At 41.1% G+C, this 49,066-nt stretch carries 43 protein-coding genes and 1 riboswitch; of the genes, 33 read left to right on the top strand and 10 right to left on the bottom strand.

What is annotated here, in order from left to right:
• Window positions 1-241: 241 nt before the first annotated feature.
• Window positions 242-721: a peptide deformylase gene (locus KHM83_RS16420; protein WP_213238136.1), complete on the bottom strand. Its 480-nt coding sequence runs from the start codon at window positions 719-721 to the stop codon at window positions 242-244.
• 362 nt (window positions 722-1,083) lie between these two features.
• Here KHM83_RS16420 and KHM83_RS16415 point away from each other — a divergent pair, with 362 nt between their 5' ends.
• Window positions 1,084-3,189, top strand: a complete 2,106-nt coding sequence (locus tag KHM83_RS16415; protein ID WP_213238135.1) for a CHAT domain-containing protein — start codon at window positions 1,084-1,086, stop codon at window positions 3,187-3,189.
• A gap of 5 nt (window positions 3,190-3,194) precedes the next feature.
• On the opposite strand, the gene KHM83_RS16410 is transcribed toward KHM83_RS16415, so the two are convergent.
• Both KHM83_RS16410 and KHM83_RS16405 read right to left on the bottom strand, forming a co-directional pair.
• Window positions 3,195-3,431, bottom strand: coding sequence for an ATP-binding protein (locus KHM83_RS16410; RefSeq protein ID WP_213238134.1), 237 nt, complete (start codon window positions 3,429-3,431; stop codon window positions 3,195-3,197).
• Window positions 3,432-3,495: 64 nt separating this feature from the next.
• Window positions 3,496-4,056: a flavin reductase family protein gene (locus tag KHM83_RS16405; RefSeq protein WP_213238133.1), complete on the bottom strand. Its 561-nt coding sequence runs from the start codon at window positions 4,054-4,056 to the stop codon at window positions 3,496-3,498.
• A 247-nt stretch (window positions 4,057-4,303) separates the two neighbouring features.
• Here KHM83_RS16405 and KHM83_RS16400 point away from each other — a divergent pair, with 247 nt between their 5' ends.
• The 3 genes from KHM83_RS16400 (at window position 4,304) to KHM83_RS16390 (ending at window position 6,095) form a co-directional block, all read left to right on the top strand.
• Entirely contained in the window at window positions 4,304-4,996 is a 693-nt protein-coding gene (locus KHM83_RS16400) for an MBL fold metallo-hydrolase (protein WP_213238132.1), read from the top strand.
• Between the two features lie 128 nt (window positions 4,997-5,124).
• Window positions 5,125-5,703, top strand: a complete 579-nt coding sequence (locus KHM83_RS16395; RefSeq protein WP_213238131.1) for a TetR/AcrR family transcriptional regulator — start codon at window positions 5,125-5,127, stop codon at window positions 5,701-5,703.
• Between the two features lie 50 nt (window positions 5,704-5,753).
• On the top strand, window positions 5,754-6,095 hold the full coding sequence (locus tag KHM83_RS16390; RefSeq protein WP_213238130.1) for a GIY-YIG nuclease family protein: 342 nt from the start codon (window positions 5,754-5,756) through the stop codon (window positions 6,093-6,095).
• Window positions 6,096-6,296: 201 nt separating this feature from the next.
• Here KHM83_RS16390 and KHM83_RS16385 read toward each other — a convergent pair whose 3' ends face one another.
• The 3 genes from KHM83_RS16385 to KHM83_RS16375 all read right to left on the bottom strand — a co-directional run bounded on the left by KHM83_RS16385 (window position 6,297) and on the right by KHM83_RS16375 (window position 10,589).
• Entirely contained in the window at window positions 6,297-8,417 is a 2,121-nt protein-coding gene (locus KHM83_RS16385) for a methyl-accepting chemotaxis protein (protein ID WP_213238129.1), read from the bottom strand.
• A 242-nt stretch (window positions 8,418-8,659) separates the two neighbouring features.
• The gene (locus tag KHM83_RS16380; protein ID WP_213238128.1) at window positions 8,660-9,562 is read right to left on the bottom strand and encodes a TPR end-of-group domain-containing protein; all 903 of its coding nucleotides are present in this window, start codon (window positions 9,560-9,562) and stop codon (window positions 8,660-8,662) included.
• A gap of 46 nt (window positions 9,563-9,608) precedes the next feature.
• Window positions 9,609-10,589 carry an apurinic/apyrimidinic endonuclease family protein gene (locus KHM83_RS16375; RefSeq protein ID WP_213238127.1) on the bottom strand — a complete coding sequence of 327 codons (981 nt, stop codon included), beginning with the start codon at window positions 10,587-10,589 and terminating at the stop codon, window positions 9,609-9,611.
• Window positions 10,590-10,955: 366 nt separating this feature from the next.
• Between KHM83_RS16375 and KHM83_RS16370 the strand changes: the two genes are divergently transcribed.
• The 3 genes from KHM83_RS16370 to KHM83_RS16360 all read left to right on the top strand — a co-directional run bounded on the left by KHM83_RS16370 (window position 10,956) and on the right by KHM83_RS16360 (window position 15,978).
• Window positions 10,956-11,300, top strand: a complete 345-nt coding sequence (locus KHM83_RS16370; RefSeq protein ID WP_213238126.1) for a hypothetical protein — start codon at window positions 10,956-10,958, stop codon at window positions 11,298-11,300.
• A 556-nt stretch (window positions 11,301-11,856) separates the two neighbouring features.
• The gene (locus KHM83_RS16365; protein WP_213238125.1) at window positions 11,857-13,779 is read left to right on the top strand and encodes an endonuclease MutS2; all 1,923 of its coding nucleotides are present in this window, start codon (window positions 11,857-11,859) and stop codon (window positions 13,777-13,779) included.
• 252 nt (window positions 13,780-14,031) lie between these two features.
• A complete protein-coding gene (locus tag KHM83_RS16360) occupies window positions 14,032-15,978 on the top strand; it encodes a WG repeat-containing protein (protein ID WP_213238124.1) in 1,947 nt (648 codons plus the stop codon).
• Window positions 15,979-16,145: 167 nt separating this feature from the next.
• On the opposite strand, the gene KHM83_RS16355 is transcribed toward KHM83_RS16360, so the two are convergent.
• A complete protein-coding gene (locus KHM83_RS16355; protein ID WP_213238123.1) occupies window positions 16,146-16,577 on the bottom strand; it encodes a MerR family transcriptional regulator in 432 nt (143 codons plus the stop codon).
• 319 nt (window positions 16,578-16,896) lie between these two features.
• Here KHM83_RS16355 and KHM83_RS16350 point away from each other — a divergent pair, with 319 nt between their 5' ends.
• The 11 genes from KHM83_RS16350 (at window position 16,897) to KHM83_RS16300 (ending at window position 28,624) form a co-directional block, all read left to right on the top strand.
• Window positions 16,897-18,027, top strand: coding sequence for an aldo/keto reductase (locus KHM83_RS16350; protein WP_213238122.1), 1,131 nt, complete (start codon window positions 16,897-16,899; stop codon window positions 18,025-18,027).
• Window positions 18,028-18,131: 104 nt separating this feature from the next.
• A complete protein-coding gene (locus KHM83_RS16345) occupies window positions 18,132-19,445 on the top strand; it encodes an ATP-binding protein (RefSeq protein WP_213238121.1) in 1,314 nt (437 codons plus the stop codon).
• A gap of 47 nt (window positions 19,446-19,492) precedes the next feature.
• Window positions 19,493-19,828 (top strand): DsrE family protein, encoded by a 336-nt coding sequence (locus tag KHM83_RS16340; protein WP_213238120.1) that lies wholly within the window; start codon window positions 19,493-19,495, stop codon window positions 19,826-19,828.
• 120 nt (window positions 19,829-19,948) lie between these two features.
• Window positions 19,949-20,593 carry a DNA-3-methyladenine glycosylase I gene (locus tag KHM83_RS16335; protein WP_213238119.1) on the top strand — a complete coding sequence of 215 codons (645 nt, stop codon included), beginning with the start codon at window positions 19,949-19,951 and terminating at the stop codon, window positions 20,591-20,593.
• A gap of 82 nt (window positions 20,594-20,675) precedes the next feature.
• A riboswitch (purine riboswitch) is annotated at window positions 20,676-20,778 on the top strand.
• A gap of 156 nt (window positions 20,779-20,934) precedes the next feature.
• Window positions 20,935-21,507, top strand: coding sequence for a xanthine phosphoribosyltransferase (locus tag KHM83_RS16330; protein WP_213238118.1), 573 nt, complete (start codon window positions 20,935-20,937; stop codon window positions 21,505-21,507).
• A gap of 113 nt (window positions 21,508-21,620) precedes the next feature.
• On the top strand, window positions 21,621-22,859 hold the full coding sequence (locus KHM83_RS16325; protein WP_213238117.1) for a BMP family ABC transporter substrate-binding protein: 1,239 nt from the start codon (window positions 21,621-21,623) through the stop codon (window positions 22,857-22,859).
• A 415-nt stretch (window positions 22,860-23,274) separates the two neighbouring features.
• Complete coding sequence (locus KHM83_RS16320) at window positions 23,275-24,816, top strand: ABC transporter ATP-binding protein (RefSeq protein ID WP_213238116.1); 1,542 nt, start codon at window positions 23,275-23,277, stop codon at window positions 24,814-24,816.
• Window positions 24,806-25,924 (top strand): ABC transporter permease, encoded by a 1,119-nt coding sequence (locus KHM83_RS16315; protein ID WP_213238115.1) that lies wholly within the window; start codon window positions 24,806-24,808, stop codon window positions 25,922-25,924. Before KHM83_RS16320 ends, KHM83_RS16315 begins: the two co-directional genes overlap by 11 nt.
• Complete coding sequence (locus tag KHM83_RS16310) at window positions 25,921-26,901, top strand: ABC transporter permease (RefSeq protein ID WP_213238114.1); 981 nt, start codon at window positions 25,921-25,923, stop codon at window positions 26,899-26,901. Before KHM83_RS16315 ends, KHM83_RS16310 begins: the two co-directional genes overlap by 4 nt.
• Window positions 26,902-27,335: 434 nt before the next feature.
• Complete coding sequence (locus KHM83_RS16305) at window positions 27,336-27,899, top strand: GNAT family N-acetyltransferase (protein ID WP_213238113.1); 564 nt, start codon at window positions 27,336-27,338, stop codon at window positions 27,897-27,899.
• Window positions 27,896-28,624, top strand: a complete 729-nt coding sequence (locus KHM83_RS16300; protein ID WP_213238112.1) for an SGNH/GDSL hydrolase family protein — start codon at window positions 27,896-27,898, stop codon at window positions 28,622-28,624. The genes KHM83_RS16305 and KHM83_RS16300 overlap by 4 nt, the downstream gene beginning before the upstream one ends.
• A 238-nt stretch (window positions 28,625-28,862) precedes the next feature.
• Here the strand turns inward: KHM83_RS16300 and KHM83_RS16295 are convergent, their stop codons facing one another.
• From KHM83_RS16295 to KHM83_RS16285, 3 genes are all read right to left on the bottom strand, one after another.
• Window positions 28,863-29,582, bottom strand: coding sequence for a DUF6320 domain-containing protein (locus KHM83_RS16295; RefSeq protein ID WP_213238111.1), 720 nt, complete (start codon window positions 29,580-29,582; stop codon window positions 28,863-28,865).
• Window positions 29,583-29,590: 8 nt separating this feature from the next.
• The gene (locus KHM83_RS16290; protein ID WP_213238110.1) at window positions 29,591-30,859 is read right to left on the bottom strand and encodes a hypothetical protein; all 1,269 of its coding nucleotides are present in this window, start codon (window positions 30,857-30,859) and stop codon (window positions 29,591-29,593) included.
• Window positions 30,860-31,155: 296 nt separating this feature from the next.
• Complete coding sequence (locus KHM83_RS16285) at window positions 31,156-31,614, bottom strand: Lrp/AsnC family transcriptional regulator (protein WP_213238109.1); 459 nt, start codon at window positions 31,612-31,614, stop codon at window positions 31,156-31,158.
• A gap of 152 nt (window positions 31,615-31,766) precedes the next feature.
• Here KHM83_RS16285 and KHM83_RS16280 point away from each other — a divergent pair, with 152 nt between their 5' ends.
• From KHM83_RS16280 to deoD, 15 genes are all read left to right on the top strand, one after another.
• Window positions 31,767-33,161, top strand: coding sequence for an oxaloacetate decarboxylase subunit alpha (locus tag KHM83_RS16280; protein ID WP_213238108.1), 1,395 nt, complete (start codon window positions 31,767-31,769; stop codon window positions 33,159-33,161).
• 257 nt (window positions 33,162-33,418) lie between these two features.
• Entirely contained in the window at window positions 33,419-33,784 is a 366-nt protein-coding gene (locus KHM83_RS16275) for a RidA family protein (protein WP_213238107.1), read from the top strand.
• 142 nt (window positions 33,785-33,926) lie between these two features.
• Window positions 33,927-34,250, top strand: coding sequence for a hypothetical protein (locus KHM83_RS16270; protein ID WP_213238106.1), 324 nt, complete (start codon window positions 33,927-33,929; stop codon window positions 34,248-34,250).
• Window positions 34,251-34,476: 226 nt separating this feature from the next.
• Complete coding sequence (locus KHM83_RS16265) at window positions 34,477-35,226, top strand: hypothetical protein (RefSeq protein ID WP_213238105.1); 750 nt, start codon at window positions 34,477-34,479, stop codon at window positions 35,224-35,226.
• 1 nt (window position 35,227) lies between these two features.
• Entirely contained in the window at window positions 35,228-36,442 is a 1,215-nt protein-coding gene (locus tag KHM83_RS16260) for a CpaF family protein (RefSeq protein ID WP_213238104.1), read from the top strand.
• A complete protein-coding gene (locus KHM83_RS16255) occupies window positions 36,408-37,181 on the top strand; it encodes a type II secretion system F family protein (protein WP_213238103.1) in 774 nt (257 codons plus the stop codon). The genes KHM83_RS16260 and KHM83_RS16255 overlap by 35 nt, the downstream gene beginning before the upstream one ends.
• A 32-nt stretch (window positions 37,182-37,213) precedes the next feature.
• Window positions 37,214-37,744, top strand: coding sequence for a type II secretion system F family protein (locus KHM83_RS16250; protein WP_213238102.1), 531 nt, complete (start codon window positions 37,214-37,216; stop codon window positions 37,742-37,744).
• 41 nt (window positions 37,745-37,785) lie between these two features.
• Window positions 37,786-38,013 (top strand): Flp1 family type IVb pilin, encoded by a 228-nt coding sequence (locus tag KHM83_RS16245; protein ID WP_213238101.1) that lies wholly within the window; start codon window positions 37,786-37,788, stop codon window positions 38,011-38,013.
• A 22-nt stretch (window positions 38,014-38,035) separates the two neighbouring features.
• Window positions 38,036-39,076 carry an FHA domain-containing protein gene (locus tag KHM83_RS16240; RefSeq protein WP_213238100.1) on the top strand — a complete coding sequence of 347 codons (1,041 nt, stop codon included), beginning with the start codon at window positions 38,036-38,038 and terminating at the stop codon, window positions 39,074-39,076.
• Between the two features lie 134 nt (window positions 39,077-39,210).
• The gene (gene hpt / locus KHM83_RS16235) at window positions 39,211-39,750 is read left to right on the top strand and encodes a hypoxanthine phosphoribosyltransferase (protein WP_213238099.1); all 540 of its coding nucleotides are present in this window, start codon (window positions 39,211-39,213) and stop codon (window positions 39,748-39,750) included.
• Between the two features lie 93 nt (window positions 39,751-39,843).
• Complete coding sequence (gene deoC / locus KHM83_RS16230) at window positions 39,844-40,521, top strand: deoxyribose-phosphate aldolase (RefSeq protein WP_343213167.1); 678 nt, start codon at window positions 39,844-39,846, stop codon at window positions 40,519-40,521.
• A gap of 458 nt (window positions 40,522-40,979) precedes the next feature.
• The gene (locus KHM83_RS16225; RefSeq protein WP_213238097.1) at window positions 40,980-42,125 is read left to right on the top strand and encodes an AI-2E family transporter; all 1,146 of its coding nucleotides are present in this window, start codon (window positions 40,980-40,982) and stop codon (window positions 42,123-42,125) included.
• 49 nt (window positions 42,126-42,174) lie between these two features.
• Entirely contained in the window at window positions 42,175-42,981 is an 807-nt protein-coding gene (locus KHM83_RS16220) for a response regulator (protein ID WP_213238096.1), read from the top strand.
• Between the two features lie 584 nt (window positions 42,982-43,565).
• Window positions 43,566-47,798, top strand: a complete 4,233-nt coding sequence (locus KHM83_RS16215; RefSeq protein WP_213238095.1) for a 2-hydroxyacyl-CoA dehydratase — start codon at window positions 43,566-43,568, stop codon at window positions 47,796-47,798.
• 137 nt (window positions 47,799-47,935) lie between these two features.
• The gene (deoD, locus tag KHM83_RS16210) at window positions 47,936-48,655 is read left to right on the top strand and encodes a purine-nucleoside phosphorylase (protein ID WP_213238094.1); all 720 of its coding nucleotides are present in this window, start codon (window positions 47,936-47,938) and stop codon (window positions 48,653-48,655) included.
• Window positions 48,656-49,066 lie beyond the last annotated feature (411 nt).

Here is a 49,066-nt window from a genome sequence, read left to right as displayed (position 1 = left end):
CGCCGGCTTTCTTCAGATTCCTCGTCGCCAAGGACACCCTTGCCTTAAGCTATACACTTCCCACTACCAGGGTGTGTTAGGGACTCTCACCCGTTAGATTACGCCCATACCGGGCACACCATAAGAAAGACGCGCGACCTGCTATTTGTCACGCGTCTTGTTTGATATCTTGTTTTGATGTCTTGTTTGATGTCCTATTTGATGATCCGACCATCTTTAGCGCTGATTCACCGTATTCACATCATTCTTTAATATAAAAGGAACGATTGTCGATTGCACGCATGGTTGCGAGAATACCGTCTAAATGATCGTATTCATGCTGCAGTAGCTCTGATAAGTCGCCTTCCAGCGTCAAAGTCTGTTCCTGCCACATCATATCTCGAAATGCAATTTTGATTTTATAGTGTCTCTTTACCTTAACGAGCAAATTGGGGAAGGACATGCAGTCGTCGAGTACTGTCATCTCTTTATCGCCAATAAAGGTAATAACCGGATTGATTAACACGGTTGGGTGTTCAATATGCATATAGAGCACCCGTTTTTGAACCCCTATCTGCGGTGCGGCAATGGCTCTGCCGGCATGGTGCTTCTTCCTGTATGCCATCAGTGTATCATGCAAATCCTGAATGACGGGCTTTAATTGTGTCACTTCACTTTGCACCACGGGTTCACTGATTTCATAAAGTCTGGGATCGCCCAATAACAGAATAGATTGTTCCATGTACTGCCTCCTTTTAGCACATACGGTGATCAATAAACTAACCTTAATGAAGGATGAATCAATTATATGATAATCCTTTCTTATTCATACGAGTATCGTTGCCAGACGGCATGACATCGTGAAATAGTCATAACGCATGTTGAAAATAGCCACACCATTTTTATTAAAATTGGTGTACGTCTTTGATTCTAGTATAAAATTGATCTTGTATGGTATCAATGGTAAAATTATTTGCAGAACAATTTTTGAGAATCAGACAATGCCAATCTTTGGCCTAAAAACAGATCATGTAAATAATCATGTCATCATTTTAACGCCACTATATCGAATCGTAAAAATCATAAAATTAAGGGGTATACATAATGGACGAAGCAGCACTCTATCAATTAATCGTTTTCAATTATTACGTCCTATTCGAGCAGGAAGGCATTGATGTGGATTATCAGGCAATCGTCTCTGCAAATGCTTATGACGCTTCTCAAACCATGCATGTTTGGGATGAGACGCTTAATCCTATTTTGCCTGCGTTTTGGTATATCCTGCACTTGCCGAGAATGGGTTTTGATGTGATCGACAATGACATTGAGCTTGTGCTGCACGCACATGATGAACCGCACAATATCATCCCATATCCTTATACGGTCAGTGAACCTTTAATACAGCAAGAACTGAATCGCGGTATTGTCAATCCCACTCTGATCATTTGTGCAGACGCCATTTACGATGCCGTTATCCAAGATAAAACATTGGCATCATCAGTATTGGGCATTGTTAAGGTATCAGAACTCTCGACGGCATTGATGCAGCAACACTGGCAGCAGCTTAAAGACAGAATCGTCGAAAACTATGAAAATGCCGTTCCATGCGTCATTGATCCTTCCTTCAAGCTTACTGAGTGGGACGAACGGAAAATACTGCCGCTCATCCCATTGGCCAATCAGTTTGGTTATTCAAAGCAGCTCATTGATGAAGTCAGTGCCTTAAATACAAAAGGGCATCACAACCGTTATGTAATGGGCATGCGTCAAAGACTGTTAACAGTCTATCGCAAAATGGCAGAGAATGACCCGCAATTTAAAGCGCGCACAGAAAAGGATTTAATTGAAAATCCCAATTTTAATGGTGTCCCACTGGTTATTACGCTTCCCGGCATTATGAAACATCAGAAAAAAAATTTAAAGCGAATGCAGCAGCTGCCAAAAGTAGAGAAGGAAGTTATACAAATCTTAGGCACACATCGCGCCGCTGCTAAAAATGCACTGTATATCGAAATGGGCAGCATTTCTCAGGAGCTCTTTACCGCACTGGCTGACCTAGAATCACATTGCAAAGACGTGCGAAAAATAAATAACGCCTATGTTTGGCGCATATTGAAAAAAATAGGGAAGTTATTATCACAGAAGCTGGAATCTCATGATATTGATATCATCCACAACGTTTCTCAGCTTACCGTTTTTTCTGATTTTCCAATTGGACTGGCTATTTTACCGGGGTGTACCTCGCCGTTATGCTGTATCAAGCCCATTTCGTATCGGCCGCTGACACCACTCACCAAGGCCTTACAATATGAAATGTTGAAACCCCCTCAGATCTATTTAGGCAAACAATTAAAAATTGTCATTGCAGAATGTGTTGAGCGAGACGATAACATAAGAAGCACCTGTGACGCCTTAAGTCAAACGCTCGTTGAATTAACAAAAAACGAAGCAGATGTCAGCTTGGTCATAGAAGAAATCAGTTCTGTGAACCAGTTTAAGCAAATGCTGAAAGAGCATACAGACGCTGATATATTGCTGGTTTCGGCGCATGGTACATACCATGTTGAGCACAATATGGCTGGACTGGTCATTGGCGATCAAATTTGGATGGCAGATGACAATGATATCGAAGTGCCACCAGTGGTTCTGCTGAGCGCCTGTCACGTCATGCCAAGAGGGCACGGTGTCGTTACCGTCGGCGATCTCTTTGTAAGGGCAGGGGCAAAAGCGGTACTCGGTACCTTTATACCGGTCAATGTACGTCGAAATGCAACCCTAATCGCACGATTGTTCACGATTATCTTTGAAGTGCGAAGGGGCTGGAGTCACATGCGCACGCTTGATCAAATTTGGAGCGATGTCGTCGGTACGAATCCAATCCACGAAATCATTGCTTCATCATCATTGAAGTATTCTAAACTTGAAATATGGGCAAATACACTAAGGGAAGACGGTTCTTTCCCGCAAGCGGATTTTAAAAACAAATATTCTGTTGGCAGACTGCGTCCGTCACATGCCTATGAAGACACCGAGACCATCTTACGTGAAATCGCATACCGTGATGGCCTCGGAGCTTATTATGACGCCTATATTCATACACATGGTTACTTTCCGGAATCCGTATTCTATCAGTTCATTGGCATGCCTGAAAATATTTTTCTGAGAAATGCCGTGATGGAACAGTTTGCCATAGAGGATGATCCCATCTGATATTATCAGCAATTGCAATTACAGCTGCACCCCGCGCTTTGACCAGTATCGCCCACATACTGTATTGATTGCGTCGGACAGAGATTTTGACAGCCGTGACAACCGTCAATGCAGCCTTCCGGAAATATAACTTTTGGCGTTTGCGTTTCTTTAGCATAAACACTATGCGTACATTTGCCGACACATGCACCGCATTCAATACACGTTTCATAGTTGATTGTAGGATACCATTTCTTTGACATAAGCATTCTCCCCTAAGCATTTATAAATTTATTGGCTTCAACAAGCCTTGTTGCCGTTTAAAAACTATTTTTTGGAAAAGCCCACATTGCCGATGCTCTCTGAAATGTTATAATATTTTCCAGGGGCGTAGATGAGCGGATCAAGATCATACATATCAATTTTTCCGTATCCGACATCTTCAATGGTTTCATCGACAAGTATATTTTTGACTTCACCAATATAGATACTGCTGTTTTCCTTTTCGATGACATCGACTAATGCACATTCATAAACCCAAGGTGAATCCTTTAAAATCGGTACCGCCAGACTGCTTCCTTGGAAAGTATCTACATGGATCGCTTCACATTTATTTTGATGATAGCCTGATTGGGTACCAAAATAATCGGCAACCGGCATCATATCGGATGTCACCAGATTTGCAGAAAACATTTTATGCTTTTCAACAAGTTCACGCGTCAGTTTTTTGCCTCTGGAGGCAAACATGAGCATTGGCGGTTCTACCGAACAGAATGTCACCCAAGTAATCAGTGCAAAATTAGGCTCGCCATTGTCTTTATAAGTTCCGATGAGGTAAACGGGTTGAGGAAAAAAGCCTCGTTGTGGTTGGATAGAATGATGACGCATACCGTGCCTCCTTATAAAATTTCCAATACATATGTACGTCGGGGAATATGTTATATCATACGCCGATGTACAAACATTGTCAATCATTTGACAATGAAGCCGCATTCAAAATACTGTTATTGCAGGCTCTTCATGAGATGAACGATTCTCGCAAAATCAATCTCATGGCTTTTGACAAAGACCTAAGCAACCCTGAATGATTTGACACACAAAACCCAAATAACTTAAATCGTAGGAGGCATTAATAATGGATCAATACAAATTTCACGAGATTAGGCCTAATTTTTACAGTATCGAAATGGGCATGGTACGCAGCTTTTTATTTGTTGGCGAAGCCGAAATGCTCTTAATTGATCTCGGAATCGGCGGCAGCGCATTAAAAGAACAAGTCAAAAAAATTGCCGATTTACCGATTAAGGTACTTTTCACACATGCTGATCGAGATCATGTGGGGGATGCGGCCGATTTTGAAACGCGTTATATGTATCCCGGTGAACTCGACTATTATGAAAACAGTGCAGAAAACCCTGTTGACATGGAAGCCGTTTGGGAAGGCGATGTCATTGAAATCGGTGATTATCATTTGGAAGTTATCCATTTGCCTGGGCATACACCGGGCAGCATTGCTTTGCTTGAAAGCGGCAAACGATTCTTAATCGGCGGCGATACCGTCCAAAAAGGACCGATTTTTATGTTTGGCAAAGGCCGCAATTTTAACGCTTTGATTGCGAGTATGAAAAAGCTCAAACGCTATACAGATAATATTGATGTGATCTACGCTTGCCATTTTGATCTTGAAAACCCGGTGTCAACCATTGATGCGGTACAAAAGGGAGCTGAAATGATGCTGGCCGGTCAATTAAAAGGTGTGCCGGAAGCGCGATTCGATCACAAAGTTTCTCGTTATGATGCAGCGGGCGTCTCGTTCTTTGCACTTTAATGAAAAAGGAATGACACGATTAAAAAAATATTGTTCTGGCTTTCTCAATTGACGATTGACAAAAGCGACACACATGTCGTATAATAATTCACGACACATGTGTCGTTTTTTTTGAAAAGGAGCTTATAATGGTTTCCAAAGGTAATCAGACTAAAATACGCATTGTTGAGGCGGCGACTTCACTTTTCGCAGAGAAGGGGTATGTTGCCGTTACGATGAAAGATATCTGTGAACGCTGTCACATGAGTCGGGGCGGCGTATACCGATACTTTGCGTCAACAAAAGAAGTTTTTATCAGCATGCTGGATATGGATTTTGAAAAGAATCTCGAAATTGTGACAGCATGCATTCAGGAAGAGACAGATGCCGATACAATTCTTAAAGCGTATTTTAAGCAGGAAATTGAAAACATCCGCAGCCCGCAAAGTGGGCTCTATTTTGCCATTCATGAATTTGCCTTTGCAGAACCCGATCAAAGGTTTAAGATGAATCAGCGCGTTCATGACGGCATCAGGATACTATTGATGATTTTTGAATACGGTCAGAAAACTGGTGCTTTTAAAGACTTTGATCATGAAGCAGTTGCTGTTCATATGATTTACTTCATGGACAGCTTAAAAACATCTTCAACAATACTCGATATTTCTGATGAAATGCTGTCAAAACAAATGGCATTGCTGAGTAATATGGTAAACCGTTTTGAGTAGATTTTATTATTCATAATAGAAATCTTGTTGCAGGAAGGGAAGTGTAGCGTATGATGAAGAAGACGCTAAAAGAAAATTATAAAGCACGTGACATTATTGGCGGTATTTATCGCCTTAATTGCAATGGCAACGACATGTTTTGGCTTAGATCCGCTAAAGAACTGGATAAGGCGCAAAATCGATTTCAGTTTTTCGTCAAAACGAATAATCACCCTGAACCCGTCATGAAACAGGCCTGGCAAACGTATGGTGCAGAATCTTTTTCATTTGAAATTTTGGAAACTTTAGAAAAAAAGGAGACACAAACAGATATTGAATATCGTGAGGATCTAAAAGTACTGCTCGAACTCTGGCCTGAAAAATTATCGTCATCGCCAGGTTTCAGTAGCTGAATTCTAACCACTTGTTAAATGCACTTGTGCATATAAGGTTTTTGTTGATTTATTGACTAAATATTATAAGTACTTAAAAAATGAACCACCCTACAAAAGGGTGGTTCTGTCTTTTTATACTGATCTATCATCTTGGGAAAAGGACATACCTATTTTAACATGTCGAGCAATTCTTCGAGTTCTACGGTTAATTGAATTTAACTACTTAATTTTGAACACTTTGATGTGATCGCTTAGAAGTCTCGAAAGTTCGTTGAGTTTCTCAGCGTTTTTCGCAACTTCTTCTATGGCCTTGCTTTGTTCTGACATGGAAGCATTGACTTCTTCGGTTGCTGCCGCAGTCTCTTCTGAAACAGCTGAAATATTATTGGTAACCATGACGATGTCATTTTTCGAACGGTTCAATTCATTGAGTTCCGAAGTCACTTTATCAAACTCTTTGGTAATGCTCTCAACGGATTCGAATATTTTGGTAAATGACGTGCTGACATCTTCAACCGCTTCGGATTGCTCATCATTGATCTTCTTGACTTCATCCATAACGAGAACCGTTTGACGCGAGTCAATTTGGATGCTGTTGATAATGGACTGAATTTCGTCTGCCGCCATACTTGAATTTTCCGCTAATTTTCTGATTTCATCAGCGACGACGGCAAAACCTCTGCCGGCTTCACCGGCTCTGGCAGCTTCAATAGAGGCATTCAGCGCCAATAGGTTTGTCTGGCTGGCAATTGAAGTAATCGTCGCAATAATATCGGTAATATCATTGGTCTTTTTATCGAGGTTAATAACCGCCGTAGCGATCTTTTCATTCGACATTTTGCCGATTTCTGATTTTTCTTTCAGCGTTGCCAATGTTTTCGAGCCCATTTTATTAGATTCTATCGCATGTTCTGCATACTGTTGCATCATTTCGCTGTTTTTCATGAGGAAATCGAACTTTTCATCAATAACGTTTACAATAACCGTACTCTTTTCAGCTTCTTCCGCTGTGTTTTGGGAACCTTTTGAAATATCGTCTATGGCTGATGCCACTTGATCGACGGTTGCAGTCGTTTCCTCTGACATAGCAGCCAAAGTTGCCGCAGATTCGACCATTTCGGACGAAACCTTTTGCGATTCGCCAACAAGGGATCTAATATTATTCGTCATATCGTTAATCGCATTGGCTAAAAGTTTCGTTTCGTCGCTCGACTTCGTTCCCACTTGGATCGTAAAATCGCCCTCTTTGATCTTACTGGTAGCCTCAACGACTTTAATAATTGGGTTGCTAATGGATTTACCGACGAAGAATGCCAATATCGCAGCGATGATAATAATCGCAATGGTAATTGTCAGCATGATATTAAAGAGATCCTGTATCACGCGCATGACTTCGTCTCGCGGAACACTGGCAGCCACAATCCATCCATTACTTAAATGATCATAAGCTGAAAATACTTCTTTGCCGTCAAATCGTGTATAAGACGTAAAGCCATCCTGATTATTATTAAATTCATCAATGAGGAACTGGTAGTCACCGGTTGATTTAATGTTGACTTTTGTATCATTCATCCCATCGCCATCAGAATCTTCCCATTGAATCGTCGGGTGAGTGATAACGTCACCATTACTGTCAATCATATATAAATAGCCTGTATCATATAATTGAATTTGATTTAAGCTCTCTTGAACATCCTTCAAATTCAAATCCATGCCGACCATTCCCACAGTCACGCCGTTTTTAATAATCGGTGTAACAAATGATGTAATCAATTGACCTTTTGTCGTTTCCGTAGTGCCCATGTAAGGGAAGGTCCACATTGTCTTGCCATCTTTAACAGGAAGATCAAACCATTCATGCGGTTCGTTGTAGTAGTCTAGATCAATCATTGGCTGCCGTTTGAAATCATCGCCATAGACCCAGCAATCGGCGACATCGCCAAACAGCGCACTGTTAAAATAAATATAAATGGAGTTCGTAATCATTGTGCTTTTACCCATTTCTGCAAGTTTCACTTCATAGGTATCGCAGAGATCACGCAAGACTTGTATATCCGCTTTGGAAGCATTGATATCGACATCAATGGCAACTTCTGCACTGATCGCCTTTGCCAGTGTCTCGATTTCCAAGAACGACTGATCGATTTTTGAACTGTTAGCCAAAATTTGATTTTGTCCCAGCATCGTTGCCTGATTGCCGACATTTTCGTTCACAATAAAGGTTACAGCCCCTAGTGTTACGACTTGAGCAACTAAACTGGTTACAATAATTGCGATAATAATTTTTGTCGAAATATGCCATTTAATTTCTTTTTTCTGCCCATTATTCTTTCTTGCCATTTCCCCAGCCTCCTTCGTAGAATATACTAATCTGATACCCCAAGGCTGAGCATATACGACAAAAAAATCTGACAATTCACAATAAACATATTCTACCAATTAGTGTCATCGCAACTCTTTCGGGAAAAGGGCACACTATTTTACCACAATAAAAAAGATGCTGTTCACTGCCAATCTCACTGTTACTGTGATACTGGCAGAACACCATCCGTTTATGCAGTTTCGTAGAAGTTTACTTTTTATCAAAGTAAAAATGCCTGTATAATATCTTTAAATGAATCAGGATAGACATGTCCCAATGCTTCAAAATAGCGTTTTTCATAATGGTAGCCAATGCGCTTAGCTGCCTTTTCAAATTTCAAACACTGTGGATAGCAGTCGGCATCATCTTTACCGCAACTCACTAAGAGTTTGACATTTTTCTGCTGTAATGCTTTGATGATCTTTTCGAGGTCACGATCAATGACGGGTATCCAAGGCGATTGTAAAATCAATTGATCACAGGTTGTATCCGTTTCTGCTAAACACCTTAAAAGCGTATTGCAGCCTGCTGAAAACCCGCCGAACACAATGGACTGATAGGTATCCTTTTGAATAGACTTCATTGCATCAGCCAACTGCTTAGGACTTTCATCATCATCTTCCCATCGAAAGAGCTGGTAGGAATCAGGTGTTGGAGACTGGAAATATTCTATTTGATAATGCTTTGTCGCGACATCGGACCAATAGTATTGGCTAATGGCATTATTCTGCTGATTGCCGTGTAATACAACCATCAATTTATCAGCTTTCGTTTCTTTTCGTGTGAATAGGGGAGCAGCCTCTGCTTTCGTACTTAGATAGCGTTCATAAGCAGTTGCTTCAAGACGCTTGAAGCGTTCATCATCCCGAATACTGTCTAAGTCCTCATCCTCAAATACTTCCGGACGATACCACATTTTTTTGACATCAATGGCTTCTGTCATCCAGTTGATCGCAGCTTCTTTTTTATCAGTAACTGCTGCCAAACAATACAAAAAATTATAAACTTGGCTGGACGCATCATTCAGCAAATGCAAATTGGAAAGTAAATAGCGATATGCTTTTGCAGCGCCCTGTTCTTCTAATATCATTAGTGTTCTATCTAATAATTGTTCTTCTATCATTTTTTCCTCCCATTACGGTTGGCATGCGAAGGCATTATTGGCGTATTCATGGAATATTGCCATTCTCCAAAGCCAATGCCTCTATTTGACTGTTTAAATAATTTTCATGCTCTTCACGACTTCTTGTAATAAATTCATATGTTAAGAATTCGGGTGAAAGGCGGTCAATAAGCGCTTTGACGCCTTTTACGGTGAAGGGCTCATGTTCATCCATCTTAAAGACATATGGGTACACCTGCATCATTCGCTCAACATATGTGCCTGTGATTGTCGGCGGATTTGCAATCAGCGATTTTACATAGTTTCCGGTCAGACTCTGTTGTAGGTGAATGCCTTTAATATATTGACACAGAGAACCATGTGCATCTAAAACCGCATTGATATAAGCCAGTCCCTCAGCCTGAGATGTAATTTCTAAATTTGTGTGCATCAAATGACCCGTATCCAGCATAATGCCTTTTTTAGCATATTGAATACCATCCATTAAATATGCAGTGAGGGAAGCATCCTTTAAATTAAAACCTGCCCACCATAGATTCTCAACGAGAAAGTAAAAACTGTAATCCCCATCCGCCAAGATTGCATTAATCAGCGCCAAGCACGTATCGACAACGGCTCGATCTGAGTGGTCAAACTTGTAGGTCAACGTTTCTGTCGTCGAGATATCCGTCGCATGAAACACCACATATGCGGCGTTCATATGCTCTGCAAAATCAAGTTGCGCTTTATAGCGCTTAATCATTGCATCCTGATCTTCGCCAAGCACTTGTTTTGCCGTTTCCCAGTTGTCATATTCAGAGAAGACGCCGGCTTCATTGCCATGCCAGAAGTCCACCCAGCAATTATCGAAAGCCAGATGAATACCTACCAGCAAATCTGGCGGCACGACACCCAACGTATTTTCGCCATAGGGCAAGAGTTCAAAACCGTCTAATTGATAAGTGCTGCAAAATTGTCTGACATCTCTTTCATCAGCAAAACGTTCGAGGTCGCAAATCGTATTGGTTATATTGGTCGTTATCTTCATCTTCTGTCTTTCTCCTTTGTCAATCTTATTTCTATCATAACATAGGAATGCTTCCAGAATAGGGGAATAACTGCCGCTGTATTGATAATATTTAGGCCTTATCACTCAGGATATTGACAAATAATTATCAGTTCAGAGCATTAAAAAATCGCGCTAATTCAGATGGATTTGCTTAAACCAAGATAAATATTGATAACATTTTAACACATTTTATTGATATTGTATGGCTAATCGATTCATTTTAAATGAAAATTATTATCACTGTTTTAATCATTGACCTTTTTTTGTCTGTTGACACATTCATCATGATGTTGATATGCTAATTGTGGATGAATTGTTTATTTTGACATTAAAGGGGGATTTGACATGAAACGCTTTAAAACACTCAAGGGTCTTCTTATCTTTGGTGCAATTGAGGGCATCAGCTATTGGCATTATGATCCTGAAAATCTAGAAATGTTCCTTTTCGTTTGGGTATTTATCTTCGCAGCACTCGTTGTATTTAGATGGGTACAGGGAGGTGCATCACCACTCAGTATGCTTGGGCTATCCGATCAAGATCGCTATAGTGGTGCTGCCAACAGTTTCAACGAAATTCGCTATGGCGAATCGCGGCGAACATACAGACGCAGTGATACCTACAATCTCTCTTTCATCGTAATGCTCAGCATCAACGTCATCATGATGATTTTGTATTATTTATTGACATGAGCACGGGGATATGCTAACTTATAATTGAAATATACGACTAAGAATAAGTAATGTATACGCATTTTAATCTGTATACAGGGAAATGGAGTTTTGATGAGTGTCGTTCAGTAACAAATAGTAATTTAACCGATTGATCGTAGAAATTGTTTTGTCTTATGATAAAGCTTTGTTTGTGTACGCATCAATCAATCTATTTGATTGCCGAACAACTATTCAAATGCTTTGACTTCTATTGAATGAAGACCACCGTAACACTTCATTCCAGAAGACTTTATTTTGATTTTGAATCGTGATTCGCCGTGAATCACGATTTTTTTATATTCAAAAATAGATCGAGTCATATGATTGACTTTTGACTTTTGATTTTTGATCTTTGACTTTTAATGTTTGATCATAAAAAATGATCATAGTCAATTGATGCTCTATGCAAAAAATCATTTGAAATTTCAGCTCAGCTGAATCGGCAATCCAAATACCATTATCACGATAAAACAAATGAGGAAAATGCCGTGAAGCAATTCCTTTAAATCAATGATCTGCTAATTTGGAGGCAAAAATGATCGATCAAAAAACATTGGACACCTTAGGGTACAACGATATTAAAACCGCAATAAAACGCTACACATCCAGTCAACTCGGCAAAACACTTGTTGACAACATGATGCCGCAGACTGAACCCGCTGTGGTACTCAAGTTATACGATGAAGCCAAAGAAGCCAAGGCCATTTTAGAAGAGGGAACGGGACTGAGTCTTGGCGGCATTAACGATATTACACCGTTTGTCCAAAAAGCTGATAAAGGCGTTGTCCTTCAGCCTGAAGAACTCTTAAAAGTCGCTGACTTTATGCGCTGTATTCGCAATCTTAAGAAGTCGCTTGAAAAATACCAGTACACGGCGCCGCTTCTTTACAGCTACGCATTGGGACTTGAAAGCTTTAAAAGTGTTGAGGCTGACATCGAGTACTGCATCGATGGCAGCATTGTGCATTCACGCGCCAGTCATACACTGCAAAAGGTGAGACAGCGCATCAACGTCCTGCACAGCAGCCGTATTGAAAAACTCAATAAGTTTCTGTCATCGGACCGAAATGCCAAACATATTCAAGAACTCTACTACAGCCAGCGTGATGGCCGATATGTGATTCCCATCAAGGCTGCATCCAGAAAATTTGTTGAAGGAACAGTCATCGGCGCCTCATCGTCAGGCTCCACGGTCTACATCGAGATTGAATCCATCAAAGATTTAACGGTTGAGATCATCATGCTGGAATCGCAGGAGCGAGAAGAATGCTACCAAATCTTGAAACGTCTGACACAGTCGATACTCGAACATCACGATGCCATTGTCGCCGCAATTCAAATCGTCGGAAAATATGATTTCATTATGGCGAAAGGCAAGTACACCATCGCCATTGGCGGCTATCCCATTGACATTACAGACAATGAAATCATCCACTTAAAAAAGGCACGTCATCCCATGCTTGGTGAGACAGCGGTGCCGCTCGATGTTAATGTTGGCAATGATTACCGATCACTTATCATTACCGGCCCTAATACCGGCGGCAAGACACTAACGCTTAAAACGGTTGGTCTCATGGTTCTCATGACGCAAAGCGGTATCTTGCCGCCCGTAGCAGCGGGCAGCAAGATTTCACTCTTTAATAAGGTCCTGGTAGACATCGGCGATTCACAGAGTATTGAGCAATCACTGTCCACTTTTTCAGGCCATATGCAGTCTCTTGTGGATATCATCAGGCGGTCATCGCGCCGGACACTGATACTCATCGATGAAATCGGGACGGGAACAGATCCTAAAGATGGGGCGGCGCTCGGAATCGCCATTTTGGAAACCATCTATAATCGCGGCGCCATTACGCTCTCATCAACACACTACAGCAAAATTAAAGAATACAGTGAACTGCATCCGGGCTTTATGAATGCTTCCATGGATTTTGACCGGACGACGTTAAAACCGCTTTATAAGCTGCTCATTGGCGTTTCTGGCGACAGTAATGCCCTTTGGATATCAAAAGAGCTTGGACTTCCTGACAAGGTTTTAGATCGCGCACGCGAAATCAACAGCACACATGAACATGTTGCGGCAAGACAGATTAGTCAGTTCAGTAAAAAGAAAGACCGCGTCGCCACGCTTAGAGTACCAAAACCGATTACTCGTTCAGAAGCAGAAGTTTATCATCAAGGTGATCTGGTCATATTGAACGAAAGTAGTGAGAAATGGCTAGTCTATGCACATGATGAAGCCCAACACGTGCTCACCGTTTTTAAAGACGGACAGTATCTCGATGTTGGCGATCGACGCGTCACGCTGCATCAGCGCGCTGAAATGCTCTACCCAGAAGGTTATGACATGGCACAGCTCTTTGTAGATTTTAAAACGCGCAAGCTTGAAAAAGACATGAAAAAAGGACGATTTAAAGATTTAAGTGAACTAAATGAACGTTTAAATGCATTAAAATAATTTCATTTCAAATCGTTTACAAGCATATTAAGAAAACGCCATTTCGAAAGAATTGGCGTTTTCCTATGTTAAGATAAAGTTGAAATACAGCATTTAACAACATCGGGTAATTGCATCCTTTTCGTTTAGCCCTTTTACCATCCATCTGTATAGCTTTCGTTAAGATGGGAATTTGGCCTAATGTGACGAAGGATCAACTTATCGCTATTAAAGTGCAATTACCTTACATACGTAGATAAAGGAGTTACTAAAATGAAAAAAATAAAGCAATGGTTGATGCCGCTCGTAATCGTCATGCTGATTGCAGCCTTTATCATCTATCAAGTGACTGAACATCAAAAACTGCAAGCGCTGCGAACTGCTTCCGTACAGTCCTTTGAGACTCCATTGAAAACAACTTACATGCAGCTTAACGATTTGAGAACCGCTGTCGAGACAAAAGATGCCCGCACACTGATCCTCTTTGATACCTTGCTTGAAGACATACGTCAGCTGGATACATTTGTCGATACTGCAAAATCAACAATACCTGCAAAAGATCTCAATGATGTTCGGCATCTCTATTCCGGCTTTAACACAGCCCATCGCTACATCCTCTTTATACTGGATGAAGGACTCACTGTGGATGATACCATCATCAGTGATGGCTTTAAACGCGATAAAGTGATTGACGAAAAGGAATTGACATTCCTTGAAACACTTTCAGATGCCTACGGTCAACTACTCGGTACAGCTTCAGCGTATCTCATCAATGAAGCAGATTATGATCAGTTTTTGGCTGCTTTAAGTACCTTTAATGGGCAATACAAGAATTTAACTGCCTTCGAAGCGATTCACAGCCCTGCGGACGATGCTTTAGGCGTTTATGATGAACTCCATCAGCTTAATGATAAAACTGCCGCTGTCCGCGTCGGCGCATACTGGGGGGCCATTGACAAAGTAGGGAATTGGATACTGGAACCGCTATATGACAGTATAACTGCCGGCATTGATGGTGATTTCATCATTGAATCTCGAACATGGTGGGGCATTCTATCCAGCAGCGGGGATGAAAAGCTAATGCTTCAATGTGATAGTATCTCAGTTGGTACAGATTATTACACGATTAATGACGGTGCATATATGGGGTTGTATGATCCTTTGTACGATGTCGATTATGATCCGCAGTATGAACTCATCTACAGTATAAGCCCCGACATCCTCTTATATAAAGTCAGCGATTATGTTTGCTTTATTCATCGGGACGGCTATCTATCTACGACGCCTTATCAGTCAATTATACAGTCGGGACAATACCTCATCGTACAAAATGCTGACGGTTTCTTTGAAATCCTCGATTTCGATGCGCATAATGTCACCGGCAATACCTATGATGACGTCATCAATCTCTATGGCGATCACGCTATCGTATTGACCAGCGTCGGTTACATGGCTATTTCACTCGTGGATCAAACATCTGTCCCCATTGATGCCGATAGGATATTCGGTTCTAATACAGCTGAAAACATTCTCTTCACAAAAAATATGAAGACGGGCATTTTAAATGCCCGCGGTGAAATAGTCATCCCTGCATCCTATGATTATCTCGTCCCTTTTGACGGCAATGTCACGACCCCGGCAATCAAAGATGCTTATGATATGGTTACGTATATTGACCATGACGGCAACATCGTGCTTGAAACAGACTTTCCCTACGGCAATGCCTTTGACAGTGAGGGGCATGCCATCGTCTCAGATGGTATGGATTATGGGTTAATTAATCAAATGGGTGAAATCATTTTGCCATGTGAATACGATGATGTCAGCCTGATCCGATATGATGGCGACATCTACGGCTATGCAGTCGAACAGGATGGTGCCATTGCCGTTGCAGATCTCACAGGCAGTCTCCAAACGACTTTTCAATACGATGCAGTCGATGCGTTTCCTGAACTGAACGGCATAATTGGCTACACAGGCGATGTCACTGTCATCCTGTCCCGCAACTCCTTCGAACCGCTGATCACAGGCAATACGGACGATATTGACACGCTTGTTTATAGTGAGCAGCATTACGCTTACCACGAGGGAAGCGAGTGGGGGATTAAAGCATTAAACGGTCAATCTGTAACATTGCCAATCTACGATGATATCCTATGGCTTAACGAAACTGGTTATGCTGTTACGATAAATAACAAGTGCTATTTATACACATTTTAACCAGAGATACCCTATCAAATATCATTTTGAGACTTATTGATACCATTTTGAAATACTGCCATAGAGCACTATCTCTAAAAAGCGATGCCTAAGAACGTTTAATGTTCAATGGCATCGCTTTTTTATAATCATCTATTCATAATCGTCTTATGCTTAATCGTTTTGTGCTAGCCGTTTTTCTGTTTGAGGCGATTCATTCGGTCACTTTTATGAATATCAATCGTTCCCGCTTCAACAGCCGTTTTATAGTACCAGCATTTGTGTTCAATTCTCTCTAGTGTTTCAAGCAGTTCAGAAATCTGTTTTAAGACGGATTCCCTTCGTTCTAAAAAGAGTTGATATCGCTCTTCCAACTTTGTATCACCCTCTACACACCAGTCCATAAAGCGTTTTATATCCTTAATTGGCATCCCGGTTGCCTTTAGACAATTGATGAGTTCCAGTGTTTCCAAGTCGCTTTCTGAAAAACATCGAATGCCATTCTCCGTACGATTGACAAAGGGAAGCAGTCCTTCTTTATCATAATAACGCAGCGTGTGCGCGGTTAGATGCACTTTTTCAGCAGCTTCACTAATCGAATATTTTTTTATCTCTGTCATTCGGCAATCCTCCCCAAAATTACAGTCACTATAACACAACGTATAGTCTATACAATATACAAGTTCTCAATATACAAATTCTCATCTATTTGCATTAATCTCTATCGCGTTTATAGCCTTTTCACACCATATTAGAGCCAACTCTAACTTGATGCTCATTTTACCATAAACACCATATAATCGTCAATTTTAACGATATTTTTACACAATTGACTTGACTTAGAGTTAACTTTAAATGATATGGTTGATAGTAGTATAAACATCTGTAAACACGCCATCCCCTAATGGCGTGCCGGTCAATCGAGGAGGAAATGAAATAATGAAAGCAACATTCAATGAGAAAAAGCTGGGCTTTGGGTTTATGCGCCTGCCGCTTTTAGACGCGAAGGATCCAAAGAGTGTCGATATGACAATGCTTTGTGATATGGTCGATGCGTATCTAGCAGCAGGTTTTAACTATTTTGACACAGCTTATATGTATCACGGCTTTAAAAGTGAAATCTTCTTGAGAAAGTCACTGGTTGAACGCCATCCGCGTGATACTTTTACAGTTGCGTCAAAATTGCCGACGATGCAATTAAAAGAAGCTGAAGACATGCCGAGAATTTTTAATGAACAGCTGGAAAAATGCGGCGTTTCTTATTTTGATTACTATCTGCTTCACAACTTGAATGTCGAAAACTGTAAAATCGCATCAAAACTTGATGCCTATCAGTTTATTCAAGCGAAAAAAGCAGAGGGAACCGCCAAGTATATCGGCTTCTCTTACCATGATCAAGCACCGCTTTTGGATGAAATTCTGACGTCATACCCGTTTTTTGACTTCGTTCAGCTTCAGATCAATTATTTGGATTGGGACAATGAAAGTGTTCAATCGAGAAAATGCTATGAAGTTGCTGTGAAACACGGCGTGCCAGTTGTCGTCATGGAACCGGTAAAAGGCGGTATTCTCGCCAATGTACCAGAAGTTGTCTCGGAGCACTTTAAGACGGCTTCACCTGATAAAAGCATTGCATCATGGGCCATTCGCTATGCAGCAAGTCCTGAAAATGTCAAAATGGTCTTGAGTGGCATGAGTGACTTGGATCAGTTAAAAGACAATATGTCTTTTATGAATGACTTTAAGCCATTGAATAAAACAGAAACAGCACTTGTGGAACAGGCAGTATCCATCATGAACGAAACCATTGCCGTACCATGTACAGCATGTCAGTATTGTGTTGATGACTGCCCTCAGCAAATCCCAATCCCGAATTACTTTGCACTCTATAATTCTCGAAAAATGGGGCCGCAAGAAGGTTTCTCAATTCTTAACCTCTACTATGCCAATATGGCCAAAAATAATGGAAAAGCCTCTGATTGCATCGCCTGCGGCAAATGTGAGAAGAGCTGTCCGCAACACATCGAAATTATTAAACACCTTAAAGAAGTTGCGGCCACTTTTGAATAATCATCACTTTTGCGCTGGCGTAGACACCAGAATGCTTTTTTAGATTTTTCATCCTTCAAGAAAGTGATATAATAAAGCAAATTCAACTAAGGAGCGCAAGACCAATGTATCGTGAAATCGCAAAACTCGTTTTATACAGAAATGATGAACCTGACAGCATTCTACATCATCTTTCTGAAATATTTAAAGACTATGATGAAAAACGTTCAACCCCTTCGGATTTAACAGATCGAATTTACGGTCAAATTAAAGCATTGCTGGATTTATCCACACAGTATGGCTTTGATGAAAACCTGTGGCAGAACTATTTGACGTTCCTGCTGCTCAGCCATGAAAACTCTTTCAGCTTGACCAGTGAAAAGATCGGTGTCAATGTTGGCTCCGTCAATACATTTGCCAAGCATGATTTCAAGATTTTTATGTCATTGTTTCACTTCGATTTTTCTAAAATTGAAAAGGATTTGAACATTGATTGCTTTAGTGTCATTACCGCTTATCAGGCGATTGAAAAAAAAGAACGTCTTTACAATAAAAATGTCAGTGTCAAAGTAAAGGAAGCCAGCCGAAAACTGGCAGCAACAAAAGATGTTGAGACGTTTTACAACATTGTCACGACTTTCTATAAAGACTATGGTGTCGGTATTCTAGGGCTCAACAAAGCTTTCAGGATTGCACCAAGTGATAACGATGTTGCCTTTATGGCCATTAACAATACGGAAGCGGTTATGCTGAAGGATATTATTGGCTATGAATTCCAGAAAAAACAGCTTACCGATAACACTGAGGCCTTTGTCGCCGGACGCCCAGCCAATAACGTCCTGTTGTTTGGCGATGCGGGTACTGGAAAATCAACTTCAATTAAAGCCTTAATTAATGAGTATTATGAAGATGGCCTGCGCATGATTGAAATATATAAACACCAGTTTAAGGATCTTTCAAAAATCATCGCACAGATTAAAAATCGAAATTACAAGTTCATTATTTATATGGACGATTTATCTTTTGAAGAATTTGAAATTGAATACAAGTATTTAAAAGCCATCATCGAGGGTGGTGTAGAGACAAAACCTGACAACGTTCTGATCTATGCGACATCTAACCGCAGACATCTCATCCGCGAAACATGGGGAGATCGTTCAGACGCACGCGAAGAAGAACTGCATCACTCTGACACTGTACAGGAAAAACTGTCACTGGTCGCGCGTTTTGGTATCAGCATCGGCTTTACAAAACCCGATCAGAAAAAGTACTTCGAAATCGTTAAAGGCATTGCCGCGCGTTATCCGCAAATCACACTGTCAGAAGAAGCACTGGTCGCAGAAGCCCGCAAATGGGAATTACAGCATAGCGGCTTTTCTGGCAGAACCGCTCAGCAGTTTGTCACTTATTTGCTGAGCATTAGCGGTAGCGGTGAATAAATAAACCTATGCACATCACACACTGATCAAAAAGGAGGCACGACCACATGAATCAACTTTATGTTCTTTGGACCAACGCTGATCCACTTACATCGGAGAAAATGGTATTTATGTACACACTGAACAGTAAACTCAAAGGCTGGTGGGAAGATGTCACACTCATCATCTGGGGCGCTACAGCGAAGTATACTGCCGAAGATGAAAAAGTGCAGGAAACCATCAAGACCCTCATTCGTTCAGGCGTTAAAGTCAGTGCCTGCAAAGCCTGTGCCGATCAACTCGGCGTTACAGAAATGCTTGAAGGGCTCGGCGTAGAAGTCATCTACTGGGGTGTGCCGCTCACAGACGTTTTAAAAAGCGACGCCAAACTCATCACGATTTAAAAGAGATTCCCAAAAACAGGCACCGGCATCAAGGTGCCTGTTCTGTCTTAATAATTAGAATACATATAATATCTATATCCCGCTTTGATTTATAAAAAAAGAGAAATTCGGAGGGAGCTCATGCGTAAATCGCAAAAGACTGAATATTCGGCCACTATTGAAAAACAAGAATCAAATGCAGCAGCTACCGCCTCAGTTTCAAGATGCTGGTGGTGCGGCGATGATCCGTTGTACATACAATACCATGACGAAGAATGGGGAAGACCTGTTCACGACGACCGTAAACTTTTCGAAATGCTCATTTTAGAAGGTGCACAAGCCGGCTTGTCATGGATCACTATTTTAAGGCGCAGAGAAGGCTATCGCACTGTCTTTGACAATTTTGATCCTGTTGTCAACGCTGCATACACCGACGAGGAATTGTCTGAAAAACTAAAAGACGAACGCATTATCAGAAATCGACTCAAAGTTTTTTCTGTTCGCACCAATGCCGTTGCTTTTCTCAAAATCGTTGAAAGTTTCGGCTCATTTGATGCTTTTATCTGGCAGTTTACAGGCGGTAAGACGATCGTTAATTCGCTAAAGTCACCTGAAGATGTCATCGTCACATCGCCTGAAAGCGACGCAATGAGTAAAGCGCTGAAAAAACACGGTTTTAAATTTATTGGCTCTACCATTTGCTATGCTTATATGCAAGCTGTCGGCATGGTTAACGATCATCTGACAGACTGCCATTGTTATCAGACAATAAATCATCTGATTTAATAAAAAATTTATAATTTGCTTGATTTTAATCTATATGTAGTTTAAAATACAAACGTACACACAAGAAAGCGAACAGATTGTTCGTAATAACAAAATAGCGTCTCGTATAAATTTGACAATATGGGTCAAATGTTTCTACAAGCTACCTTAAATAGCTACAGGCTACGAGTTCTCACAGTCATTGTATTTTTTGACTGCCTAGGACTCTGCATTGCAGGGTCCTTCTTTAATTGAAAAAGAAAATCTAAATGACGATCATTGATTGCGACTGGATGACGAAAGAAATGATGCCATGTCTTTTCAAGATTCGTTGACTATTTTGACGATGTGGGGAGTTGTAAATGGAGTTACTCAAAAAACGCATTGAGGAAGAAGGACGTGTCGTTGGTGATGAAATTTTAAAAGTTGATTCTTTTTTAAATCATCAAATGGACATCGAACTCTTTCAGGCAATGGGCGAAGCCTTTTATGAACGTTTCAAAACACATAAGATCACAAAAATCTTAACAGTTGAAGCGTCCGGTATTGGCATTGCCGCTATTGCAGCATTATATTTCAAGGTACCTGTCGTCTTCGCCAAGAAGACGAAGTCGAGAAATCTCGACGCTGAGACGTATACTGCCGAGGTCTATTCTTTTACGAAGCAGGCTTATTATGACATTCAAGTGTCCAAACGCTATTTATCTGAAGATGACCATATTCTCATCTTAGATGATTTTTTAGCCAATGGTAAAGCCGCACTTGGCCTAATGGCAATTGTCGAACAGGCTGGGGCAACCGTTGAAGGCATCGGCATCGTCATTGAAAAAGGGTTTCAGGAGGGTGGTAAGCTCTTGCGTGAGCGCAGTGTCCACCTCGAATCGCTCGCCATCATTGATGGCTTTGAAAACGGCAAAGTAATTTTTCGAAAATGAGCCGCAATGTCCTAATGCTTTAACGTGGTTGCATTATGCCTTTTGGCATTATGTTATAAAATTGTGATGAACATGGATTAAGAGGGTTTCACAAAAAATAGGAGGAGGATCTAATGAAAAAAATAATAGGTCTATTACTAGCAATGATGCTGGTTTTCAGCGGTTGTTCAAAACCTGCAGAAACACCAGCCGCAACAGGAGAGGATACTTCATCAGCACCAGCAGAAACATCAACAGAAACACCAGCTACTGAAGATTTATTCAAAGTTGGCGTTATCTACATTGGCGATGAAAACGAAGGCTACACAGCAGCTCACATGGATGGGATCAAAGAAATGAAAGCTGCACTTGGTCTTGCAGATGATCAAGTGATTGAAAAATCGCATATTGGTGAAGATGAAACATGCTTTGATGCTGCGGTTGACTTAGCAGAACAAGGCTGCGACATCATCTTTGCAAATAGTTTTGGCCATGAAGATTATATGATTCAAGCCGCTAAAGAATTCCCAGACGTTCAATTTGCACATGCAACTGGTTTCCAAGCAGCTATGTCTGGATTGCCAAATATGCACAACTACTTTACAGCTGTTTATGAATCAAGATATGTCTCAGGGATTGTCGCTGGTTTAAAAATCAATGAAATGATTACAAATGGCGATATCACTGCTGACGAAGCAAAAATGGGTTACGTAGGCGCCTATCCATATGCTGAGGTTGTTTCTGGCTATACGTCATTCTTCCTCGGTGCAAAAAGCGTTTGCCCAACCGTTACAATGGAAGTTCAATATACGAACAGCTGGGCAGATATGTCCGCAGAAAACGAAGTCGCAACACAGCTTATTTCAAATGGTGCTGTCGTCATCAGCCAACATGCTGATACAACAGGCGCACCTACAGCTTGTGAAGAAGCGGGCGTACCAGTCGTTGGCTACAATGTTGATATGATCTCCGTTGCACCGAATGCTGCTTTAACTTCTGCAACGATCAACTGGGGACCTTACTACACATATGCTGCTACTAACGCAATGGAAGGCACTGAAATTGCAACAGACTGGTGCCAAGGTTATGTAGACGGCGCCGTTGGTTTATCACCATTGAATGATGCCGTTATTGCCGAAGGTACTGTTGACGCAGTCGATGCCGCTGTAGCAGGTATTAAAGATGGTTCATTAAAAGTATTTGATACAACCACCTTTACTGTTAACGGTTCTTCAATCGAAGACTTAATTGCAGACAATGCTGATTTCGCAAAATATGCAGACTATGTATCTGATGGTTACTTCCATGAATCAGAATTAATCTCTGCACCTGCATTCGATCTCAGAATTGACGGGATTTCAGAACTCAACTAATTTAATGCTTTGCTTCTACATTGCAATATCTAAGAATGTTTAAGCACGAAGCGCATCAGTTCTAAGATCAGCGGTATCATTTGGACGCCTGAACAGGCACTGTATGAGCCGTTTAAAATCAAAGATCATGCGGAGCGGCAATTTTGCCGCTCCGCAAATTTTGTTTTAAGCCAAAACACCTGTAGCGCCTAGCAGCATTTCACACAATCAAGCAAATATAGTGATGTTTTCATTTTATTGAACGCTATTTTACAGCAATCCTTGCAGAATATGTTTTAAGAAATTGACAAGCATTTATATTTACAGTGAAATAACATACCTGTATGATGTTAGCATAAGGTATTCACACGGACGAGTCGAAATCATTGCATCGCGTCTATAGAAAAAAGAGAAAAAGAGAAATTGGAGGAATTCAGTGGATAGTGAAGTTGCAATTAGATTGCAGAATGTCACAAAACGCTTTGGTGATATCATCGCAAATGACAATGTAAATTTATTGGTTAAAAAAGGAGAAATTCTCTCCATCCTCGGAGAAAACGGCAGCGGTAAGACAACGCTGATGAATATGCTGTCAGGCATTTACTTCCCAGATCACGGCGACATTACCGTTCACGGTAAGAAAGTAACCATTCGTTCCCCCAAGGATGCATTTGCCCTTGGGATCGGCATGATTCATCAGCACTTCAAATTAATCGACGTGCTCACCGCAGCGGAAAACATCATTCTTGGTCTGCCGGGCCATGAGCGTCTCGATATGAAATCAATCGTTGCCGAAGTCAACGAGCTCGTTGCAAAATACGGTTTTGATCTTGATCCGGAGCAAAAAATATATGATATGAGCGTCTCACAAAAGCAAACCGTTGAAATTGTGAAAGTACTTTACCGCGGTGCTGAAATATTAATTTTGGATGAACCGACAGCCGTCTTGACGCCGCAGGAAACGTCCAAGTTATTTGACGTTCTACGCAACATGCGTAAAGCGGGTAAATCCATTATCATCATTACGCACAAGCTGAATGAAGTCATGGCAATCTCAGATCGCGTAACCGTCCTAAGGAAAGGGCAGTACATCGGATCTATTGAAACGCGTGACGCCAGTGTTGAAGTGTTAACGGAAATGATGGTCGGTCAAAAAATCGACCTCGAAATAGACCGTACCGAACCCATGCCTTTTGTTGGGCGTATCGAAGTTAAAAATATCACCTGCCGCAACAGGGACGGTGTTGCCATTTTAAAGGATGTTTCCTTTACCTCCTCGGCAGGTGAAATTTTAGGCATCGCCGGTATCGCTGGCAGCGGACAGAAAGAACTCCTTGAAGCGGTAGCCGGCTTACAGGAAATTGAATCCGGCGAAATTCTCTATCACTCTCCAGAAGGTGAAACCGTTACCATTTCTGATATGAAAGCCGCCGAAATTCGCGACTTAAAAATCAGTCTCGCATTTGTACCGGAAGATCGACTGGGCATGGGACTCGTCGGCTCTATGGATCTCACGGATAACATTATGCTCAGGAGCTATAACGAGGGCAAACATTTTTTTGCCAATCGCAAGAATCCCCGTAAATTAGCAACGCGCATTGTCGAAAAGCTTTCGGTCGTAACACCGAGTGTGGATACACCGGTGCGAAAACTCTCAGGCGGCAATGTTCAAAAAATTCTTTTAGGACGTGAAATTGCTTCCAGTCCCAACGTACTCATGGTCGCATACCCCGTGCGCGGACTTGATATTAATTCTTCTTATATGATCTACAACCTGCTTGGTGATCAAAAACAAAAAGGGGCTTCCGTTATCTGCGTCGGGGAAGACCTCGATGTTCTCATGGCGTTATGCGACCGCATTGTCGTTCTATCAGGCGGTGAACTCACTGGGATTGTCGATGCCAGAACCATTTCAAAGGAAGACATCGGTTTACTAATGACAAGTTCAAAGAAAGGGGGCGCTCAACATGCTGAATGATCATGAAGTCCTGGCAAAAGAACCATTTTTCCGCATTACAAAGCGCGCTCATATTTCAAATTTCAAATCTTGGGGCATTCGGCTCATTGCCGTCGTCCTTTCATTAATTGTCTGTGCGTTTGTCATTATGGCGATCACCGGCGAAAATCCATTTAACGTCTATCTCGGCATTATTGATGGCGCCATTGGCAAAAAGCGCCGTCTTTGGGTGACCATTCGCGAAACACTGACGTTGCTGATTATCGCCGTTGGCTTAACACCGGCATTCAAAATGCGTTTTTGGAATATCGGCGCTGAAGGTCAAGTCCTCATGGGCGGTCTGGCAACCGCAGCCGTTATGATTTACCTCGGCCCAACGCTGCCAAATGGAATCGTTCTCCTATTAGTCTTTATGGCAAGCATTCTAGCAGGGCTTCTCTGGGGTATTATGCCGGCATATTTTAAGTCAAAATACAACACAAACGAAACCCTTTTTACGCTTATGCTAAATTACGTGGCCATGCAGATTGTCACTTTCTGCATTGTATTTTGGGAAAAGCCAAGCGGTTCCAACACGGTTGGCATCATTAACGGAGCCAATGAAGGCGGATGGCTGCCAAAACTCTTTGGCCTCGATTACGGTTGGAGCCTTGTGATCGTTCTCTTAATGACTGTCGGCATGTACGTCTACATGAAGTTCAGCAAGCATGGTTATGAAATTGCCGTCGTCGGCGAAAGTCAAAATACTGCACGCTATGTTGGAATCGATGTCAAAAAAGTCATTATGCGTACGATGATGATTTCTGGCGGCATCTGTGGTCTCGCAGGCGCGATCATCGTCAGCGGCGCCAGCCATACGATTTCCACGAGTACTGCCGGGGGCAGGGGCTTTACAGCTATTATTGTCGCGTGGATGTCTAAGTTCAACCCATTTGTTATGATTTTGGTCTCTGCCTTTCTCGTTTTCATGCAGCAGGGTGCCATTCAGATTGCTTCACAATTTGGTTTAAATGAAAATGCATCCGATATTATCACGGGGATCATTTTGTTCTTCCTCATCGGCTCAGAATTTTTCATTACCTATAAAGTCGAACGTACCAGAGCGAAGAAGGAGGCGACTGCCAAATGACCATTTTATTGACGTTTATCCAAAAGGCGATTGGCCAGAGCATTAGTATTCTCTTTGGTGCTACAGGCGAAATCATTACAGAAAAATCTGGGAATCTCAATCTCGGTATTCCCGGCATCATGTATATGGGCGGTATAGCCGGCTTGATGGCTGCCTTTTTCTATGAGCGCGCTGTCGAAACACCGATTGGTTTCATCGGTTTACTGTTATCTTTTGCAGCGACGTTAATTGTTTCTGCGCTTGGCGGCTTGCTTTTTTGCTTCCTCACCGTTACGCTGCATGCCAATCAGAACGTAGTCGGCTTATCACTCACGACATTTGGGATCGGTTTCGGGAATTTTTTTGGCGGTTCAATTTCCAAACTGGCAGGCGGCGTTGGGCAGATCTCTGTTGCGACGACAGCCAGTGCCTACCGCGCGAATATCCCCGTGCTTTCAAAAATACCCGTTATTGGGGAACTCTTTTTTTCGTATGGTTTCTTAACGTATCTATCCATTATCGTTGCATTGATAATCGGTCGTTTTCTCATGCATACGCGTAAGGGACTCAATCTTCGTTCCGTTGGTGAAGATCCGGCAACAGCGGATGCCGCAGGCATTAATGTCACGCGATACAAATACATTGCAACGACAGTAGGTGCTGCCATTGCAGGACTTGGCGGACTTTACTTCGTTATGGAATACCTTGGTGGTACTTGGACCAACAACGGTTTCGGCGACAGGGGATGGCTTGCCATCGCTTTGGTCATTCTCGCATTATGGAAACCGCTTAACGCCATCTGGGGCTCACTGCTTTTCGGCAGTCTCTTTATCCTTTATATCTATACGCCGGGGTTGACGCGTGCGACACAGGAGCTCTTTAAAATGCTGCCATATGTCATTACCATTGTCGTTCTCGTCATTACTAGCAAGCGCGAAAAGCTTGAAAATCAGCCGCCGAGCAGCCTTGGCGAATCCTATTACCGCGAAGATCGCTAAGCAAATCGCTAAATAGATAAACTTATTTTTAACTGTGACATTCATTTTGGTATTTAATTAAAGCGCACAAAATGAAACAGAACTGAATTTAAAACGTTTTATTAATCCGATCACATGAGGTCAGCTGTATTCAGGTGCTTAAGCCACCAGCAGCTGACCTTTCGTAAATAAAAATGGCATTCATTTAGGGCGCCGCCAATGCTAGGAATAAGTTTTCATTAATCCGATGTTATTATCATAGGCACATCCGTCAATCTATGTTAAAATATTTAAGCATTTAAATATTAAAGATCCTCAATTTCCGGCGCTTTGCAGGAAGAGACTGCAAGTATTGAGGAAATCACCTCCAGCATTGATACTTTGGATGAAATCATTGAGATGCTGCAGCGGCGGATCAATGAATACAAGCTTAATTAACACAATGGGAGGCTTATATGGACAAAGCTGTTTTTACTAATTTTCCAATCATACATACGGAAAGACTAACGCTAAGAGCTTTGACTAATTCGGATATTTACGACTTCTACCGTATATTATCCAGTGAAACAGCGATGCGCTATTACGGTATCATGCCGGTTGAATCACGCGAAATTGCATCGTGGTTTATTGACCAATACCGTTCCGGTTTTCTAAATGAAACGTTAATCCGCTGGGCCATTACTTTTAAAGAAAGTGGCGACTTCATTGGCTCCTGCGGCTTCCAAGGACTTAATGAAAATGCCTCAAGAGCTGAGATCGGCTATGAACTTCACCCGAACTATTGGGGATATGGTTATATGAAAGAAGCGCTCAGTGCCATCATCGCATGGGGATTTGACATTTTCGAGTTAAATCGTATTGAAGCATTGATATATCCTGAAAACATCCCCAGTGAGAAAACAATTCTCTCGTTGGGATTCACACTTGAAGGCTGTCTGAAGGAATATGCCTTTTTTAGAAATCAGTATACAGACCTCAACTTATTCAGACTACTTAAAAGGGAGTACACATTATTATGAAATTACTGATTGCTGGCGACAGTATTACAGAAGGCATCACAGGCATTAGCTACATCGAAAAGCTCGAAGAACGTTATCCCGCACTTGAAATAACGAATTTAGGTCTTGGCGGCGATACGCTTATCGGCATATCCAACCGGGTTTTGGAACACCTGAAAAAGCAAAGTGATTACGATGCTGTTATCATTGAAGCAGGCCATAATGACATTCTCCTGCCTTTTTTTGAACACGGTGAAATGCCGTTTAAAATTACGGCTAAATCATTGGAGGCAAGGGGAAGTGTGCCGATCACCGATGGCGACATCTTTTTAAACCAGTATGACACCTTGCTTAAACTGCTGCCGCAAGTCACCAATGCCCCAATCTTTATCACCACACTGAGCTGTATTGGTGAACGCCTCAGCCGCTTTACGAATTTAAAGCGTCATCACTACAATGAAATTATCACATCACTTGCTGATAAATACGGCGTAGTGTTGATTGATATCGCATCCGTTTTTGACCATTACCTGCAAATGTGCATGACAAATGATTATTTGATGAATGATTTTTTTAGAGCTTTTGTCATTGATTCAAAAGTCATCAAATCACATCAATACCTCAATGACCTAAGTGCAGAACGTGGGCTCAATCTGACCATAGACGGCGTACATCTCAACGATACAGGGTCTGATCTCTATACGGATACTATTGCAAAATCACTTCAAGATCAAGGTCTTATATAAAAAGTCTTATACAGAGGTTCCTATCTAAAGGGTCTTATATAAAGAGTCTTGTACAAAGGGTCTTATATAAAGGATTTTATATAAAGGATTTTCTCATAAAAGTTATAAAAAACCCTTCCGATTGTCAGACAACCGGAAGGGTTTTTAATGCCAAAAGTGGTTCTATCAAAAAGTGGCTCTGTTAAAAAGGTACTCTCCATCATGTAGAGATGGTCACATTGCACATGCTGGATAACGCTTATACATGAAAGATACGAATAAGCCTTTCCTTGATGTATTCCGGCATTTGGTAATATAGGCCTGCAACCACACCTGAAAAGCAGACGAGTGATATGGTACTGACCAAAGACCACGTTAATTTAAATCGATCAAACAGATTGTACTGAATAATCAGCTCAATCAGCGGCAGCAGTACAGCTAAACCGAGACAAATATAGATGGGGATGAATATAAAGTGATTGGTATGCTTGCCGCGGCGATAAAGTATTCTGACAATGACAAAGACAAGCGTCGTTACCGCGATAATGGGCATGGCCCAGAGAATAGACCATGTGAACACACCGTCTATACTGTCGAGGAACATACAAAGCAGCCATGTCAATAGCCCTAAACTCATCAAAATGCGTGTCAGACGCTTGATATAACCAAGCAGCAGAAAGACATAAAGAATGGATGCAACAATACAGCCCATGGCGTATTGAAAAATTTTATGCTCCGGCTGCAAAATAGAATTTAGCACCAATAATATCAAGACAACTGCTAAGCTTACAAGACTGTAGGCATAGAGGATCTTATTTTTGATAACATCGGTTTGATGTGTATGCGCGTTGACTGCGCGCGGGTATATTCTGTTTTTATCACGATCTTTTACAAGGGCAGGTGGCACTTCGAAATTACAGAGCGGACATTTTTCCGCATGTTCATCGAGTTCAACACCGCACTGGCAGCAGTAAGCCATAATGCCTCCTAATAATTTGTCTCCATTTTTATATGAAGGCCTTCTTCTCTAAGTTTTCTAAAAAAAAGTCTTTCGATGGTACGATCTTCAGTTAAACTGCCGAAGGATAGCGCTGTGATATCTTTGTAAGAAATCATGGTCGCCTTGATGATATTGCCTTCACTCGGCGGTGGTAATAATTCCAAATGTTCAATCATCGTATCGTATGGCGCCTCCATTTTGACAGAGCCGATATTGGATAGACTCGTCGTATAGGAACTTTCACCATAATAATTATAGACGATTGGAATAATCGCATTTTTGATAAAGAGTGGAATCACGCGGACGTGCCAAAAGAGTTCATTCCTAAAATTGCGTCTGATATACTGACTCAGGTGTTTCGTATTGAGATTCAGCGCAAGGTAATGATCAATTTCCCTCAGTATCTCTTCTCGCGTATAATGTCCCAGCCGAACATCAATTTGCGGCGTAAGACTGATAAAGAAGTTTCGAACAGTGACCGAATCATAATATCCCCTCAAGTCAACGGGCATATTGATAATGATCGGTGTAATCTCACGCATGCTCAAATTGGAAGACTCAATGTAGTCTTGAATGGTTTCAAATAATAGCATGAGTAAAAACTTCGTCGGAGATGTGTCATATTTTGCCGCACAGCCTTTCAGCCCATCATATGAAAAAAGGCCCGTGGTAATGCGGTATTCGCCCTTCTCAATCAATTTGAACGGAAAATGAAATGCACGCGACACCTTTCTCGGATTTGGCAGTTTTGGCTGATAGTATTTTTCAAAAGCATCCTCATCCTGTCCTTCGACCAGCTGGATTTTACGAATAGGCGTCATATGATGCGACAGTCGATAATAATTTTTAAGTATGCACTTAAAAAAAACCATAGCACCCGCACCATCTGAAATAGCATGCGACATCTCGAGGTGAATGCGTTTTTTGTAGTAGAGCAGTGAAAAGGGCATGGCGTGTGAATGCCTCAGCCTGATGCTATTGCATGGGAAATAGCGTTCGTTTAATACTTTTGGCGCTTCGTTGACATTTTCAAAATAATACCAGAAGAGGCCGCGTCTTAGCCGAACATTAAAAACGGGATAACACTTACAAGCGGCATCAAGTGCCAACTGCAAATGTCCCGCATGAACTGTTTCCTTTAAAACAGCCGTTATTCGAAACGTTGTGGATACCCTCGACGATGCAATTGAAGGGTAAAGTTTACCGGCATTATCTAATTTGAACCATGAATCTGATTTTTTTCGTTTATAACGCATAACAGCCTCAATTTGTTTAATTTTTTGTGCATAAAATAGCGTGTTCAGGGTATCTAATAAATAGCTAACACAAAGGCTTAATATTAATAAATTTCCCCCCGATACCTCTGGCTTGACTAGAGGCTTTTTTTTACCTATTTGGAACTTTAGAAAATTGCATCAATCAAAATCTTAATCTTTTCGCCACCATATGTACAGCTTTCGTATGTACAGCTTTCGTAAGACGGTCGAACAATATTCGATGGCAGAATAGCATCGCAGAGGATCACCATAAGGCTATGATGCAATTGCCTGCCTTAAGTATTTTTCATGACACTGCTTTCCTTTGGTAAAATCGGTTTGCGTTCAAGGGGACTGGAGAGGATAATTGACGTCTTCGTAGAACCAATTGTTTGAATCTTGTCAAGAACCGTCTCCAATTCCTGCGTATCTGCACAGATGACCTTAACCGTCATGCACTCTTCACCTGTTACATGATGGCATTCGACAATATTGCGCTCATCATAGGCGAGCTTTTTAAAGCGCTCATGGTCACTGACTTTTAAACCGACGTGTACAAGCGCTTGGACGAAGAGATCCATACGTGTCGGATCGACAATGGCTGTATAGCCTATAATCACGCCGTTTTCTTCTAGGCGCTTTACGCGCTCCGAAACGGCTGGAGATGTTAAATTCACACGGTTTCCCAACTCTTTCATTGAGATTCTACCATCCTCCTGAAGAATGTTAACGATCTTTAAATCAGTAGCATCCATTCCGCTGTCCTCCTTAAATAAATAAAGTATTCAATAATAATTGCTAATTAAATAAGCTAATTACATAATATCACTTTTTCATTCTTATGTACACGATTTAGGGATAATGGTAAAATTTTTTTAGAAGGTAACGACATGAGGAGGATGATCTTATGATAAAAATTACGGAAACAATTCTAAGAGATGCCCACCAGTCGCTGATTGCAACGCGTCTGACAACTGAACAAATGATTCCGATCTTGGAAACTTTAGATAATATAGGCTATCATGCACTAGAATGCTGGGGCGGCGCCACATTTGATGCCTCACTTCGTTTTTTAAATGAAAACCCGTGGGTTCGCTTAAGAATTTTAAGAAAACACATTAAAAAGACAAAGCTTCAAATGCTATTAAGAGGTCAAAATGTCTTGGGATACAAACACTACCCAGATGATGTCGTCGAAGAATTTGTAAAGCGTTCCATTGGCAACGGCATTGATATTATTCGAATCTTTGATGCACTCAACGATATCCGCAATATTGAAAAGGCACTTGTCACGACGAAAAAAGAGGGTGGACACGCACAAGCCGCGATCTCCTATACCACGAGTCCCGTTCATACGGTTGAAAGTTACAAAATTCTCGCGAGAGACATGGTTCAGCTTGGAGCAGACTCAATTTGCATTAAAGACATGTCCGGTCTTTTGACCCCTTATGATGCAGCGGAGCTCGTCACTGCGATCAAATCTGTGATTAAAGATGTACCACTGGAAGTCCATTCTCACTGTACCAGTGGTTTGGCATCCATGACTTATTTAAAAGCAATTGAAGCGGGCGCTGACATTATTGATACGGCCATTTCGCCATTTGCCAGCGGGACGAGTCAGCCGCCGACTGAACCTTTTGTCGCAATGCTTCAAAATACCCCTTATGACACTGGGTTAAACCTCAATCAGCTTGATAAAATTACGCAATATTTTGCACCGTTGCGCGAGCAGGCACTGAAATCGGGACTTATGGACCCTAAAATTCTTGGCGTCGATATTAACACACTCGTTTATCAAGTACCCGGCGGCATGCTCTCTAATCTCGTATCACAGCTTAAAATTCAAAATGCACTTGATAAGTTTGAGGATGTTCTGAAGGAAGTGCCGAGAGTCCGCGAGGACTTAGGCTATCCACCTCTGGTAACGCCAACGAGCCAAATGGTAGGGACGCAAGCCGTTCTCAACGTTTTAATGGGTGAACGCTATAAAATGGTTCCTAAAGAAATCAAAGAATACGTCAGAGGGATGTATGGCCGTCCTGCCGTGCCAATCAAAGAAGAAATTGTTCGCAAAATCATTGGTGATCAGGAAGTTATTACTTGCAGACCTGCTGATTTATTGGAACCGATGCTCGAAACGGAACGCAATAAAATTAAAGTCTACCTCGAAGAGGAAGAAGATATTCTAACCCATGCACTGTTTCCACAGGTTGCCGAAACATTCTTCCAGTCAAGACAAGCCAGAAAATATAAAATTGAAAGCAAACTCATTGACGAACAGGAAAAAGTTTACCCTGTATAAACTGCCGTCGCATCATTTAACTTTACATGATGTACAATATCTGTTTAGATAAAGATTTCCGCATCATTTAAGGTAATGATACAGTTTTCTCATTAAAAAAGAACGCCATTGAGCGCTCTTTTTTAATGCCTGTTTCTCTATTCGTCGATACTCATCAATTGATCCTGTCTTTTTATGATACCGTTGACGCATTCGAACGTTTGTTCTATTATTAAATTGACCCTATCAACACATTATATTAAAAAGGAGTAGGACAAATGCGAGAAATTATACGAAGTGATGTTAACGAAATATGCGCGTATTCCGGTATTGTAGAAGCTGGTGATTACATTTTTATCAATTTCTGTGTCGGCAATGTTGGCCAGTCTATTGAAAACCAAATTAACGGCGCATTTGATCATTTAGCAGAGCGTTTGAAAACAGTAGGATTGACACTTGAATCAGTTGTCAAAATGGACTGTCTGTTTAGAGATGTTTGGAATATCCCTGTGATGGAGACAATCATCAAAGAAAGGTTTAATGGCAAGTACCCTGCCAGAAAATCAATTCAAACTGAGTTTGCACATCAAGGCGGGGTAGAAGGCCTCTTATTTCAACTTGATGCAATTGCCTTTAAAGGTTAAATGTTTTTAGCCGTCTTATATGAACCGGAAGTACATTTGACTCACTGCCAATCATCGAAGCGAAGGCGTCAAATACACTGGCGATTTAGCGGCTTTTTTGCTATACTGTATCATACAGATAAGTACCGGAGGAGTCCATTATATGTCACGTAAAACACCAAAAGCCAGCACCAAAAAAGAAACGCATAAAGAGACCGTCCTAAAAAATTGGCCGGAACAGCGAAAAATGGGACGAATGAAGTATATCCTTAAATTCGGCATCACCAGTTGGGGGGCGCCAACATTTGCAATCTACTGGCTGCTGATGACGGGAATCAATGCCGTTACAAAGAATGACATGAAAATAACGCCCTATCAGCTTGCCGTTTCTTTTATGTTTTTCCTGCTCTTTGGTCTCGCGTACAGTACGACGACTTGGTACCGCAATGAGAAAATCTTTCGCGAAAAATATCCTTATAAAAAGTAATAATGCTTCAACACAAGCGCCTGTTATTTGATTACCAATCGAGTAACAGGCGTTTTTTCTATGCCAATCATCAAATGAGGAAATTGCATTTTCAAATTTCAACCTTTTTCATTTAAGCTTTCAATCCATTTATAACCATAATAATATTTAAAATAATTTGTTAATTATTTACATTTTACAGAATGTGGTATATACTGTCACTATAATCCATATTTTGGGAGTTGCTATGTACGTTGTGGAAACACCTTATACCCGAATGCTTTTTAAAGATTCCAAAGCATCAATTACAATGATTGACATAGACGCGCTGACCAAGCTCGAACACGAATCACAAATCTCAGTCGTCTTGGATGACATGTATCACCTATATACGACGACGCAGATGGAAGCGGTCAAACAGCTTCACGGCACTATTTTGACAAAAACACCCGATCATTACAATCGCGATATACACTGTCTTTCAGTTTTTCAAAGCAGACAGCAGATTCTCGCCGATCTCTTCGGCGCAAAACGCGCAATCAATGTTTTTGTCGGGAATCGCTCACACAGCTACCAGCATTGGTTTGAATACTGTCTAAATGCCGTACAGCTCAATGAACGTTCAATCATTGTAGACTTAGAGCCAAATACCATACTGCATCAATTTGCAGCAGATTCTTCAATGCCGCCTGAAACGCTATGGACATACCACCAAGGCCAATTGCCATCATCAAATTATATCCGAAGTTTTCAAAGATCTCCTTCAAAAATGCTTTCACTCGCTATCAGCGCACCTGAATTCGCAGATATGACCTATACTTACTTTGAAGGAATCATAGAAACGTTTAAACAGTTATATGATGTTTTTTACCTATGTTATATGCCAAAACATCCAAATGAACTCGCGCTTATGCGCACTGCCGATGAACTCTATACTGTTGATTCAGCCGGCAGCATTATTAAAATCTCATATGATGCATGGCTGAACGGGAGTTAATATGTCCGACATCACTTATCAGGAAATTAGTGAAGTAAAAGAAGCTATTTTAGCAGATCTTCAAGTTTTTGACCAGAAGATTATTGAAACAAAAATTGATACGATTATCGGCACGAAGCGACAATTGAGTCTAACCGACAAACTGCATTTTAAGCAACGCATTATTAATGCCATCTTTCACTACGACATCCTCCAACCATTACTTGAAGATCCTGCAATCACTGAGATCATGATCAATGGTCCCAATCATATTTTTGTTGAAAGAGGCGGCAAACTCGAACCCATTTCGATGACTTTTGAGAGCGAAGCACATTTAATGCGGATCGTCGACAAGATTGCAGTCGAAATTGATCGTCCGATCAATTTTTCAAATCCTATTTTGGATGCACATCTCAGTGATGGCTCACGGGTTAATGTCGTTTTAAATCCCATTGCAAAAGATGGTCCCGTCATGACAATCCGAAAATTCAGTGAGCACTTTACCGACTTATCGGCGTTAGTCGAAGTCGGTATGATGAACCAAGAAGTGGCAGACTTTCTCTCAATGCTGATCACGGCACGTTATAACTTTTTTATCAGCGGCGGAACTGGCACCGGTAAAACGACCTTGCTAAACTGCCTCAGCAGCTGTATCCCGCGTGATGAACGACTGATTACCATAGAAGATGCCAGGGAACTCAATCTCAGATACCATCAAAATCTTATTTCGCTTGAAACGCGTTCGCAGGGCAACGCTTCGCAGACCATCAGCGTCGCCGACCTCATTAAGACAGCACTTCGTATGCGGCCCAATCGCATCATTGTCGGAGAGGTTAGGGGAGAAGAAGTCAACGATATGCTGCAAGCGATGAATACGGGGCATGATGGTTCGATGTCCACTGGCCACGGCAACAGTCCTGAAGACATGCTGATGCGCCTTGAGAGCATTGCCAGCCATCACGGCAATCTCTCCGATACACTCATTCGAAAACAGATTGTTTCAGCCATTGATTTTATTGTACATATCGAACGTCTGGCAAATGGCAACCGCTTTATTGCACAGATCGCCGAAATTCGAAAAGACCTTGATCATTATCAGCTCATTAAGCATTTTGATTATGATGCGTCACACGATGTCTTACAACCAATATCAGCATCAGAGATGGCAAAAAATATCGCCAATAGGAGAAAATTAATTCGCTATGAAATGGCTTCCGTCAAAAAAGAAGAGCAATGATCCGCCGGAAAAGAAAAAAAAGGATCGTTCAGAAGTTCAGCTTAAAAAAGTCAATATTGAGGCGCTTGATCTATCCGCACTTATTTATGATCTTGCATTTTTCATCAGTGGTATTGCTGTCTTTTATCATACCCTTTGGTGCATTCCCATCGGCATCGTTATCATCTTTTTAAAGTTAAGGCTGTTGCACGCCTTTAAAAAGTCAAACGAGTTGCTGTACTTAGAATCCTTTATCGACTTTCTTAATCATTTAAACAGCCAGTTGTCTGTCGGTATGACCTTCGAAAAGGCACTTTTAAGCCTTGAGAACAGCAGAAATGCTGGTAAATTGACTCATCTCATGCATACGGTAAAATTAGGCGCTACTGCCGAACGCCTTTATCAATCAATGCGTGAAACATTTCCCATTGAAGACTGCAGCCAATACTGTGATTTATTGTTGACAGGGCGACAACTTGGCGTCGATCCAGCATTTATAACCGGAAAGACACTAGAAATCATTTCTTACAAACAGCAAATCGTCAGTGAAATTCAACGTATTCTCTACCAGAAAAAGATGGAGCAGATGATTTTGGTCTTTGCACCGGTCGCTATTGTCGTCTTTGTTTCCAGCCTTTCACCTGACTATTTAAGCGTGTTGTACGAAACAGAAATAGGTCGACTTATTATGACATTTGCGCTGTCGCTCATCATTTTAATGAAGGTCATTGCTGAACGCATCGTTAAAATTGAGATTTAAGAAAATCGCCTTATTTATAAGGAGGAAGCATAGTGAAAAGTCTTTCAAAAAGAAAACTGCAGACGAAATTGGACGACGCTAATCAACGTCTTGATCAATTTCTAATTGAAAAGCATTTGAAGAAAAAACCGATTTCGCCTTTTGTCACTGTCTTACCGCAGTTTCTTCAAGAACTCGTCCTCAATTTAAACTGCGGCGTCACCTTGGAGACAGCTATCAAGGCCATCATTGGCGCGCACGAGGATTCAGAAGCTTTTGAACCGCTTATCACAAAATACAAAAGCCGTCAAAACGGCTTAGCGGCCTTTAACGAAATGGCTTCAGATGCCGACCATCAAATTATTTGGCGCGTGGCGCAAATGCTCAATCAATTTCATATCACCGGCAGTCAAATGACGGTGCAGTCCCTTGACTATCTCTACAAAGAGCTCTGGCAATTTCGGCATACACAGGCAAAGATGAAATCCGAACGCATTTCGACAATGATGACATTTTTATTGATGCTGTCGTTTATCAGCGTGGTCATCGTCATTGTCGCACCAATTTTATTGACTCTTGGCTAAGGCCCTGTCATACAATTATATTAAAATTAATGGAGGTAACTATGAAAACACATATTCAAAATGTGGATATTAAAAGACGTATGTATCAACGTCGATTAATGGAATCATTCATGCGGATTAGATCAGATGACCGAGGTGTTGGAACGATTGAGATCGTCATTATCCTTGCCGTTCTCGTCGGTTTGGCACTGCTTTTTAGAAATTTCGCTAAAAAAATATTTGATGGGTATGTAACTACTATTGACACTGATGCTACAAAAATCTTTTAAGTAAATTGTTAGGAAACTTTTTATGTATCAAGATATGATCTATCTAAAAGAACCCATCATCCCCTTCGAATACGAAATGATTTGTCATTCCGATGCGCTGAATCTCATAAAACTCGATTACAACGCGGGCATGAATCAATTAGAGCTTAATGATGGCGGTATGCCTTCACTTGATGTGATACTGAATACAGAAAAAGTAACCATGGCAAGCATCGTTGAGCTCTTTCGGTCATTAGAACAGACGACTATACAATTACCGGATTATTTATTGAATCCGAATGCACTGTGTTTGCACCCACAGTGCATTTTTTGGAATGAAACCGTTAATACCTGGTACTTTTGCTACATCCCATGTGAAACCTTGCCATCAGCTTATTTTCCGATCTCACTACCGAATCGGCGTTTGCTTTTGAAATACATCCTTTTTCACGATCACCAACGGCTCTTTCGCGAAATTGACTCGTCATTATTGAACACATTCTTGAATAATACTGACTTGTCACCATTTCAATGGCTTACATCAACACAGCCCGTACCTCAGGGAATAGACAACACACATGAGACTGGCAATGACAAGGGGCGCTTTAAGCAATTTTTTTCCCGTGATTCATCCAAACAAAAGCCAAAGCAAAAACAAGTACAGAAACCAAAACCAAAGCCAAAACAAAACCTAAAGCAAAAATCGGTGTCAAAGCAAAAACAACAAAAAACAGCTGCAAACCGTGCTGCCAATAAAACAACCGTTTTTTCGAATTCCCTGAAAGAAACACAAGCGGTTATTAAGCGGGCTTATCTCGTCGCAATGATCACGCAGGAACGCATCGCGCTCTATTATGATGACAATACCATTGGAAGAGGTGAGAATAATCATATTGCCATCAATGATGCGACCGTAAGCACACGCCATGCTACCATTACAAAGCGTGATTCAAACTATTTTGTGCTCGACCATCATTCAAAAAACGGCACTTTTGTCGACCACAAACGCATCAAAGCGCTTACCCCCTTAAAAAACGGGCAATCTTTGAGGATTGGTGAGAAAGAATTCATTTTTATATGCTGATTTCTATGTTAGAATTGAACTATGCTTAGGGTATCGAAAGTTAAGTATTCTCTTTTGGTTATTAATGATGGAAAATCAATCAATGATCAGATACGCTGGAAGCATGCTAAAATAAGCAAATGAAGGAGTTCGACATGGAACAGGATATTAAATCGATATTGTATTCTCAGGAAGCCCTGAATACCTGCGTCAAATCCTTGGCGGCACGGATTTCAGAAGATTATCAAGGTAAAGACATTTTGCTGGTCGGCGTATTAAAAGGCGCCAACATCTTTATGTGCGATCTCATGCGTGAGATTAATTTACCACTAGAGATTGACTTTATCGCAGCTTCAAGTTATGGTAGTTCGACAAAGAGTTCCGGCGTCGTAAAAATCTTGAAAGATCTTGACTACAGTATCGAAGGTCGCGATGTCATTATCGTGGAAGATATCATCGATACAGGCCTCACACTTAATTATCTCATTGAAAACTTCAAATCCAGAGGCCCGAGAAGCCTTGAAATATGTACGTTGTTAGATAAACCCGAAAGACGAATAGCACCGCTTAAAGTCAAATACCGCGGTTTTCAAATCCCAGACGAGTTTATCGTAGGCTATGGCATTGATTTTGCAGAAAAATATCGTAATCTGCCTTACATCGCAACGCTAAAAGAATGTGTTTATTCAAAATAATTGTGGTCTTTTTATAAAAAAAGCGTTTTCATTTGACGGTTTCACGGGTATTAGATATGATGGCAGTGAAGTCCATTTAGATCAAACGAAGAGGTGAGTGAAATGAATTTATCGCAATATATTGATCATACGCTTTTAAAGCCTGAGGCAACAAAAGCCGATGTTTTAAAAATTTGCCGTGAAGCCGTTGAGTACAACTTTTATTCTGTCTGTGTCAATGCAGGTCACGTAAAGACCGTTTCCGAAGCCGTTGCAGACACTGATGTTAAAGTTACCGCTGTCGTCGGATTTCCACTGGGGGCGACAACCTCTGTAACAAAAGCATTTGAAGCAAATGAAGCGATTGAAAACGGCGCTGATGAAATTGATATGGTGCTCAATATTGGTGCACTTAAAGCAATGGATTACGATTTGGTTAAAGCAGATATTGAGGCAGTCGTCAAAGCCATTGATAAACGCGCCGTGTTAAAGGTAATCATTGAAACCTGTCTTTTAACCGCTGTCGAAAAAATCAAGGCTTGTGAACTTTCCGTTGAGGCAGGAGCAGATTTTGTCAAAACGTCCACAGGTTTTAATTCAGGCGGTGCAACAGCAGAAGATATTCAGCTCATGCGTAAGACAGTTGGTCCAGATATTGGCGTTAAAGCTTCCGGCGGTATCCGTGATTATCAGACTGCAATGATTATGATCGAAGCAGGGGCGACGCGTATTGGTGCTTCGCAGTCAATTGCGATTGTGACCCAAGGCGAAGCAGATCAAAACGCTTATTAATAATCATGCTAATGGCGATCAATACTTTTCCTTAAAGCCATAAAGTTGCGAAAATAACCTGCGTCTGCGCATTTAATAAGCGCACCCGCAGGTTTTTATTTTCTGATCAATTATATCTACAGCTATGTATTCTATAGGTATTCTGAACTAAACAATATTTGCATATGATGCAATGTCTTGATGATATGCTACAATAATGAATATCACTAATTGCAAAGCATTTTTCTTGTCGTCGAACCGATTATTTTGATAATAGATGTTTTGGTTAACATAATATATTTATGTCTACCGGTTGACTTATACATTTAATTTATCTTAAACAAAACTTATGGTATATTTATTATAGAGTATCTTTAACAAACAAATCACTTATAAAGCTGATTTATTTCTATACTAAATCTAAAATCGATAGATAATCTAAATCTGATCCATATGCGATCCAAACTTTCGGGGGCGACATGAACTTTAAAGACTGGAATATTATTCATTTTTCAAAACTCGTGCTAATCGGCACGACCATTGTATTGTTTTTAACGCGGACACCGATTTGGGATATCCTCTTTAAGGGCATTACACCACTTCTATATGCGTTTATCATTACGTATATTTTAGATTACCTCGTTCGATACATTGAAAAACATACGCGATTAAATCGAACACTCTCCATATTGTTGACCTTTATTATTTTTATATCACTCATCACACTCGTAGGTGCTCTCATTATCCCGCGGATCGTCAGTGCCGTTAATACGATCATTATCGCGCTCGGCAATATGGATATTGACTTGAATCAGATTTTCCGGCAGGACTTTAACAATATTTACCTCAATGAAATTCAGCAGAGTATTATCAACACCGTGACGCCAATGGTACAAAAAATAACCAATGCCACTGGTAATTTCGTCTTGTTGATAGTGAATAAAATTCAGCAGATTACATCAGGCCTTATCAGTTTTATCGTCTCATTGATCATCTCAATTTACATGCTTGCCGATAAGACGGATTTAGTCGCTCGTATCAAACGCTTTATTTATGCTAACTTTAACGATCAGCAGGCATCTGTTATCTTTGATGTGTCATACAAAGCGCATCGAATTTTCAAAGCGTTTGTTATTGGCAAACTCATTGACAGCCTCATCATCGGCTGCTTATCCTTTGTTATTTTTACCATTTTCCATTTCGAATTCGCTTTACTCATTGCCTTTATTATTGGCCTGACTAACATGATCCCATATTTTGGTCCATTCCTAGGGGCTGTACCGGCATCCATCATCACTTATATCGCTGCACCGGATCAGCCAATTTTAGTCGTGTGGATGCTCATTGCTATTCTCGTCATCCAGCAATTGGACGGGTGGGTAATCGGGCCTTATATACTAGGCGATTCGGTTGGCGTCAGCGCTTTCTGGATTATCGTCGCCGTTACAGTAGGAGGCGCAACATTTGGCGTTGTCGGTATGTTTATGGGGGTTCCAACACTCGTTTTAATCAAGACAATTATTGAAGACAACATACAGCATAAACTGCATAAGAAGGGATACGATGGTCTGGAGAGCAAAAATATACGTGCCTATCGCAAATCCAAATCATCTTCAAAAGAATAATACAGATCATTTTACAATATGCTGAGGGGAGCCATAGGAAAAAAACATTATGAAATTCTTAGTCGTCGATATTAACACAACAACCTCATACCGTATTAAAAAGCTCGTCAATGATAATATCGATATCATTGTCGCCACTAATTCATTTGAAGCTATTAACCGCCTGACTAATCATATTGATATTGACCTCGTCATTATTGATGTTAAGCTGGGTGCTGAGGATGGATATGAGTTAATCGACCGCATAAAAATGCTTTACCCAGATATAATGGTCTTAGTGCTTACCGGCCTCAATACGCGTAAATCTTTTGTTCAGGCTTTAAAAGTAGGTGCTTCTGATTACGTTTTAAAACCCTTTGATGATGATTATCTCAGACAAAAACTTAGTGGTCATATTGAGCATTTTGTCAAGTCAAAAGATATTCCGGATTATTCACCTAACCAGATTGACCAAGCAGTATTTCATGCAGTAAAAAAAGCAGTTCAAGAGAATTACGAACTGTTAATTGGTCTGATGGTCATTTATCATAAAAATCCCAAAAGCAACCGCAGCACAAACTTCAAAGACTTAGCAATTTTACGCACCTTAACCATGGAAGTTACCAAATTGCTAAAAGATGACGATGGTATCTTTCATCTCGGCAATAACGGCATTGTCATTATCCTGCCGAAGCGCGGCTTAAAAGATAAAGAACAAACTAAAACTCAGTTTGTCAATGTGCTCGACGATTTTATCAAAACCAATGAAATTGACGATACTTTTGTTGCAGGGGCGTTTATCAGCCTACCAAACGAAATTAATCCAAAGAAAAATGCGCTTACAGTCCTGGCAAAAGAAGTCGAAAAACTCATTTAACAGTGCGATGCAATAAATAGTTGATTATTTTTCTGTTTGGGATTATGATTAATCTATGCCTTTTGTAGCACTTTATCTACAACAGATTACAAAAATGAAACATTTTACAAAAAAGTGCGCTGATTGGCGTCTTTTTTAATATAGAAGAGCGCTAAAATAAGGTAGCAATAAAGTATATTAACGCAAAAACGTGCCATTATTTACAAATTAATGTTAATATTTAACACTTTTTTTATGAACATGCCCTTATAATATAGGTAGGCAACAATCCATTAAGTGAACATCATGCACATGCATTTTTAAATAGTCAACTGGTAAAAGAAATGCGGTAAAAGGAGGCTCAATGTATTTTTATTATATATTCCGCAACTCATGATAAATGATTAATGATTTTTCATTACGGAAATCTTTGTAATTGGGAAACATGATTTCAGAAGATTTATGATTTTATAGTTTTATAGTTTTATAGTTTTATAGTTTTATGGTTTTATGGTTTTATGGTTTTATGGTTTTATGGTTTTACAATTTAGGTATATACGATATTATGTTATTATTTTACGCTATTAAGAGGTGTCTAAAACTTTATGAAACAGTTAAGTGTTGGGTTGGATGTCGGTTCAACAACCGTCAAAATTATTGTCTTGGACGAACAGGAAAATATCGTCTATAAAGACTACAGAAGACATTTTTCTGATGTTAAAAATACAGTAAGCGCACTATTTGAAGATTCAAAAAGTGTCCTAAGTGAAGCAAAAGTTAAACTCATGGTAACGGGTTCAGCAGGTTTAAGTCTGGCGGAAAGCCTAGGCGTGACCTTTATTCAAGAAGTTGTCGCCTGTACAAAAGCAGTTAAAAGGCTGGCGCCTCAAACCGATGTCGCTATTGAACTAGGCGGTGAAGATGCTAAGATCATGTACTTTGGCAATACGGTTGAGCAACGTATGAACGGCACTTGTGCCGGCGGCACCGGCTCTTTTATCGACCAAATGTCTTCGTTATTAAAAACAGACGCTCAAGGTCTTAATAACCTTGCCATGCACTATAAAGATGTCTATCCGATTGCATCAAGATGCGGCGTCTTTGCGAAAACGGATGTTCAGCCACTGCTGAATGAAGGTGCTATGAAGGAAGATATTGCGGCCAGTGTCTTACAAGCCGTCGTTAATCAAACCATCAGCGGCCTTGCGTGCGGTAAGCCCATTCGAGGAAAAGTCGCCTTTTTAGGTGGCCCATTATCATTTTTATCTGAACTCAAAAAAAGATTTGAAATAACACTCAATCTGGACGAACAGCATGTGGTGCCAATTGAAAATCCTCAGTATTTTGTAGCACTTGGCGCAGCGATCGCTTCTAAAGAAGTTGAACAAACAGATGTCAGTTGCATTTATGATCGTATGTCTTCCATTTACTGCGAAGTCCCAGGTGATCACGGCACCATCAAGCCGCTCTTTGAATCAGAAGCGGACTATGAGGCCTTTTTAGTGCGTCATCAAGCGCATACCGTTGAAAAAATAACGCTTGATTCTGTCCGAGGACCACTTTATTTGGGCATTGATGCCGGTTCGACGACGACAAAAATAGCACTTGTCAACGCCGATCGGAAATTATGCTACAGCTTCTATGCATCCAATGAAGGCAAACCGCTGGCAACGACTATTAATGCTTTAAAAGCACTTTTTCCTCAATTGCCAAAAGATGCTTTTATCGCATACGCCACAGTAACAGGCTATGGTGAAAACCTTATCAAAGCAGCGCTTAAACTTGATTATGGCGAAATTGAAACGGTTGCCCATTATAAAGCCGCAGAGCATTTTTGCCCGGATGTCGATTTTATTTTAGACATCGGCGGTCAGGACATGAAGAGCCTTCAAATCCATGACGGCGTTATCGATTCGATTATGCTCAATGAAGCCTGTTCTTCCGGCTGTGGTTCCTTTATTGAAACTTTCGCAAAATCAGTTAATCTGCCGGTTGAAGAATTTGCTGTCAAAGGTCTTTTTTCAAAGAAGCCCGTTGATTTGGGAACGCGCTGCACAGTCTTTATGAATTCTCGCGTCAAACAATCGCAAAAAGAGGGGGCAACGGTCTCTGATATTTCAGCTGGCATTTCAACTTCTGTTATTAAAAATGCTCTTTTTAAGGTTATCCGTATGCGTACACCGGAAGATCTAGGTGAACGCATCGTCGTACAAGGCGGAACTTTTTATAATAATGCGGTTCTACGCGCCTTCGAACAAATATCGGGCAGAGAAGTAATTCGTCCTGATATCGCTGGTATTATGGGCGCTTTTGGCTGTGCGCTCATTTCGAAAGACAGAGCAGAAGAAGGTTATGTCAGTACAATGCTGGATGTTGACACATTAAACCAATTTTCGGCCAAAACAACTTCCAGACGATGTGGTCTCTGCGGCAATAATTGCCATCTCACCATTAACACATTTTCAGATGGCCGTGAATTCATTGTCGGCAATCGCTGTGATCGCGGTGCCGGCATCGAAACTGTTAAAGAAGCATTGCCGAACCTCTATAAATATAAACTTAAACGTGTTTTCGACTACCGACCGCTCAAAAAGGACGAAGCCAAACGCGGCGTTATCGGCATTCCACGCGTTTTAAACATCTATGAAGATTATCCATTCTGGCATACCTTTTTTACAGACTTGGGTTTCAGAGTAGAACTTTCTAAACACTCTTCTAAAATGATTTATGAAATGGGCATGGAAACCATTCCTTCGGAAAGCGTTTGCTATCCGGCAAAATTGGTGCACGGTCACATTGAAGACCTTATCCTTCGAAAAGTCGATAAGATTTTCTATCCGAGTATCCCATACAATCGAACGGAAGATCCAAAAGCAGGGAATCATTATAACTGTCCCGTTGTGACATCATACCCTGAAACCATCAATGCCAATGTGGATCACGTTAAAAACAGCGATGTTCATTTTTACCATCCGTTCTTGCCGCTAGATCATCCAGAGCGCATGAAAAAACGCCTTGTCGAGGAAATTCGCAAATGGGGCATTGATGATGAAGAAATTCTTAATGCTGCTGAACACGCATACCGTGAGCACGATCAATATCGTGAAGACATACAAAAAAAAGGGGAAGAAACACTTGCCTATATGGCAGAAAACGGCTTGAGAGGCATCGTGCTCGCCGGCAGACCTTACCATATAGACCCAGAGATTAATCACGGCATTCCTGACTTAATTGAATCCTTTGGCTTTGCCGTTCTGTCAGAAGACGCCATTTCACATCTCGACGTGATCGAAAGACCGTTGCGCGTTGTCGATCAGTGGGTTTATCATACGAGACTTTATGCCGCTGCAACCTATGTTGCGAAGCATCCCGCACTTGAACTCGTTCAGCTTAACTCATTCGGTTGTGGACTTGATGCGGTTACAACCGATCAGGTCAAGGAAATACTGGAACAATACGGCAAGATTTACACCACGATAAAAATAGACGAGATCAATAATTTAGGCGCTGTCCGCATTCGGATTAGAAGCCTAATGGCCGCCATTCAGGAACGTGAAAAGCGCGGTTTTGTACCTGAAAGACAAAACGAGCCAAATGAACGCGTTATTTTTACAGAAGAGATGAAAAAGACACATACGATTCTCGTGCCGCAGATGTCGCCGATACATTTTCAATTCGTTCAGGCCGCAATGCGCACAGAGGGCTATAATATGGAAGTGCTGCCATCCGTTGATACATCTGCAATCGATGAAGGTCTGAAATATGTTCACAACGACGCATGCTATCCTTCGATTATCGTTGTCGGACAAATGATGAAAGCGCTTAATTCCGGCAAGTATGATCTCGATCATACATCGCTTATCATTTCCCAAACTGGCGGCGGTTGTCGGGCAACCAACTACATCGCGTTTATTCGTCAAGCGCTTAAAAGTGCCAATATGGCGCATATTCCGGTGATCAGCCTCAATGCAGTGGGGCTCGAGGGCAATCCAGGGTTTAAATTAACACGCAAATCACTGGAACGCATGGTACAAGCAATGCTCTATGGCGATCTCCTTATGCGCGTTCTTTATAAAACGCGCCCTTATGAAGTTACAGAAGGAGCAGCTAACGCCCTTTATGATAAATGGGTCGACCGCATCAACAACAGCTTTGAAAAGGGCAGACGTGCTGATTTCAAACAGATCGTCAATGATGTCGTCAATGATTTCGATAAGATTCCGCTCAAAGCCATTGAAAAACCAAAAGTTGGGCTCGTCGGAGAGATACTGGTTAAGTTTCATCCGACAGCCAATAACAATATTGTCGACTTGCTGGAAAAAGAAGGTGCAGAAGCTGTCATGCCGGATTTAGTAGACTTCTTTGCGTATTCTGCTTACAACAGTGTTATCAAACATCAAGTATTGTCGGGATCTATGAAGGCACGCGTCATTAGTGAAGTCGTCATAGCACTTATTGAATATTATCGAAAACCTATGTCGAGAGCACTCGATCGAAGTAACCGATTTAGTTCACCAACTCATATCAAGACGCTTGGCAAACTCGCAGAGCCGCACCTGTCGCTATGCAACCAGACTGGTGAAGGGTGGTTTTTAACCGCAGAGATGATCGAACTCATTCACAGCGGCGTCAACAATATCGTCTGTATGCAGCCATTTGCATGTCTGCCAAATCACATCACTGGCAAGGGCATGATCAAAGAACTTAAGAATAGCTACCCTGGCGCCAATATCGTCGCCATTGACTATGACCCAGGCGCCAGTGAAGTCAATCAGCTCAATCGCATTAAGCTCATGCTTTCTGCTGCTTATGACAATTTAAACGTCGTCAATAAGTAAATATCACCCAATTATTTATGGTAATTTACTTGTAAAATGATGACAAAAAAGCTTAGGCCCGTTATGTGCCTAAGCTTTTTTATGGTAAAATGGAGTAGGGTGAACAGCCTACTAATTCATCAACTTGGAGGTTAACATTGAGTACACACATCAACGCAAAACTTGGAGACATCGCCGATATCGTCCTTTTGCCGGGTGATCCCATGCGCGCCAAATACATTGCCGAGACATTTTTAGAAAAACCTCAGTGCTACAATACCGTAAGAGGGATGTTCGGCTATACCGGAACTTATAATGGCGTACGCATATCCGTACAGGGAACTGGTATGGGAATGCCGTCGCTGTCGATTTACGTCAATGAACTCTTGCGATTTTATGATGTTAAAACGCTGATCCGCGTCGGTTCATGTGGTGCGATGCAGCCTGAGGTTAAAATAAGAGATATTATACTGGCACAAGCAGCATGTACGACATCCAACATGAATAATCGCAGATTTCCAAATACCAGTTTTGCACCGATTGCCACTTTTGATCTGCTCTATCGTACCTATCAAGAGGGTACGGCAAAAGGTTATCCGATCCATGTTGGCAATATTTTGTCAGAAGACAGTTTTTATGATGATGCCAACAGCAACCGCAACCAGCAGTTTATTGATTATGGCATTTTAGCCGTTGAAATGGAAGCGGCAGAACTCTACACGCTCGCCGCAAAGTATCATGCCGATGCACTCTGTGTCCTTACGGTCAGTGATTCATTGGTAACATCAGAAGAGACATCCGCAGAAGAACGCGAAAAGACTTTTAATGAAATGATCACACTCGTTTTGGATACTGTATCTGCATCAGAAATAGCTTAGAAGTATTTAAAAAGCGCTTTGAACACCTTTTTAAAGCCTTTGAAATATTTTAAGCCTTTAGAGAATTAAATTTATTCGTCTTAGATAATTTGAAGGTCTTAGGATAATTTGAAGGCCTTAAGATAATTTGAAGGCTCTAGAATAATTTATAGGCCTTAGAAAATCTTTTGATAATCTGCAAGTGACAATTGCATAAACCAACCTTAGTAACAGAAACTAACCTTAATAAATTAAAAGCCCGGCATTACTGCCGGGTTTTATTATATATTATAATGATCTGATATTCAGTGTTGTTTCTGATTTCTAGTTCTGTCATTGCCTAGCTCATAACTCTTGCCGTAGCTAGCTCGCTTATCTTGCCTCAAAAAATGCGTGTAGTGGCTGCAGTGTTACTGCAGCCCAATAATCATG

Source organism: Fusibacter paucivorans (genome assembly GCF_018390735.1).
In the GTDB taxonomy this organism is placed as follows: Bacteria; Bacillota; Clostridia; order Peptostreptococcales; family Acidaminobacteraceae; genus Fusibacter; species Fusibacter paucivorans.
The sequence above is the reverse complement of the archived record's forward strand: the minus strand, read 5'-3'. Positions and strand labels throughout refer to the sequence as shown.

Excerpts from the sequence above, each read along its gene's own strand:
- KHM83_RS16420 (WP_213238136.1), bottom strand. The coding sequence starts at position 721 with ATGGAACAATCTATTCTGTTATTGGGCGATCCCAGACTTTATGAAATC.
- KHM83_RS16415 (WP_213238135.1), top strand. The coding sequence starts at position 1,084 with ATGGACGAAGCAGCACTCTATCAATTAATCGTTTTCAATTATTACGTC.
- KHM83_RS16410 (WP_213238134.1), bottom strand. The coding sequence starts at position 3,431 with ATGTCAAAGAAATGGTATCCTACAATCAACTATGAAACGTGTATTGAA.
- KHM83_RS16405 (WP_213238133.1), bottom strand. The coding sequence starts at position 4,056 with ATGCGTCATCATTCTATCCAACCACAACGAGGCTTTTTTCCTCAACCC.
- KHM83_RS16400 (WP_213238132.1), top strand. The coding sequence starts at position 4,304 with ATGGATCAATACAAATTTCACGAGATTAGGCCTAATTTTTACAGTATC.
- KHM83_RS16395 (WP_213238131.1), top strand. The coding sequence starts at position 5,125 with ATGGTTTCCAAAGGTAATCAGACTAAAATACGCATTGTTGAGGCGGCG.
- KHM83_RS16390 (WP_213238130.1), top strand. The coding sequence starts at position 5,754 with ATGATGAAGAAGACGCTAAAAGAAAATTATAAAGCACGTGACATTATT.
- KHM83_RS16385 (WP_213238129.1), bottom strand. The coding sequence starts at position 8,417 with ATGGCAAGAAAGAATAATGGGCAGAAAAAAGAAATTAAATGGCATATT.
- KHM83_RS16380 (WP_213238128.1), bottom strand. The coding sequence starts at position 9,562 with ATGATAGAAGAACAATTATTAGATAGAACACTAATGATATTAGAAGAA.
- KHM83_RS16375 (WP_213238127.1), bottom strand. The coding sequence starts at position 10,589 with ATGAAGATAACGACCAATATAACCAATACGATTTGCGACCTCGAACGT.
- KHM83_RS16370 (WP_213238126.1), top strand. The coding sequence starts at position 10,956 with ATGAAACGCTTTAAAACACTCAAGGGTCTTCTTATCTTTGGTGCAATT.
- KHM83_RS16365 (WP_213238125.1), top strand. The coding sequence starts at position 11,857 with ATGATCGATCAAAAAACATTGGACACCTTAGGGTACAACGATATTAAA.
- KHM83_RS16360 (WP_213238124.1), top strand. The coding sequence starts at position 14,032 with ATGAAAAAAATAAAGCAATGGTTGATGCCGCTCGTAATCGTCATGCTG.
- KHM83_RS16355 (WP_213238123.1), bottom strand. The coding sequence starts at position 16,577 with ATGACAGAGATAAAAAAATATTCGATTAGTGAAGCTGCTGAAAAAGTG.
- KHM83_RS16350 (WP_213238122.1), top strand. The coding sequence starts at position 16,897 with ATGAAAGCAACATTCAATGAGAAAAAGCTGGGCTTTGGGTTTATGCGC.
- KHM83_RS16345 (WP_213238121.1), top strand. The coding sequence starts at position 18,132 with ATGTATCGTGAAATCGCAAAACTCGTTTTATACAGAAATGATGAACCT.
- KHM83_RS16340 (WP_213238120.1), top strand. The coding sequence starts at position 19,493 with ATGAATCAACTTTATGTTCTTTGGACCAACGCTGATCCACTTACATCG.
- KHM83_RS16335 (WP_213238119.1), top strand. The coding sequence starts at position 19,949 with ATGCGTAAATCGCAAAAGACTGAATATTCGGCCACTATTGAAAAACAA.
- KHM83_RS16330 (WP_213238118.1), top strand. The coding sequence starts at position 20,935 with ATGGAGTTACTCAAAAAACGCATTGAGGAAGAAGGACGTGTCGTTGGT.
- KHM83_RS16325 (WP_213238117.1), top strand. The coding sequence starts at position 21,621 with ATGAAAAAAATAATAGGTCTATTACTAGCAATGATGCTGGTTTTCAGC.
- KHM83_RS16315 (WP_213238115.1), top strand. The coding sequence starts at position 24,806 with ATGCTGAATGATCATGAAGTCCTGGCAAAAGAACCATTTTTCCGCATT.
- KHM83_RS16310 (WP_213238114.1), top strand. The coding sequence starts at position 25,921 with ATGACCATTTTATTGACGTTTATCCAAAAGGCGATTGGCCAGAGCATT.
- KHM83_RS16305 (WP_213238113.1), top strand. The coding sequence starts at position 27,336 with ATGGACAAAGCTGTTTTTACTAATTTTCCAATCATACATACGGAAAGA.
- KHM83_RS16300 (WP_213238112.1), top strand. The coding sequence starts at position 27,896 with ATGAAATTACTGATTGCTGGCGACAGTATTACAGAAGGCATCACAGGC.
- KHM83_RS16295 (WP_213238111.1), bottom strand. The coding sequence starts at position 29,582 with ATGGCTTACTGCTGCCAGTGCGGTGTTGAACTCGATGAACATGCGGAA.
- KHM83_RS16290 (WP_213238110.1), bottom strand. The coding sequence starts at position 30,859 with ATGCGTTATAAACGAAAAAAATCAGATTCATGGTTCAAATTAGATAAT.
- KHM83_RS16285 (WP_213238109.1), bottom strand. The coding sequence starts at position 31,614 with ATGGATGCTACTGATTTAAAGATCGTTAACATTCTTCAGGAGGATGGT.
- KHM83_RS16280 (WP_213238108.1), top strand. The coding sequence starts at position 31,767 with ATGATAAAAATTACGGAAACAATTCTAAGAGATGCCCACCAGTCGCTG.
- KHM83_RS16275 (WP_213238107.1), top strand. The coding sequence starts at position 33,419 with ATGCGAGAAATTATACGAAGTGATGTTAACGAAATATGCGCGTATTCC.
- KHM83_RS16270 (WP_213238106.1), top strand. The coding sequence starts at position 33,927 with ATGTCACGTAAAACACCAAAAGCCAGCACCAAAAAAGAAACGCATAAA.
- KHM83_RS16265 (WP_213238105.1), top strand. The coding sequence starts at position 34,477 with ATGTACGTTGTGGAAACACCTTATACCCGAATGCTTTTTAAAGATTCC.
- KHM83_RS16260 (WP_213238104.1), top strand. The coding sequence starts at position 35,228 with ATGTCCGACATCACTTATCAGGAAATTAGTGAAGTAAAAGAAGCTATT.
- KHM83_RS16255 (WP_213238103.1), top strand. The coding sequence starts at position 36,408 with ATGAAATGGCTTCCGTCAAAAAAGAAGAGCAATGATCCGCCGGAAAAG.
- KHM83_RS16245 (WP_213238101.1), top strand. The coding sequence starts at position 37,786 with ATGAAAACACATATTCAAAATGTGGATATTAAAAGACGTATGTATCAA.
- KHM83_RS16240 (WP_213238100.1), top strand. The coding sequence starts at position 38,036 with ATGTATCAAGATATGATCTATCTAAAAGAACCCATCATCCCCTTCGAA.
- hpt (WP_213238099.1), top strand. The coding sequence starts at position 39,211 with ATGGAACAGGATATTAAATCGATATTGTATTCTCAGGAAGCCCTGAAT.
- KHM83_RS16225 (WP_213238097.1), top strand. The coding sequence starts at position 40,980 with ATGAACTTTAAAGACTGGAATATTATTCATTTTTCAAAACTCGTGCTA.
- KHM83_RS16220 (WP_213238096.1), top strand. The coding sequence starts at position 42,175 with ATGAAATTCTTAGTCGTCGATATTAACACAACAACCTCATACCGTATT.
- KHM83_RS16215 (WP_213238095.1), top strand. The coding sequence starts at position 43,566 with ATGAAACAGTTAAGTGTTGGGTTGGATGTCGGTTCAACAACCGTCAAA.